Origin of the sequence: Capnocytophaga sp. H2931 (assembly GCF_002302535.1) — a bacterium.
In the GTDB taxonomy this organism is placed as follows: Bacteria; Bacteroidota; Bacteroidia; order Flavobacteriales; family Flavobacteriaceae; genus Capnocytophaga; species Capnocytophaga canis.
The window spans coordinates 346028-392500 of the sequence record NZ_CP022381.1 but is presented as its reverse complement, the minus strand read 5'-3'; the positions used below and the strand labels follow the sequence as shown (position 1 = coordinate 392500).

36 protein-coding genes and 1 pseudogene (2 of these 37 only partly in view) are annotated in these 46473 nt (G+C 35.3%); 20 read left to right on the top strand and 17 right to left on the bottom strand.

Annotated elements, in window-relative coordinates; all coding sequences use genetic code 11:
• Positions 1–1135, bottom strand: the 5' portion of a protein-coding gene (locus CGC52_RS01630; RefSeq protein ID WP_095893251.1) for a RagB/SusD family nutrient uptake outer membrane protein. 428 nt of this gene lie to the left of the window's left edge; 1135 of the gene's 1563 nt are visible here — the first part of the coding sequence; the start codon lies at positions 1133–1135; the stop codon falls past the left edge of the window.
• A 12-nt stretch (positions 1136–1147) separates the two neighbouring features.
• The gene (locus CGC52_RS01625) at positions 1148–4480 is read right to left on the bottom strand and encodes a SusC/RagA family TonB-linked outer membrane protein (RefSeq protein WP_232751829.1); all 3333 of its coding nucleotides are present in this window, start codon (positions 4478–4480) and stop codon (positions 1148–1150) included.
• A gap of 632 nt (positions 4481–5112) precedes the next feature.
• Between CGC52_RS01625 and CGC52_RS01620 the strand changes: the two genes are divergently transcribed.
• From CGC52_RS01620 to rplI, 5 genes are all read left to right on the top strand, one after another.
• A complete protein-coding gene (locus CGC52_RS01620; protein WP_095893249.1) occupies positions 5113–7578 on the top strand; it encodes an outer membrane beta-barrel protein in 2466 nt (821 codons plus the stop codon).
• Positions 7579–8153: 575 nt separating this feature from the next.
• The gene (locus tag CGC52_RS01615) at positions 8154–8825 is read left to right on the top strand and encodes a hypothetical protein (protein WP_095893248.1); all 672 of its coding nucleotides are present in this window, start codon (positions 8154–8156) and stop codon (positions 8823–8825) included.
• 209 nt (positions 8826–9034) lie between these two features.
• Positions 9035–9376, top strand: a complete 342-nt coding sequence (gene rpsF, locus CGC52_RS01610) for a 30S ribosomal protein S6 (protein ID WP_042005321.1) — start codon at positions 9035–9037, stop codon at positions 9374–9376.
• 3 nt (positions 9377–9379) lie between these two features.
• Positions 9380–9673: a 30S ribosomal protein S18 gene (rpsR, locus tag CGC52_RS01605; RefSeq protein ID WP_042005311.1), complete on the top strand. Its 294-nt coding sequence runs from the start codon at positions 9380–9382 to the stop codon at positions 9671–9673.
• A gap of 86 nt (positions 9674–9759) precedes the next feature.
• Positions 9760–10251 carry a 50S ribosomal protein L9 gene (rplI, locus tag CGC52_RS01600; protein WP_095893247.1) on the top strand — a complete coding sequence of 164 codons (492 nt, stop codon included), beginning with the start codon at positions 9760–9762 and terminating at the stop codon, positions 10249–10251.
• 406 nt (positions 10252–10657) lie between these two features.
• On the opposite strand, the gene CGC52_RS01595 is transcribed toward rplI, so the two are convergent.
• From CGC52_RS01595 to lpdA, 4 genes are all read right to left on the bottom strand, one after another.
• Complete coding sequence (locus CGC52_RS01595) at positions 10658–11632, bottom strand: transposase (protein ID WP_095893246.1); 975 nt, start codon at positions 11630–11632, stop codon at positions 10658–10660.
• 115 nt (positions 11633–11747) lie between these two features.
• A complete protein-coding gene (locus CGC52_RS01590; RefSeq protein WP_095893245.1) occupies positions 11748–14090 on the bottom strand; it encodes an ATP-dependent helicase in 2343 nt (780 codons plus the stop codon).
• 27 nt (positions 14091–14117) lie between these two features.
• A complete protein-coding gene (locus CGC52_RS01585) occupies positions 14118–15755 on the bottom strand; it encodes an ABC-F family ATP-binding cassette domain-containing protein (protein WP_095893244.1) in 1638 nt (545 codons plus the stop codon).
• Positions 15756–16038: 283 nt separating this feature from the next.
• A complete protein-coding gene (lpdA, locus tag CGC52_RS01580) occupies positions 16039–17430 on the bottom strand; it encodes a dihydrolipoyl dehydrogenase (protein WP_095893243.1) in 1392 nt (463 codons plus the stop codon).
• A 249-nt stretch (positions 17431–17679) separates the two neighbouring features.
• Between lpdA and CGC52_RS01575 the strand changes: the two genes are divergently transcribed.
• From CGC52_RS01575 to purE, 6 genes are all read left to right on the top strand, one after another.
• Positions 17680–19908 carry a patatin-like phospholipase family protein gene (locus CGC52_RS01575; protein WP_095893242.1) on the top strand — a complete coding sequence of 743 codons (2229 nt, stop codon included), beginning with the start codon at positions 17680–17682 and terminating at the stop codon, positions 19906–19908.
• Between the two features lie 105 nt (positions 19909–20013).
• Positions 20014–20856: an S-adenosyl-l-methionine hydroxide adenosyltransferase family protein gene (locus CGC52_RS01570; RefSeq protein ID WP_095894419.1), complete on the top strand. Its 843-nt coding sequence runs from the start codon at positions 20014–20016 to the stop codon at positions 20854–20856.
• Positions 20857–20891: 35 nt separating this feature from the next.
• Positions 20892–22280 (top strand): phosphoglucosamine mutase, encoded by a 1389-nt coding sequence (gene glmM, locus CGC52_RS01565; protein WP_042348246.1) that lies wholly within the window; start codon positions 20892–20894, stop codon positions 22278–22280.
• Positions 22281–22797: 517 nt separating this feature from the next.
• Entirely contained in the window at positions 22798–23616 is an 819-nt protein-coding gene (locus tag CGC52_RS01560; protein WP_095893241.1) for a ZIP family metal transporter, read from the top strand.
• Between the two features lie 2 nt (positions 23617–23618).
• Positions 23619–24893 carry a glycosyl transferase family 1 gene (locus CGC52_RS01555; RefSeq protein ID WP_095893240.1) on the top strand — a complete coding sequence of 425 codons (1275 nt, stop codon included), beginning with the start codon at positions 23619–23621 and terminating at the stop codon, positions 24891–24893.
• Between the two features lie 103 nt (positions 24894–24996).
• The gene (purE, locus tag CGC52_RS01550; RefSeq protein ID WP_095893239.1) at positions 24997–25473 is read left to right on the top strand and encodes a 5-(carboxyamino)imidazole ribonucleotide mutase; all 477 of its coding nucleotides are present in this window, start codon (positions 24997–24999) and stop codon (positions 25471–25473) included.
• 143 nt (positions 25474–25616) lie between these two features.
• Here purE and truB read toward each other — a convergent pair.
• Together truB and CGC52_RS01540 are read right to left on the bottom strand one after the other, a co-directional pair.
• Positions 25617–26312: pseudogene (truB, locus tag CGC52_RS01545) on the bottom strand (tRNA pseudouridine(55) synthase TruB); the annotation flags it as partial.
• A 4-nt stretch (positions 26313–26316) separates the two neighbouring features.
• The gene (locus tag CGC52_RS01540) at positions 26317–26976 is read right to left on the bottom strand and encodes an epoxyqueuosine reductase QueH (RefSeq protein WP_095893238.1); all 660 of its coding nucleotides are present in this window, start codon (positions 26974–26976) and stop codon (positions 26317–26319) included.
• 105 nt (positions 26977–27081) lie between these two features.
• On the opposite strand from CGC52_RS01540, the gene CGC52_RS01535 reads away from it, so the two are divergent.
• The 7 genes from CGC52_RS01535 (at position 27082) to CGC52_RS01505 (ending at position 34438) form a co-directional block, all read left to right on the top strand.
• Positions 27082–27288 (top strand): transposase, encoded by a 207-nt coding sequence (locus CGC52_RS01535; protein WP_157909091.1) that lies wholly within the window; start codon positions 27082–27084, stop codon positions 27286–27288.
• Between the two features lie 304 nt (positions 27289–27592).
• Positions 27593–28360 (top strand): murein L,D-transpeptidase catalytic domain family protein, encoded by a 768-nt coding sequence (locus tag CGC52_RS01530; protein ID WP_095893236.1) that lies wholly within the window; start codon positions 27593–27595, stop codon positions 28358–28360.
• 50 nt (positions 28361–28410) lie between these two features.
• The gene (locus tag CGC52_RS01525; RefSeq protein ID WP_095893235.1) at positions 28411–28701 is read left to right on the top strand and encodes a DUF721 domain-containing protein; all 291 of its coding nucleotides are present in this window, start codon (positions 28411–28413) and stop codon (positions 28699–28701) included.
• 127 nt (positions 28702–28828) lie between these two features.
• Entirely contained in the window at positions 28829–31348 is a 2520-nt protein-coding gene (topA, locus tag CGC52_RS01520; RefSeq protein ID WP_095893234.1) for a type I DNA topoisomerase, read from the top strand.
• A 57-nt stretch (positions 31349–31405) separates the two neighbouring features.
• Positions 31406–31705, top strand: a complete 300-nt coding sequence (locus CGC52_RS01515) for a co-chaperone YbbN (RefSeq protein ID WP_095893233.1) — start codon at positions 31406–31408, stop codon at positions 31703–31705.
• 375 nt (positions 31706–32080) lie between these two features.
• Entirely contained in the window at positions 32081–33283 is a 1203-nt protein-coding gene (gene lysA, locus CGC52_RS01510; protein ID WP_042344950.1) for a diaminopimelate decarboxylase, read from the top strand.
• 180 nt (positions 33284–33463) lie between these two features.
• Entirely contained in the window at positions 33464–34438 is a 975-nt protein-coding gene (locus tag CGC52_RS01505; protein WP_095893232.1) for a transposase, read from the top strand.
• A 307-nt stretch (positions 34439–34745) separates the two neighbouring features.
• On the opposite strand, the gene truA is transcribed toward CGC52_RS01505, so the two are convergent.
• From truA to CGC52_RS01460, 9 genes are all read right to left on the bottom strand, one after another.
• Positions 34746–35486: a tRNA pseudouridine(38-40) synthase TruA gene (truA, locus tag CGC52_RS01500; RefSeq protein WP_042344949.1), complete on the bottom strand. Its 741-nt coding sequence runs from the start codon at positions 35484–35486 to the stop codon at positions 34746–34748.
• A gap of 8 nt (positions 35487–35494) precedes the next feature.
• Positions 35495–36523 carry a dipeptide epimerase gene (locus tag CGC52_RS01495; protein WP_042348256.1) on the bottom strand — a complete coding sequence of 343 codons (1029 nt, stop codon included), beginning with the start codon at positions 36521–36523 and terminating at the stop codon, positions 35495–35497.
• A gap of 3 nt (positions 36524–36526) precedes the next feature.
• Positions 36527–37681: a galactokinase gene (locus CGC52_RS01490; protein WP_095893231.1), complete on the bottom strand. Its 1155-nt coding sequence runs from the start codon at positions 37679–37681 to the stop codon at positions 36527–36529.
• Between the two features lie 286 nt (positions 37682–37967).
• Positions 37968–39260: a tyrosine--tRNA ligase gene (gene tyrS, locus CGC52_RS01485; protein ID WP_095893230.1), complete on the bottom strand. Its 1293-nt coding sequence runs from the start codon at positions 39258–39260 to the stop codon at positions 37968–37970.
• Positions 39261–39451: 191 nt separating this feature from the next.
• On the bottom strand, positions 39452–41902 hold the full coding sequence (gene priA / locus CGC52_RS01480) for a primosomal protein N' (protein WP_095893229.1): 2451 nt from the start codon (positions 41900–41902) through the stop codon (positions 39452–39454).
• Complete coding sequence (locus CGC52_RS01475; RefSeq protein ID WP_042006254.1) at positions 41903–42820, bottom strand: YihY/virulence factor BrkB family protein; 918 nt, start codon at positions 42818–42820, stop codon at positions 41903–41905.
• Positions 42821–43128: 308 nt separating this feature from the next.
• Complete coding sequence (locus CGC52_RS01470) at positions 43129–43341, bottom strand: hypothetical protein (protein ID WP_111947367.1); 213 nt, start codon at positions 43339–43341, stop codon at positions 43129–43131.
• A gap of 60 nt (positions 43342–43401) precedes the next feature.
• Positions 43402–43770: a rhodanese-like domain-containing protein gene (locus CGC52_RS01465; protein ID WP_042006284.1), complete on the bottom strand. Its 369-nt coding sequence runs from the start codon at positions 43768–43770 to the stop codon at positions 43402–43404.
• Between the two features lie 115 nt (positions 43771–43885).
• On the bottom strand, positions 43886–44536 hold the full coding sequence (locus CGC52_RS01460) for a protein-L-isoaspartate(D-aspartate) O-methyltransferase (protein WP_095893228.1): 651 nt from the start codon (positions 44534–44536) through the stop codon (positions 43886–43888).
• 123 nt (positions 44537–44659) lie between these two features.
• Between CGC52_RS01460 and CGC52_RS01455 the strand changes: the two genes are divergently transcribed.
• A complete protein-coding gene (locus CGC52_RS01455; protein ID WP_042006252.1) occupies positions 44660–45469 on the top strand; it encodes a M48 family metallopeptidase in 810 nt (269 codons plus the stop codon).
• A gap of 391 nt (positions 45470–45860) precedes the next feature.
• Positions 45861–46473: the 5' portion of a TolC family protein gene (locus CGC52_RS01450; RefSeq protein WP_095893227.1), read on the top strand. 860 nt of this gene lie beyond the right edge of the window; the window shows 613 of its 1473 coding nt (coding positions 1–613); it begins with the start codon at positions 45861–45863; its stop codon lies off the right edge, out of view.

Genomic DNA, 46473 nt, shown 5'->3' with positions numbered 1-46473 from the left:
CACTCGTGTTGATAAAGCCCATGTATTTAGTTAGCACAATGCCTCGTCCTCCGCCTGTGGCGGTTCCGTAGAAATCATAGAAAGTAGCTGTTTTTCGAGAGTCAGCAATATCGAATTGTTCGAAAAGAGGGAAAATATATTCGTTACGGAATACACCCGCACCTGATGCAATGTTTAACGGATCATTGGTAGGGATTGGAGTTCCGTCAGCTTTGAATTTACTATTAAAATCGTTTGGATTATACATAAACTGACTAAAGTGGTTGGTCGCTTCATTTTCAAGGAAAGGCATTGAGAAAATAATCTCTGCGTTTTCTTTGTTGTTATGAGCAAATACATTGCTGAACGAAGGTAATAAACTGAAACGTCCTGAGTTTTTAACAAAATTTAATGCACTCTCAGCAGTGGCTAAATCTGTTTCTGCGGGAGTTTGATTACCTGTTGTTACTTTTGCTGACCATAAATAAACCTCAGCTTTCAGCATTTTTGTTGTATAGATACTCCATTGTGATTTTATCAAAGCAGTTGAATTTCCAAAATATGATTCTGATTTTGCAATATCCTCTTTGATGAGATCCAAAATTTCTTTTGGAGTGCTTCTTGGAGTGTACAAATCAATTCCATTTTCAGGTGTTTTGTCAAGTACTTTGGTTTCTTTGTTCATAGGAACACCTCCGTAAGTTCTGTACAACCAAAAATAATACCATGCTCTTAAACCATATGATTGAGCTAACATTAGTTGTTTGTCTGTGTCTTTCAGATAGTTAGCATTTTCAACCTGTTTAATAGCCCAGTTGATTCGCAAAATATTACCATAAAAACCAACCCAATTTGCTACACCTGTGTTAGCACTGGTTAAGTTTTGAGATTTAATTGCCGAGTAACTTACTGAGTTGGCCAGAGAGGTACTTGTGGTGATTTGAGTTCCTCCACGAGCTTCTCCTAATAACCAGTAATTTACGTAGTTACTTCGTAGTTCTCTGTGCAGCCCCAGCATATAACCTTTTGCTTGGGCTTCTGTTTTCCAAAAATTCTGACTTCCATAGTAGTCCTCTGGACCTAAATCCAAATCGTTACACGATACGGTTAATAGTAATGAGGAAGTCAATACTGTTAAATATTTAAATACTTTCATCTTGCTAAAATTTTAAAAAGTCAAGTTTAAACCAATGATTACTGTTCGCGGTAAAGGATAATTATTTGCAGTTCTTCCTAAAGCCTCAGGAGAATAGGCTTTTGATTGTGTCAAATATCCCAAGTTTTGTCCAGTTAAAGAAACTTCCAAGCCATTTAATGATAATGATTTGCATAAATCGCTATCGAAAGCATATGCTAATGAAATTTCTCGGAAAGCTAAATAACTTCCTTCGTACACGAACATGCTTGTATCACGGGTGTAATTTCTTTTTCCTAATTGGTCAGCCCATACATAACGGGGATATTTAGCATTTGGGTTTTCAGGTGTCCAAGAATCTTTGACTTCGGTTACTGTGTTGAATGAACCTTGTGCGTTTGCCATAAACCAAGGTAAACTTCCAATTTCACTTATCAATTGCTTAAATCCAAGGGCATAATCCATACGAGCTGAAAGGCGAATGTTTTCATAAGAGAATGTGGTATTGATACCTCCTGTGAATTTAGGGAATATATTTCCTACTTTGACTTTATCGAATTGGTCAATTTTTCCGTCTCCATTCACATCTTTCCAAATCACATCTCCTGGTTGAATAGGGAGGTGTTTAACCTTTGATGCTGATTTTTCGGCTTCACTGAGGGCTTCCCAAGCAGCAGGGCCATACAATTTTTTGTTATCGCTACCATACCCCCCGATAGATTCATCTATTAGGTTATTTGCTAACTGTCTAATTTCTTCTTCATTTTTGTAAATACCTAAGGCTTCATATACGTACAAGTCTCCTGGAGTTTGCCCTTCTTGATAACCGCCTACCCAAATTTTATTTCCTGTAGTTCCGTCATACACCTCAAAAGCTCCTTGTCGATTTCTCTCTAAGCCATTGTTAGGTAGTTTAATTACAGTGTTTTTGTTATGAGTTATATTTAGTCCAATGTCCCATTTCATTTTTTCTTTGTTAATGGCTTTGAAGTTGGCTTCAAACTCAATACCTCTATTTCTGAAAGCTCCGTTATTGGTTCTGATAGCTGTGATACCAGAAGAATGAGGAAGACCGATATTCGCATATTTATCCTCGGTCAAACGATCATAAAATGTAATGTTTGTTGACAAACGGTTCTCTAAGAACATTAAATCAGCCCCTACTTCAAAGGTTCTTGATTTTTCCCAACGCAACCCTGTGTTAGGTAAATCTCCTAAGTGAAAGCCTGTTTCTCCTTTGTATTTTCCTGTTCGGTAGCTACCTTGTAAATCGTAGGGTCCAATGCCTGAAGCGTTACCGTTCAAACCAAAGCTGGCTCTAAGTTTTGCAAACGAAAGTATATTTTTGAAACTGTCAGAAACAAAATCTTCTTTGGTAATTACCCATCCTCCTGAAACTCCAGGGAATGTACCCCAACGATTGTCAATCAAACTTGAATATCCATCACTGCGAAGTGTGAGAGATAAAATATATTTTCCGTCATAGTCATAATTTAAGCGACCGAAATAGGATTTGATACGATTATTACTATGGTTTGAATCAATGCGACGTTTTCCTTCTTCACTTAATGTAAGAGATAAATCCATAAAGTCGTCGGTAGGAGCTCCTTCACCTGTTGCAGAGAACCCCATGTGGTAGTTATCATAGTATTCATATCCCGCCATAGCATCTAAGTTATGAGAGCCTAATGACACTTTGTAGTTCAAAATACCGTTATAGGTCTGGCGAATCGTTCTTCCAAAAGAGGCTGAAGAGCTTCGCGTTTTGTTTATTGAGTTAGGTCTATCTAAATAGTCCTTGTCAAAAGATTCGTAAACTCCCTCGTCAAACATCACATAACCATTCAATGTGAAAGAAAGTCCTTTCAATAAATCCACTTTGAACGATTGTCCTAAGTTAAATTTATCGGTATTGTTTTTGCGAATGAATTTCCCATCGTAGATCCATGGGTTTCCGTCTTGAACATCTCTTCCCAGTACTAATTGTCCATCAACATATTCTTTCTGTGTAGGAGGAGCAGAAAGCATACGACCAAAATAACGGTCATCACCCATTCCGTTGATGTTATTATTCCAAGTAGCATGAGCAATAGAAAAACTACTGATTGATTTTAGCCAAGGTCTTAATTGATATTCAGCATTTAACGTACCATTTAAGCGTTTGTACCAGTTTTTTACAGGCAATCCTTCTTGATTAAAATATCCTAAACTTGCGTAGTATTTTCCCTTTTCGTTACCGCCAGTCATTGAGAATGTATAATCTCTTGTCAGAGCAAATGGGCGGAATGCTGTGCTTGAACGATCAAAATTAGAGAAGATAATTTCTTTTCCCGTTACGGGATCCATCATGGTTTGCCATCCTTCGCCAAGCAATGTTTGTTTTTGAGAATCTGACAATCGCTCTAATAACATCGGAGACCAAACCGCTTGTGAGTAAACATTAGGGTCAATCAATTCACCTGTTCTTGGATGGAAATGCAGGTTTCCTATTCCGTAAGGACCTACATTATTCAAAGAGTTAGCATTCGAATATCCTTTCCAAGTGCCATCCGCTAACTGATAGATACGAGAGGTGTTATAAACGGCGGTTCTTTGCCAATGTAGATAATCGCGTGCGTCCAAAAATTCATGCTGGCGATTCATATAGTCAAAGCTGTGCTTTATCCTCAAGTTCATCGAAGAAGAACCTACTTTACCGCGTTTTGTCGTTACAAGGATAACCCCGTTGTTGGCTCTTGCTCCGTAAATTGCTGTGGCTCCTGCATCTTTTAATAAATCCATTGATTCGATGTCGTTGGGGTTTAAGTCATTCAAACCTCCGCGAACTTGCCCGTCAACAATGACTAAAGGAGAACCAGAACCGTTTAGGTTTGTACCTCCACGTAGAATTAATGTTGGGATGGATCCAGGTTTACCCGAAGTTTGTGCTACTCGCAATCCTGCAACAGCCCCTGATAATGCTTGTGCAGGGTTTGAAAATGACCCCTTTTCCAATACTTCGGCCTTTACTGTGGCAATAGAGTTTGTTAATTTGGCTTTCTCACGAGTTCCTCCGTATCCCGTAACAACAACCTCTTCCAATTGGTTTGCTTCTTCTTTCATTAAAGCGTTGATAATCAATGATTTACCCCCCCCTGTAACTTTTTTCTCAACGGTTGTAAAACCTAATGAGATAAATTGAAGAATTTCTCCCTCGTTGGCTTTGATGGTATATTTTCCATCAAAATCGGTGGCAACACCACGGTTTGTGCCTTTTACAATAACCGACACGGCAGGAATTGGCATTCCATCATCTGATGAAGTTACCACCCCACTAACTTCTTTCTCCTGAGCAAAAACTCCTTGAAGAAAGAAACATAATGACATAATCAAAATGTGTTTTAGAAATTTTCCTTTCATTGCAACATTTAGTTTTTAAAGTTTTACTTAATTTTTTTAATATGTTATACATAATAACACAGAGGCAAAGATAATCTTTTTGGTCGAATAAGCAACAATTACGTTAATTTTTTTTATGATTTTCTTGATTTAAATCTTATAAATGATTCATTTTTTTGTGAAAAATATCCTCAAAATTGTTTTTTTTACAGTCTTAAATGTTAAAATTAGATGTATAGTTACATCAGATCTATTAAAAAAATGATTTATCAATAATTTTGTTTTTTTTCGTTTTTAAATCGATTTCTTGTGTAAAAATAGTTTAAACATCTCTATTTGGATTGAAACGAAAATAAACGAATTTTTTTCAAATTATCTAATTGTTTAGAAAAATAAAAGTATCATCCGAAAGGAATTGTTAGATTATGAAATAATAAAACCTTAAAATATCAATTTATAAAAATTCTAATTAGAGTATAAGTTATTTAAATACAGTTGTTTATTAGATAGCGAAAGAATACAAATAGTTGTCAGAACATAAAAAAGATATGAATCGGTTTAAACCTTGTTATTTTTTTATTGTCTAAGAGCTATATTTCGAATATTAAACCATAGGCAGTATGAAGAAAATTGTACTTTTATTATTTTTAGCAACCACTACGATTTGGGGGCAGGATTATTCTATTACAGGTAAGGTCGTTGAATATGACTCTAAAACTCCTTTAGAATACGCAACTATTGTTTTAGAACCTATTGAAAATCCAACAAAGTTGACGGGAGGCGTAACCGATGAAAAAGGAGAATTTCACATTAAAGCACCTAAAGGGATGTATACCTTGAAAGTCAAGTTTTTTTCGTTCAAAAATTATGAAGTGAAAAACTTCAACCTTAAAGAAAATACAAAGTTAGGTACCATAGCTCTACATTCAGATGTAGAGCAGTTAGAAGGAGTGGAAGTAGTTGCAGAGCGTACCACAGTTGAATTACATTTAGATAAAAAAATATACAATGTAGGTCAGGACATGACCGTTAAAGGAGGTTCAATTTCAGATGTTTTGGACAATGTGCCGTCCGTTTCGGTCGATACGGAAGGAAAGGTAAGTTTCCGTGGTAACGAAAGCGTTCAAATTCTCATTAACGGAAAACCTTCGGCCTTGTCTGGTGTGAATGATGAAGCTTTACGTCAATTACCTGCCGAATCTATAGAACGTATTGAGGTAATTTCGAATCCTTCATCACGTTACGATGCCCAAGGAACTGCAGGAATCATTAATATCATTCTTAAAAAAGGAAGTGCTATTGGACTTTTTGGGTCTGTAAGTGCATCTGTTGGAAATCCGGAGGCTTATGAATTGGGTACGAATTTGAGTTTACGAAAAGAAGATTGGACATTCTTTGGAAATCTATCCTACAGTAATCGAAAATCTCCAGGAAAAACACTTTTTAACCAAGAAAATTTGGATGCAACAGGAAAAACCGCTAACTTCCAAGATGAAAATCGACAAACATTCCGTAATCGTAAAGGGTTGAATTTCAATCTTGGAGCTGAATATCGTTTCAATGAACGTTCTTCCATTACAAATAGCGTAGTAGTGGTTTCCAATGACGGTAAAAACATTACTGACACAGACTTTTTTAACTATAACGCCAGTCGTGTTTTGACAGCGCAACGTTATAGAAATAACACTGAGAAAAGTGATGATTTACGTTTTCAATACGCAATGAATTTTGAGCATAAATTCAATGATGAAGGTCATAAATTGACCGCTGACTATCAATTCTCTAAATCAGATCAAGAAGGAAATGGACTCATTACGGAGCATAACTTAACATCGAATACCTATTTAGATGTGGAACAAACCATCAATAAAGAAAAAGTGAATAAGCATTTAGCTCAAATTGACTATGTTCTTCCGTTTGGAGCTAACAAAAAATCTCAATTTGAAGCCGGGTATCGAGGAACAATTGATGAAACTGACACGGATTATGCAGTGGGAATTTTGGACAACACAGGGAAGTTGATAGTAAACAACAATTTGAGTAATCGGTTTATTTATGACCAATACGTAAATGCGTTTTATTCACAATTCGGAATCAAAGCAGGTCAATGGAACTTTATGGGAGGTTTACGTTTTGAGCATACGAAAATACAATCACTGTTGGTCAATACTCAAGAAAACTATTCCAAAGAATATGCAGGATTATTCCCTTCGCTGTACGTAGGACGTGAGTTTGAAAACGACCAACAAATCAGTGTGAGTTATAGTCGGCGATTGCGTCGTCCGTGGTCGCGTTTTATCAACCCATTTGTGTCGCGTTCAAGTAATACCAATTTATTTGGAGGAAACCCAGACCTCGACCCAACTTATACGAATGCTTTTGAGATTTCTCACTTAAAAAAATGGGAAAAAATGACGCTAAGTTCATCCGTATATTACAACTATTCGACCCAAGTTTTTGATATGATTTCTTTGGAAACAGGCGATTTCGTTACAGTCAATGGATTGTTGGTGCCAGTGATGTTGCGTCGTCCAATAAATCTTTCGGATGAGTCTCGTACAGGAATGGAATTTACAGCAAACTATACCCCAAAAAGAAATTGGCGTTTTTCATTGAATTTCAACTTTTATCACTATAAATCAAAAGGGGAATACAGCTATACTAACTATTTGAATACCACAACCGTTCAACGATTCAATACCGAGGCTAATTCTTGGTCAAGCCGATTTACAGCACGTTTACCTATTGTGTATGGTATTGATTTTCAAACAAACGTAAATTATTCAGCCCCAAGAAAATCAGCTCAGTCAGATATAGAGGGTAGCATTTCAGCTAATTTGGCACTCAGTAAAGAACTTTTTGATAGAAAAGCAAGTGTGTCGTTGAATGTAAGCGATATTTTTAACTCACGTAAAATGATTGCCGACACCCGAACTGAACGAGTTATCTCACATTCTGAGATGCAGTGGAGACAGCGTCAAATCATGTTAAATTTCACCTATCGTTTCGGAAATATGAAACAACAACCTAAAGAACGGCGTCAACGCACTATGGACGATGCAGGTGGAGATATGGAAATGATGTAAAAACATAAAGAAAAATGACTAATGAAAGAGGTGATTCTTAACGAATTGCCTCTTTTACGTATTAATTCATAAGTTCTAAATTTGAGATAATTGTACTCTTTTTATAATTACATTTAAAATTTCGGTTGTGTTATAAAAAGTATGATGGTAGTTTTGATTGTCAGGCTGAGCGTAGTCGAAGCCCTGTAATTACGAGGCTTCGACTACGCTCAGCCTGACAGAAATATCCACTTTATTAAAGGTATCATACTTTTTACAACACTTTCAAAATTTCATCTGTGTTAAGTGTATCGAAATATAACAAAACTTTATTTTATTATTAAATATGTTATTTTCAGGTGTTTAAATATAAAAAGGCTATTTATATTCTTTTTGTTTATTACGAAAATATAGTTAATAATTACGATTTAACTTTTTATTAACAAATTTATATTTTTATATCCATACATTTGCCCTGAATTGCAATTGAATGGGTGTATAAAAAAATGTTGAACGCCTTTCGGAGATAATAATTATCTAAGAATGATGAAAAGTATACCTGTGAAAATAAACCTAATTTTGAATACGATTAAGATATGAGAGCGTATAAGTTATTTTTAATATTGCTATTTCCGTTTTTTGCAATTGCACAAAATGGACGCTCTTTGGAAGTCACATCCCTTTTTGGAATGCCTGTGTATACTTCCTTTGATAAGATAGACAATGCTTTGGTCGGTCGATCATATCCTGCTTTGGTTGCCAAATTAGATAAAGGAAATGGTTTAGCTGGAGGCGGTGAATTTATTTTCAGATTCAACCGCTGGGGAATTAAATTGGGGACATTATCAGCAAATTTAAGTAGCTCCTCAAACCAAGATGGGCATTATTATAGCGGTGAGAATGAATATACTACTTTTGGTGTAACCCACGATGTTATAGCTAATGAAATCTTTACGTTTACTCCCTATTTTGGTTTAGGTCATCAAGAAAGTGAAATTTATTTAGATTATGAATTTAAAAATTCAGTTACACCTACATCACTTCATATACAAGGCAAAGAAGCTGATTTTACTTTTGGAGGCAAATTTTATTTTAGAGTCTACCATTGGAATGACAAACGTTTTAAGATATACTTAAACGCTGATGTTTTCTATAAGATTTCTTATTCAAACAAGTGGCGATTTGATAATATGCTGATTAAATCTAAAGATTTTGATTTATCGACTTTAGGAGTTTTAGGAGGGGTTACTCTTCGATATGATTTTTAAGTCCAGTGCATTTAGTCTCTAAAATATGAGAGTATCATTTTCAGGACTTTTTAAATTTTTATCAGGATATACTCTTGTTCTTTCTTTTTTTGCGATTACGTTCGATATGTAATTTGGGTTTATAGAAAAAATATAAACGTAAAAATTTGGTAGATAGTAAAAAAAGTACTACTTTTGCACCTCAAATTTTTAACACAAAAAATAATTTTATGAATCATTACGAAACTGTTTTCATTTTGAATCCCGTTTTATCTGAAACACAGATAAAGGAAGCAGTAGAGAAATTCGAGAATTTCCTTACGGCAAAGGGTGCAGAGTTTGTATCAAAAGAAAATTGGGGCTTGAAAAAATTAGCTTATCCAATTCAAAACAAAAAAAGTGGTTTTTATCACTTGTTTGAGTTTAAAGCAGCTGGTGAAGTTATCAGTTCATTTGAATTAGAATTTAAACGTGACGAGCGTGTAATGCGTTTCTTGACCGTTAAATTAGACAAACACGCTGTTGCGTGGGCTGAGAAAAGAAGAGCAAAGTTGAACATTAAAAAAGCGTAAGAAATGTCTATCGAGCAACAAGCAAAAGGAAAAAAAGACGGAGAAATTAAATACTTAACTCCGCTAAATATCGACACTTCAAAACAAAAAAAATACTGTCGATTCAAAAAATCAGGAATCAAATACATTGATTATAAAGACGCAGATTTCTTATTGAAATTTGTTAATGAGCAAGGAAAATTGTTACCACGTCGCTTGACAGGGACATCTTTGAAATATCAACGTAAGGTAGCTACGGCAGTTAAAAGAGCACGTCATTTGGCCTTAATGCCTTATGTAGCTGACTTGTTGAAATAATCAAAAATAATAATAATAATCAAAAGTTGTTGGTTTTCTCACTTTGAGAAACCTAACTTCATAATTCATAAAAGGACAACAACATCATGGAAATTATCCTAAAACAAGACGTTCAAAACTTAGGTTTTAAAGACGATATCGTAACCGTTAGAAATGGATATGGTCGTAACTATCTAATCCCACAAGGATTGGCAATTTTAGCAACTCCTTCTGCAAAGAAAGTGTTAGCAGAGAACTTGAAACAACGTGCTTACAAAGAGCAACACATTATTGATGAAGCTAAAAAAACAGCTCAGGCATTGGCTGGATTGGCTGTTAAAATAGTTGCAAAAGTGGGTGCGGGAGGCAAATTATTTGGTTCTGTTAATAATGCTGATTTGGCTCAAGAATTAGCAAAGGCTGGTCATGAAGTAGATAAAAAATATGTAACTATTCCAGGAAACAGTTTAAAAAGAGCAGGAAAATACAATGCTTCTGTGCGTTTACACAGAGAAGTGATTGTGGATTTGCCTTTCGAAATCGTTGCTGAGATTGAGAAAGTTGCTGAAAAACCAGTTGAAAAAACTGAGAATGAATAGTTTAGAGACTCGTACAAATCGAGTACTTAATTAAAGATAGAAGAGGCTGTCAGGAAAATCCGACAGCCTCTTCTGTATTCTCTGTGATTTGTGCCATGTGTGATTTTAATAAAAGGTCTGAACCATTTATAAGGTTTAAAACCACATGGAAACATAGCTCCTATCTCGTTTAATAAAATTCGTTTATCTTTCAAATTACAAAAGAGGGCAATGTGGTAAAAAATGGTGCTTTTTTAATTGATAAAAAATGCTTATATTTCGCACATTGATTGGAAGAGGAAACAAGCTCTGCTGAGGAGCAACTTGTCAGCAATACAATCAATGTTCAAAACGATAGTTTTAGGGGTGAGTTTTTCTCACCCTTTTTTATTAAAACTATCGGATGAACCCTATGGCTAAAAAAACCTTATCCCCCTTGATTTTTAAAATATAAATACCATTTTATAAAGTTCTTTTTAGCCTCAAAACGAAGTCCTCTATGCAAGGTTAATTTCTCTTTCAAATGCGTAAAATAGGCTTCTAAACGATTGGTAGTATAAGGGATTTCACTATCTTGCAGATATGCAAACATATTGGGTAAGGCATTGATAATATGATAAGTAGCTAAGTGTAGATTTTTATGTTTAAACCACTGAAATCCAGTTTCTTCATTCATTGATTTTTCTTCTATAAAATATTGATTTTCAACATACCACTGGTAAAATCTATTTACCCAATCGTTAGCCTGTTCATTGGTTTTTAGATGCGTAATTTCTTTGGATAAACACAAAAGCTGTTGGCTAATAAAATGTTTTGGGCTACCACTTAAATAGTTCTTAATCTGTCGTTTAATATGCACTAAACATCTTTGGATAATCACCTCTGGAAATACCTTTTTTACCGCTCCTAAAATAGATTTATGCCCATCGCAGGTTACACTGTAAACTGCCACATTCAGCTTCTTTAAGTTTTCCAAATCTTCCTTTATATCACGAAGTTTTTCCTTGTTGGTTTGGCGGTAAAGTTGCACATATCGAATGTCATAATCGTAGTAGAGTATCAGGCATAATCCATTGGAAAAGTAGGTGCCATCAATCAAGAGATGAACCTTTGTCTTGCTTTTGATGCTGAGGGTAGGAACTTGTGAAAGGTAATGTTTAAAGAGGTTTTGAAGGGTAGATTGGCTCATTGAGCTATCCCTCGAAAGGGTTTTATAGACTTGCCTTTCCATTATCCATTTTCTGAACCAAATGAATTGATTTTTTCTTTTTACACCAATGTTTTTAATGGTAAAATTTGCCTGACAATCTCCACATTGAAAGCGTTGTTTTCCATTTCTTTTTCCTTTTTTGATGATGTGATTAGAATCACAAACTGGACATTTTTTATTCGTTTTGGACATAAAATAAGAGTTATAATGAAACCACTTTCATTATAACTCTTATAAGTCTATAAAAAACAATGCTTTACAAGGTTTTTAAGCACCATTTTTTGTTATATTGTCCAAAAGAGATTTCCTATTTTTCAATGACTTGCAATTTTGCAAATTTGAGGAGTATTTTCCGAATGCCTCCTGACTCAAAATCAATACTTGCTTTTCGGTCGCTTCCAATACCTTCCAAAGAGATGATTTTTCCTCTGCCAAAACGCTCGTGAAAAACAAGCATTCCTTCGGTTAAGGCGACTCCTTGGTTGGGGTTAGTACCATTACTAACAGAAGCACTGTTGATGGGTTTTAGCTTGCGTAAACGTTGTAGTTCATCTCCTGTTGGAGCATGAGAAGGGGGAGGGGTGGAGTTTGTAGGTTTTTGTAAGCGCAGTCGACTTTTATCTACTTCTCCGAAAATATCTCTGTTAATTAGCGGTTTGTATCGGTAGTTTGGATTGTTTATAGGAGCTGTTAGGTACTGTACGTATTGGTTGTTAATTTCATCAATGAATCGGCTAGGTTCTGCATCCGATAGCTTACCCCAACGGTAGCGATTTTCCGCATAGGTTAAATAAGCCTGTTTTTCCGCACGAGTAAGAGCTACATAAAACAGACGACGCTCTTCTTCTAATTCGGCACGTGAGTTTACGCTCATCGCTGAAGGGAACAAATCCTCTTCCATACCTACAATATATACGTATGGAAATTCCAGTCCTTTGGCTAAGTGAATGGTCATCAGTGCCACGCGGTCATCATCACCAGTGTCTTTATCCATGTCGGTGACCAAAGCAACATCCTCCAAATATTCGGCTAAAGAAGCTGTGCTATCGGCAACATCCTCCTGTCCCTCCACAAAATCTTTAATACCATTGAGCATTTCTTCGATATTTTCCATTTTGGCGATTCCCTCAGGTGTACCGTCTTTTTTGAGTTCTTGTAATAATCCTGTTTTTCGAGCCACCTGTTCGGCAATCTCAAAAGCATTGGATGTTTTACTAAGTGATTGAAAATTAAGTATCATAATCACAAAGTCAGTCAATCTTTGCTTTGTGGAAGCATTCATATTCAATCCGTCGATTTGGTTAATTTTGTACATAATTTCAAAAATCGACTTTTTGTAATGATTTGCGGCAAAGGTAAGTTTCTCAAGTGTTGTTCCTCCAATTCCTCGAGCAGGGAAATTGATAATTCGTACTAAAGCCTCTTCATCATTTGGATTGATAATCAAGCGTAAATATGCTAACATGTCTTTCACTTCCTTACGTTGATAGAAAGACAATCCACCGTAAATTCTGTATGGAATGTCGCGTTTTCGCAAGGCATCTTCAATAGCACGTGATTGCGAGTTGGTTCGATAAAGTACGGCAAAAGCACTATTTGGTAATTGTAGGTTCATCTTATTTTCAAAGATGGATCCCGCTACAAAACGTCCTTCATCGGAGTCGGTGGGGCTACGGTGTATTTTTATTGGTTCGCCTAGTTCGTTGGCTGTCCATACCACTTTCTCAAGTTTAGTTTTGTTGTGGTCAATTACCGAATTGGCAGCTTCAACGATGTTTTTCGTTGAACGATAGTTTTGTTCCAGTCGATAGACCCGAGCGTTTTGATAGTCTTGTTGAAAGTTTAAGATGTTATTGATGTTCGCTCCACGAAAAGCATAAATACTTTGAGCATCGTCTCCTACCACACAGATATTCTGAAATCGGTCTGCTAATGCCTTGACAATCAAATACTGGGAGTGATTAGTATCCTGATACTCATCCACCAAAATATATTGAAAACGATGTTGATATTTGGCCAGTACATCTGGATATAAATTTAATAACTCATTGGTTTTCAGTAGTAAATCATCAAAATCCATAGCTCCTGCTTTGAAGCAACGCTCCACATAAGCCTGATAGATTTCCCCCATACGCGGACGTTTTGACATGGCATCGGCTTCCATCAGCTCAGGATTGTTAAAGTAGGCTCTAACGGTGATTAAACTATTTTTAAATGACGAAATACGTGATTGAATTTGCTTGTATTTATAGACATCCTTGTCCAATTCCATTTCCTTGATGATCGAGTTTATCAATCGTTGTGAATCTTGGGTGTCATAAATTGTAAAATTTTGAGGATATCCTAATTTATCAGCTTCAATACGTAAAATTTTAGCAAAAACAGAGTGAAACGTCCCCATCCACAGATTTTTAGCCTCATTGCCTACGATTTCGGTAATACGTTTTTTCATTTCATTGGCTGCTTTATTGGTAAAAGTCAATGCCAATATATTGAAGGCGTCTACCCCCAGATGTATCAAATTTGCAATGCGATAGGTCAAAACTCTTGTCTTTCCAGATCCAGCTCCTGCAATAACCATCAGAGGCCCTTCCTTTTGTAATACAGGGGCTCGTTGAGCATCATTGAGTTGTGCTAAATATTTTTCCATAGTGCTGATTTTTATTTAAAGAGCTCCTTATTTTTTAGTTTCAATTTGCTTGAGATTTTCCATTTTTTTCTTTTGTAAGAAACCATAAATGTCTTCAAGATGTTCTATGATGCGACCGCCTCCAAATTCGTAAACCTTACTAACCAGTCCGTCTAAGAAATCACGATCGTGTGAAACTACTATTAGTGTGCCATCAAATTCTTTCAAAGCTTGTTTTAGGATGTCTTTAGTTCGCATATCCAAATGGTTTGTAGGTTCATCCAGAATCAGTAAATTTACAGGTTCGAGTAATAATTTAATCATCGCCAAGCGGGTACGTTCTCCGCCTGAAAGTACTTTTACCTTTTTTTCACTGGCTTCCTTGTCAAACATAAAAGCTCCGAGTATATCGCGAATTTTGGTACGAATATCACCCTTAGCAATGTCGTCAATGGTCTGGAATACAGATAATTCTTCATCAAGTAAAGATGCTTGGTTTTGAGCAAAATAACCTATTTGTACGTTGTGCCCAAGTGTGAGTGTTCCTTCATGCTCAATTTCTTGCATTAAACATTTAACAAAAGTCGATTTTCCTTCGCCATTACGCCCTACTAAGGCTACTTTTTCACCTCTTTTAATAGTGAAATTGGCATGGGAGAATACTTTCTTATCTCCATATGACTTGCCTATGTATTCGGCAATTACAGGATAATTTCCTGAGCGTGGTGATGGTGGAAATTTTAGCCTAAGAGCTGATGTATCTTCTTCATCAACTTCAATGATTTCTAGTTTTTCCAGCATTTTTACGCGTGATTGCACTTGTAGGGTTTTGGAATACGTACCTTTGAAACGTTCGATAAACTCCTTGGTTTCAGCAATCATTTTTTGTTGATCTTCAAATTGTTTCTGCTGTTGAGCTCTGCGTTCTTTGCGGAGTTCTAAATAGTGAGAATATTTAGCTTTGTAGTCATAAATACGTCCCATCGTAACTTCTATAGTCCGATTAGTAATGTTATCCACAAAAGCTCGGTCGTGTGAAATTAACACTACCGCTTTGGCACTGTTTATTAAGAAATCCTCGAACCATTCGATAGAATCAATATCTAGGTGGTTGGTAGGTTCATCTAAAAGTAATACATCGGGATTTTGCAAAAGTAATTTAGCCAATTCAATACGCATGCGCCATCCACCACTAAACTCTTCTGTTTTACGTTGAAAATCTTCACGTGTAAAACCCAGTCCAAGCAGTGTTTTTTCGATGTCAGCTTCGAAATTTGTATCCTCAATGCTATAAAACTTTTCGCTCAAAGCCGATACTTCTTCAATAAGTTTCATATACTCGTCGGACTCATAATCTGTGCGAATCGTAAGCTCGTTATTGAGTTCTTCAATACGTTTTTCCATTTCGTGCAGATGAGCAAATGCTTGAGCAGTTTCTTCAAATACGGTACGACCATCATTGGTCATCAAGTGTTGTGGCAGGTAGGCAATGGTGAAATCTTTGGGATACGATACTCCTCCTCTTGAAGGTTCACGCACACCAGCCAGTATTTTGAGTAGTGTCGATTTTCCTGCCCCATTTTTTCCCATAAGGGCTATTCTGTCCTTTGGATTGATAACAAAAGATACATCCGAAAAAAGTGTAGTGCCGCCAAATTCTACGGCTAATCCGTTTACTGAAAGCATGATTATTGAGTTGAAAACGGCAAAGATACACCATTAAATCTGATTTGCAAAAGAAGTTTTTTGAAATGCTTTCGGAGTAAAATCTTTATTTCAGAGTAGATGTTTTGATAGGTTTAGGATTCAAAATTAGGTTATAGATGTAGTGTATAACAGTTGTATTAAGCTGAAGTATAGACGGTTGATGGTGTAATTTTATTATACTACAAAAAACTTCGATTTTCCTATTTGGATATTTTCCAAAAATTAGATAATCGAAGTTTTATATAGTAAAATTATTTGATTATTAGATGTGTATCACCTCGTCGTAAGCAGCTGCTACGGCCTCCATAACAGCTTCACTCATCGTCGGGTGTGGGTGAATTGCTTTTAGCACTTCGTGTCCGGTGGTTTCCAATTTACGAGCCACGACTGCTTCTGCAATCATATCAGTAACACCTGCTCCAATCATATGACAACCCAACCATTCCCCATATTTCGCATCGAAAATTACTTTTACAAAACCATCTGAATTTCCTCCAGCTTTTGCTTTTCCTGATGCTGAGAATGGGAATTTTCCTACTTTTATGTCATAACCTTTCTCACGAGCTTGTTTTTCAGTAAGTCCTACTGAAGCAATTTCTGGGGTACAGTATGTACATCCCGGAACGTTGCCATAGTCAATTGGCTCTACGTGAAGACCTTTAATTTTCTCAACGCATAAAATTCCTTCCGCCGAAGCCACGTGAGCCAAGGCTTGTCCTGGAACTACATCTCCAATGGCATAGTATCCTGGAACATTGGTTTGGTAGTATTTGTCAACCAAAATTTTATCGCGGTCCGTAGCGATTCCTACATCCTCCAAACCGATATTTTCGATGTTGGTTTTGATTCCAACGGCTGAAAGTACTACATCAGCCTCAAGTACTTCTTCTCCCTTACTTGTTTTTACATGAGCTTTCACTCCTTCACCTGAGGTATCTACTTTGGTAACTTCAGCAGATGTCAATATTTTAATTCCTAATTTTTTGAAGCTACGTTCTAATTGTTTTGACACCTCTTCATCTTCCACAGGAACGATGTTTGGCATGAATTCCACAATAGTAACTTCAGTCCCCATTGAGTTATAGAAATATGCAAATTCAATTCCTATAGCACCACTTCCTACAACAATCATTTTTTTAGGTTGAGCAGGTAAAGTCAAAGCTTGGCGATATCCAATCACTTTTTTACCATCTTGTGGAAGAGCTGGTAATTCACGCGAACGAGCTCCGGTAGCAATGATAATATGGTCAGCACTGTATTCAGTTATTTTACCATCCTTGTCCTTTACTTCCACTTTTTTACCTGGCTTCACTTTTCCATATCCTTCGATGACGTCAATCTTGTTCTTTTTCATCAAGAATTGAACCCCTTTGCTCATTCCATCAGCTACATTACGACTTCGTTGTACCACTGCTGAGAAATCTTTATCGAACTCCTTAACCGAAAGTCCGTAGTCAGAAGCATGTTTCAGATATTCAAATACCTGAGCTGATTTTAATAAGGCTTTTGTTGGGATACATCCCCAGTTCAAACATACACCTCCCAAATTTTCTTTCTCAATAACAGCGGTTTTGAAACCTAACTGAGAAGCACGGATTGCGGTTACGTAACCACCAGGCCCACTTCCCAATACAATAATATCGTATTTACTCATCTTTAAAAATATTTATTTGTCAAAAATATCTATTATCAATCAAGTTACGAAGTTACGTATTTTTATTGTATTAATGATGTTTTTTTTGTTTTTTTTTATTTATTGATAGGTTAATATGCTTATTAACAATAGATTGTGCTTTTATGAAAATTAATTATATATTTTAGTTTAGTATTGATTTTTATCGTAAATTTGCCGTTGAGTGCCTTCCTAAATTCGGAAGTGCAATAAAAATTGAATAGAAGTAAAATGAGATATAAAATATACGTATTACTTATATGTTGTATAGTCAACGTACTTTTTTCACAAGAAAAAAAAACGGATAAAGACCTTAAAGTAGGTTTAGTGTTGAGTGGGGGAGGAGCGAAAGGATTGGCTCATATTGGTGTTTTGAAAGCTATTGAAGAAGCTGGAGTTCGCATTGATTACATCGGAGGAACAAGTATGGGAGCAATAGTGGGGGCTATGTATGCTACAGGATATTCAGCAAATGAATTGGATTCTATCTTTCATCGTTTAGATTTCGATAAATTGATTTATGATAAAACATCACGCCGAGCCAAATCGTTGCATGAACGTTTTATTTATGACAGGTATGCTTTGGCACTACCTTTTAATAATTTAAAAATTGGGATTCCACGTTCAGTATCAAAAGGTCAAAATATTTATAATGAGTTTGTTAAACTCTTATATCCAATTGGAGATACGTTTGATTTTTCAAAACTATCAATTCCTTTTTTGTGCATTGCTACCGATATTGAAAAAGGAAAACAAGTTGTTTTGGAAAGCGGTTTTTTACCCAAAGCCATTATGGCGAGTGGTGCGTTTCCGTCATTGTTTGATTTAGTTGAGATTGATGGAGATTTATTGACAGATGGCGGAGCATTAAACAATTATCCTATAGATGAAGTAAAAGCAAAGGGAATGGATATCATCATTGGAGTTGATGTGCAAAGTCCGTTTCAAACACGAGAGGAAATTAATTCCGCTTTTGGTGTATTATCACAGGTCAATGCTTTTGCAATGTATGGGAATATGCCCGAAAAAATAGCAAAGACAGATGTTTACATAAAACCAAATATTGTTGGATTTAATGTCATATCCTTTGACAGAGGTAGTGCAATCATCAAAAGAGGAGAGAAAGCTGGGTTTGACCAAATAGAAAAACTTAGAGAAATAGCTTCCCAACAAAAGGAGAAACGAACTCCTGAAAAAATAAAAAAAATAGATTCTATATATGTTAAAGCAGTTCATTTTCACGGTAATGAGCATTATTCTCGCAGCTATTTGCGAGGAAAACTTTATCTGAAAGAATTAGAGCGAAAAATCTCGTTTCAAGATTTGAATGAAGGAATAGATAACTTAATGGCTACCAATAAGTTTCATACGGTACATCACCAAATTCGTTATACCGATGAAGGAGAACATATTGATTTCTTATTGCGAGAAAATCCTGAACGCACTTTCGTCAAGTTTGGATTACATTATGATAATTTATTCAAAACAGGTTTCATAATGAATTACACCAAACACTATTTATTTCAAATCGACGATTTTTTCTCCGTAGATGTGGTTTTAGGGGATAATTTCAGGTATCAATTTGATTATTTTGTAGATAAAGGATATTACACTAGTTACGGATTTCGTTCTAAATTCAATCAATTTTATAGAAAAATACACCCCGACAGAATCTCAAAATACAGTATTGAAGGGTCTAAGCTTAACCGTTTACATTTGGATGCTTATGATTGGGTAAATCAGTTTTATTTTCAAACGTTATTAGGAAATGGGTTTGTAGCGGGTATTGGTATTGAAAACAGAGATATAAGTTTTAAAACAGAACAAGTGTTCTTCACAGAAGATTTCACACCCCTCTACAAAGAAAAATCAAACTTTGGAAGTGCTTATAGCTACATAAAGTACGATTCTTTTGACAATAGTTTTTTTCCACGTAGAGGTGTCTATTTTGACGCTATGTTTCATCTTTATTTATTAGGAAAAACTCCAGAGAAATTCAATCAATTTTCAATGACTAAAGCAAGTTTATCATTTGCAATACCTTTATTTCCTAGGCTTTCAGCAAAATTGGCTTTCGATGGAGGATTCACTTTGGGGAACGCCGAAGGAATTCACACGTTAGATTATTTCTTTGGAGGCTACAATAAAAATGCATCAAATAATTATATTCCTTTCTATGGATATGACTTTTTGAGCTTTGGAGGGAAAAATTTTCTAAAAACAGATATTACCTTAGACATTAACCATTACAGAAAACATCACATTCTGTTACACGGAAATGTCGCTAAAGTAGATAATGAGCTATTCCAAAGTTTAAATTGGCAAACTTCTCCTGATTTTTCAGGCTATGGGATTGGTTATAGCTTGCAGAGTGTGTTGGGACCCATCGAATTGAAGTTTACCTATTCGCCTGAACTTAAAAAACCAATTTGGCTACTTAACATAGGATATTGGTTTTAGTTGATAAATTTAATAAAAAAAATCGTGCGATTTCCGTTTTTTTAGTAGATTTGTGGGTTGTTTACCAATATTGCTTTTACTAAAGAAAAATTAATCATAAACACATTGATAATCATTACATTAACAACAGACTTTGGAGAACGAGACTACGCAGTTGCAGCCGTTAAAGGAAAGATTTATACCGAAATTCCGAATGTGGCTGTGGTTGATATTTCCCATCTTATAGCTCCGTTCGATGTGATGCAAACTCATTACATACTCAAAAATGCCTACCATCATTTTCCAAAAGGAAGTGTTCATATTATTGGAGTAGATGCTGAAGCTACACCAGAGCGTAAGCATTTGATAATGAAGTTAAGAGGTCATTATTTCATTGGTGCTGACAATGGAATTTTTCATTTGCTTTCAGAAAATGAGTCGGATGTGGAAGTGTATGAATTATTTAATACAACTACCAAAAATCAATTTCCTGTATTGCATTTCTTTCCGAAAGTAGCTAAAGATTTGTTGGAAGGAATTCCGTTACAAGTCCTGGGAAATCGAATTGAAAAATGTTTTGAAATGACTTATTTTAAGCCAGAAGTGTCCGATAACAAAACATTTATTACAGGAACCGTGATTTATATTGACCACTACGGTAATGCAGTGAGTAATATTCCAAAGTCTTTATTCCACGAGGTGGGACAAGGACGTCCTTTTGAGGTCATTTTCAACATGTATTCTTTTACTAAGATACATGAAAATTACAGCGATATTATTGATTTTTCGATACCTAAGCAACGCAGAGCCATACCCGATGGAGAGCGATTAATTTTATTTAACAGCCTTGATTATCTGCAAGTTAGTGTATACAAAAGTAATTTACATACTGTTGGAGGGGCTTCCTCATTGCTTGGGATAGATTATCTTGACCAAGTTAGTATTCGTTTTTTGGATAAGAAAAAGTAAACAAATAATCAGATATAGAATAAAAGATATTTATTATGACTTTAATTAAATCAATTTCAGGGATTCGAGGTACCATTGGAGGTAAGCCCGAAGACAATTTAACTCCAATTGATGCAGTGAAATTTGCTGCTGCCTACGGAACATGGCTAAAAACGACTCTTAATAAAGAAAATATCCGTGTAGTATTAGGGCGCGATGCACGTATTTCAGGAGAAATGATTCAGAATTTAGTAGCGTACACCTTAGTAGGTTTAGGTATTGAGGTAATCGACACAGGATTGAGTACTACTCCTACTGTAGAGGTTGCTGTACCGATGGAAAACGCTGACGGAGGGATTATACTTACGGCAAGTCACAACCCTAAGCAATGGAATGCCCTGAAACTCCTCAATAGCAAAGGTGAATTTTTAAATGGCAAAGACGGTGAAGAAATCTTGAAAATTGCCGAAAAAAGTGATTTTACATTCTCTCAAGTTGATGATTTGGGTAAAATAACCAAAAATGACACTTACATAGATAAACATATAGAATCAGTTTTAAACCTAAAACTTGTAGATGTTTCCGCCATTAAAAGTAAGAAATTTAAAGTAGTAGTCGATGCGGTAAATTCAACAGGAGGTATAGCTATTCCTCGGCTTTTAGAGAAATTGGGAGTGGAAGTAGTAAAGCTTTACTGCGAACCAAACGGTCATTTTCCTCACAATCCTGAGCCTTTGAAAGAGCATTTGGGAGATATTTCTGCCAAAGTGATAGCTGAAAAAGCTCATTTCGGTATTGTTGTTGATCCTGATGTAGACAGATTGGCACTCATCTGTGAGGATGGAGAAATGTTCGGCGAGGAATACACCTTGGTGGCATGTGCGGATTATGTACTAAGCAAAACACCAGGAAACACGGCTTCGAATCTTTCATCATCAAGAGCCTTGCGTGACATTACAGAAAAATACGGAGCTAACTATTTTGCTTCGGCAGTCGGTGAGGTAAATGTAGTAGAAATGATGAAGAAAAACAACGTTATCATAGGTGGAGAAGGTAATGGAGGAATTATCTACCCTGAGCTACATTACGGGCGAGATGCTTTGGTTGGGGTAGCTTTATTTCTCTCTTTATTAGCTACTAGAAATATAACATCCGTAAAAGAATTACGAGAAAGCTATCCAGCGTATTTCATGAGTAAAAACAAAATCGAACTTACGCCTGAGGTAAATGTTGATATGATTTTGACAAAAATGGCTCAAAAATATGCTCACGAAAACGTGAATACGATTGATGGAGTGAAGATTGATTTTGCTGAAAGTTGGGCTCACTTACGAAAATCAAATACAGAGCCAATTATTCGTATTTATACCGAAGCTAAAAGTTTTGAAGAAGCTGATGCTCTAGCAAATCGTATAATTGCTGATATTCAGAATATTATAAAATAAAAATATTTTACACTAATGCTTTGTTAAGTTATAAGAAATCTAATATATCCAAGCAATAGAAACAGAATTGTTATAAATCTCAAGGTTCTGCAGAATTTCTTTTCATCGTTGATGGAGGATTGGGTTTACTTTTCTATCTTAAGTTCGATTAGTAAGTGCAATTTTTGACATGCCTTTTCTCTCTTTTTAGAAAGAGTGTATCCAAAGTCTGCGAAAGAAAAATCCATGAGAAAAAAAGTTGTCTGAAAAGTATAATTTTGGCAATTCAAAAAATAAGACTTTCATAATCAATGTTTTTATGAATCTAATTTTGTTAAAATAGACCTTTTCAGACAGCTTCTTCAAGGAAATGTTTTTTCTCTGTTAAATAATCATATGAGACAATATATAAATTTCTAACATAAAAAAATTGAGCTTTGATTTGAGGAGAATCTGTGTTTTGTAAAAACATAAATATTTTTTAGTTTAATCTAAAAAATGTTATACCTTTGCACTCGGTAAAACAATTTTTTTTAAAATGTACAGTACCTTAGTAACTTATTTAGAAAATATAGATCCTATTTTAGCCGCTTTTTATGCTACACTTTTTACGTGGTTGGTGACGGCATTAGGTGCATCGGTAGTATTTTTTTTCAACAAGGCAAATAAAATCGTTCTTGATGGAATGTTAGGTTTCACGGGAGGAGTTATGCTTGCTGCCAGTGTATGGAGTTTACTCATTCCTGCTATTGAAATGTCTGAAGGAGAAGGTTTTATAAAAATAATTCCGGCTACGGTTGGTTTTTTGTTAGGTGCATTCTTTTTGTTTTTATTAGATAGACTTTTACCGCATTTTCACGCCAATTTCAAACAAACAGAAGGTGTTAAATCGCCTTGGCAGAAAACAACTTTGCTGATTTTAGCAATCACTTTACACAACATTCCTGAAGGATTGGCAGTAGGAGTGCTTTTTGGTGGTGTAGCAGCAAATATTCCTGAGGCATCCATTGCGGGGGCTATTACTTTGGCGATAGGAATTGGTCTACAAAATTTTCCTGAGGGGATTGCAGTTTCAATGCCTTTACGTCGTATGGGGTTAAGTCGTAGGAAAAGTTTTTTTTATGGGCAGTTATCAGCTGTGGTTGAGCCAATTGCGGGAGTTTTAGGGGCTGTGGCTGTAATGTTTTTTACTCCTATTTTGCCCTATGCCTTGGCTTTTGCTGCTGGTGCCATGATTTATGTAGTTGTTGAAGAAGTTATTCCTGAATCACAGCAGAATAAAAATACAGATGTACCAACCGTCGGTTTTTTAGGAGGGTTTATTGTCATGATGGTGTTGGACGTAGTGTTAGGTTAAAAATGAAAAAAGTACTAATCATCACATACTATTGGAAACCTGCGGGAGGCCCCGGCGTACAGCGTTGGCTTACGTTTGTGAAATATCTCCGAAATTTTGGAGTTGAACCGATTGTTTATACACCTGAAAATCCAAGCTATCCAATTGTGGATGAGAAAATTGGTGAAGATGTTCCTTCTGATATTCAAATTATTAAGCATCCTATTTGGGAACCTTATGGTTTGGCTTCATTCTTTTCAAAAAATAAAACTAAGAAAATGAGTGCTGGTATCATTCCTCGAAAAAAAATATCTTTTGTAGAGAAAATGATGCTTTGGCTTCGAGGTAATTTTTTTATTCCTGATGCGCGTAAATTTTGGGTAAAGCCTTCTGTTGCTTTTTTATCAGATTTTATTGAAAAAAATGATATTCAGACTATTATAACAACATCTCCTCCTCATAGTATTCACCTTATAGGATATAAATTGAAAAAAAAATATCCAGATTTGAAATGGATTAGTGATTTCAGGGATCCATGGACAACTATAGGTTACTATAAAGATTTGCGATTAACAAAATGGGCAGATTCAAAGCAAAAATATTGGGAAAAAACGATCTTGAATACTGCTGATACGATTCTCGTTACGAGTTTCAAAACTCAGAAAGAATTTTCAGAACTTACAAAGCGACCTATTCATGTAATTACTAATGGATATGATGACATGAACATTCAAAAAATATCTCTTTCAGAGAAATTTTTAGTATCGCATATAGGGTCGTTACTTTCCGACCGAAATCCAAAAATGTTATGGCAAGTATTTTCAGAACTAGCAACTGAAAATGAGGAATTTGCTAATGACTTTCAACTGTGCTTTGCAGGAAAATTTAGTGAAGACGTTGAACAAGAAATTCGTGCTTTTGGTTTGGGAAGATATGTAATAAACAGAGGTTATATTACTCATAATGAAGCTATTGAATTACAACGTTCTTCCCAAATTTTATTGCTTATCGAAATCAATAGCAAAGAAACAGAAAGTATCATTCCTGGGAAATTGTTTGAGTATATGGTATCGGGTCGACCCATTTTAGCCATAGGCCCAAAAGGTTGGGATGCTGTTCAAATCATTCGGGAAACTAATACAGGAAAGTCTTTTTCATATGACGAACATCAGCAATTAAAAGCAACTATTTGGGAATGGTATCAATTATTCAAAATTAGGAGTTTGAAAACTACTCCGATAGGTTTAGCCCCATATCATCGAAAAAAATTGACCCAGAAATTAGCAGACTTGATTTAGTCAAATTCAGGGTTTAGATACGTGGTTTTGTTAAACGTACGATGTTATGTATAAAAACTTACAAAATAAAAATAAATGAAACTAAATATACAAGAATCAAAATATGAAAGTAGCAATTGTTATGGGAAGTAAAAGCGACTTACCTGTGATGCAGGAAGCAGTCGATATTTTAAAAGAATTTGGTATTGAAACTGTAGTTGATATTGTTTCGGCGCACAGAACTCCTGAGAAATTAATGGATTTTAGTATGAACGCCCATAAACGAGGTATAAATGTAATCATTGCAGGGGCAGGAGGAGCAGCACATCTTCCGGGAATGGTAGCTTCCATGTCTCCTTTGCCCGTGATTGGAGTGCCTGTAAAAAGCAGTAATTCCATTGATGGTTGGGATTCAGTTCTCTCTATTTTGCAAATGCCAGGAGGAGTTCCTGTAGCTACTGTTGCATTGAATGGAGGGAAAAATGCAGGTATTTTGGCTGCTCAGATTATTGCTGCTCAACACCCACAAACTTTAGAAAAAATTTTACAATATAAAGAAGGATTAAAACAAGCTGTTTTAAAATCCGCTGAGACATTGTAGAAATTTAATACTATACCCAATAAAACAATAGAATATTGATTGTCAATGCTTTTGACTAATTAAGCATCTCAGCTGAAGTTTTATTGGGTGCTGTATTTCATGATGGTTAGGAAAGGTTTAATAATTTATCCCTATTTTGTTGATTTTAATATATGATTTATTACAAATTCATCGGGAGAAATGGCTTCATCAACGGAAAATTCTCCAATTTTTGTACGTCGTAAGGCAGTTAAGTATCCGCCACACTGTAAGGCTTTCCCAAAATCATTAGCCAAGGAACGGATGTACGTTCCTTTACCGCATATTACTTCAAAATGAATATTTGGAAATTCACTTGTATCTAAGTTGAATTGCTCAATAGAAACCGTTCGTGAAGGGATTTCAATAGTTTCATCTCCTTCACGTGCAAATTCATAAAGTCGTTTTCCTTTTTTTTTAAGGGCTGAAAACATAGGCGGATACTGAACAATTTCTCCTACAAATTGTTGACGAGTTTTTTCAATTAGCTCGGGAGTAATGTGTTCTATGGAAAAAGTTTGATCGATTTCCGTTTCCATATCAAAAGAAGGTGTGGTCGCTCCAAGCCGAATAGTACCCGTATATGTTTTTGTAGCTTCTTGAAACTCAGTAATTTTTTTGGTGAATTTTCCTGTACACACAATCAATAAACCCGAAGCAAGTGGGTCGAGCGTCCCTGCGTGTCCAATTTTAATCTTTTTGAGTTTGTAATTTTTGATTATAGACCACTTTATCTTATTAATAGCTTGGAACGATGACCAATGTAAAGGTTTGTCTATCAGTAATATTTTTCCGTTGGAGAATTCTTCTGGGGTAATAATCATTTTAGCTATTTTGTTCTTCGTTTCCGTAATATTTGACTCCAATTTTGATACGTTCCCTTCCGTTTTCAATACGCCATTTATTGGTATCACGTAGTGAATAGGCACATCCACAGTACTCCTGCATATAGAATTTTTCACGTTTGCTGATTTCTAACATACGAGCCGAACCACCTTTTTTCCGCCAATTGTATGTCCAATACGTAATACCGTCGTATTTGGCAGCTGCACGTTTACCACAATCATTGATTTGATCAAAGTTTTTCCATCGTGAAATCCCTAATGAACTGCTAATCACATCAAATCCGTTTTCGTAAGCATAGAGTGCGGTGCGTTCAAAACGCATATCAAAGCACATCGTACAACGGATACCTCGTTCTGGTTCCATTTCCATACCCTTGGCTCGTTCATACCAATTGTCCACGTCATAATCAGCGTCAATGATTGGAATATTGCATTGTTCAGCAAATCGAATATTTTCTTCCTTACGAAGTTCATATTCTTTCAATGGATGTATGTTTGGATTGTAGAAAAAAATTGTGAAATCAATGCCCGAAGCCTGAATGGCTTCCATCACCTCGCCTGAACAAGGAGCACAACAAGAGTGTAGCAACAATTTTTTTCCATCATTTGGCAGTACTAATTTTTCTCGAATTAATGTCATAAGTGTGTTTTCTAATTAGTTTTTTGCAAATAACGCAATTTTTTTTCAAATATAAAAACCGAAACATTGAATTAGTTCAAAGACACCGAATTTATCAAGTTTCAATTGAGTAAATGGGAGAAAGCGTTTAACAAACTGATTTCTAAGACGCTTTGGGTAGTAGAGCGTACTTTTGGGAGTCAAAAGCGATGGTTTGGTGTGGGCGTCACATGGCTCAAAGGCTTAGCAAAAGTACACACGCAACATATTTTGGAAGCCATTGCCTACAATCTGAAGCGAAGTCCGAAGATGGAGATACTTCCTGTCTTTTAATGAAAAAAAGGCTCAAAAAAGGGAGAAAAAACGATGAAAATCACCTATTTTCTGTTTTTAAATATGTGATTTTCTAAAAAATCGGTTTAAAGATTATTTAAAACCAGTTAGAAAAAGGAAATGGAGGGTATTGCAAAGGACTCTATATTTAGCTATGAACACCTTTAAAAACACGATGATAAATGTTAATTAACATTATTTAAAGAACTAAAAGTTGCTTTTTCGAATAGATAAAAATAACTTTGCAGTATCTTATAGCAATACATATTATTATCTAATAACTAATTTTTATCTAACATTCGATATGAAAAGAATTCGTCATGTTTTTTATGCTTTCGTTTTGTTTTTTTCGTTACAATCTGTCAATGCAGAAAACAATCACACGGTATCCGTTACAGATTCTATTCGCTCCAAAGAATATGTTTCCTTGGCTCTTAAAAAAATGGAAAACAATATCAAGGAGTTGTACGATGAATTGGAGGGGGAGTATTATGACCTGAATTATGAGGCTTTTCGTTATGCCTACATTGGCTATCAATCACTTAAAAATCAACAACGCTTGAACGAAAAGGAAATTCTTTCTATTATTGATTTTTCAAAAGATAGTAACACTAAGCGTTTTTATACCATTGATTTGGAAGAAAAACAAATCATTTTTCATACATATGTCTCGCACGGAAAAAAAAGCGGAGATAAACTATCTACCTCATTTTCAAATACTAAGGAGTCTAATAAAAGTAGTATAGGTTTTTTTATAACCGGTAGTACCTACATGGGAAGTAAAGGGTTCAGTCTTCGTTTGCACGGTGATGAAAAGGGATATAATAGCAATGTGGCGACACGCGGAGTGGTTATCCATACAGCCGATTATGTTAGTGAAGATTATATCAGACGTAACGGTCGTTTGGGACGTAGTTTAGGATGCCCTGTTCTGCCTCAGCATATCTATAAAGATGTTATTGAAACTATAAAAGATAAAACCGTTGTTTTTGCATATTATAACGATAAAAAATATTTAAAATCTTCAAAATATCTCAACTTATTGAAATTGATTGACTATACGGTTTTTTAACCTATTTGTGATTCAACAAATTAAGTTTCTTCGAGAATATTAAATTTATTATGGAAGGAAATACAAAGGTACTATCTTCTGTTATCAAACAGATTATACAACAAAATAAATTGGAATATGGACTCCATAAAGTAGAAGTGCAGGAGATATGGGCTCGGATAATGGGGATTAGTATTGCCAAATACACCAAATCCGTAGAGCTAAAGGGAGATGTGTTGTACGTTGAATTATCTTCTCCTGCTCTTAGTGAGGAACTTACGTACGGAAAAGAAACTATTATCAGAAGTATTAATGAAGAGATAGGCAAAGAAGTTGTTAAAAAAATAGTCTTCAGAAGTTGATTTTTCCTGCCTACTCTATTTACGGTATGTTCTAATGTAACTGTACGTCTTTAAATAAAAAATATTTTCCTTCTTACACCATATATTATAATTTAATTTTATATTTTTGCGACCAAAAGTTAGTAGTATGGCTAAAAATATAGTGATTGTTGAGTCGCCTGCAAAGGCAAAAACTATTGAAAAGTTCTTAGGCAAGGATTTTAAAGTGGTATCAAGCTACGGGCATATTGTTGATTTGCCATCTAAAGAAATTGGGGTGGATATTGAAAACGGATTTAAACCTAAATATCTTGTTTCCAACGATAAAAAGGAGGTGGTAAAAGAATTAAAAGCACTCACACAAAAAGCTGAAACGGTTTGGTTAGCAAGTGATGAAGATCGCGAAGGAGAAGCTATTTCATGGCATTTAGCAGAAACTTTGAAATTAAATCCTGAAAAGACAAAACGTATCGTTTTTAACTCAATCACAAAAACAGCTATTGAAAAAGCAATACAAAATCCACGAAGTATTGATTATAATTTGGTTAATGCACAACAAGCTCGTCGTGTGTTGGATCGGCTTGTAGGCTATGAACTTTCTCCGGTGCTTTGGAAAAAGGTAAAAAGTGGGCTTTCTGCAGGGCGTGTACAATCCGTTTCGGTGCGGCTTATCGTGGAAAGAGAGCGTGAAATCCAAGAGTTTAAAACGCATTCATCCTATAAAATCACTGCTGAATTCGCTAATTCTGAAGGGAAAACTTTCAAAGCTACTTTATCCAAATCGTTCGACACACTCGAAGAAGCAAAGGCTTTTTTAGAAAAAAATATAGAAGCTACATTCAAAATAGCTTCATTAGAAACTAAACCTGCTAAAAAATCACCAGCTCCGCCATTTACGACTTCAACATTACAACAAGAAGCCTCGCGAAAACTTTACTTTTCGGTGAGTAAAACGATGACCGTAGCTCAACGGTTGTATGAATCTGGATTTATCACTTACATGCGTACGGATAGTACTAATCTTTCCCAAGAAGCTCTATCGACAGCTCAGAATGCCATACATCAACTTTATGGTACTAAGTATAGTCAAGTGCGAAACTTTGCGACCAAAGCCAAGGGAGCTCAAGAAGCACACGAAGCGATTCGTCCAACGGACATGATGCGTACAAATATTCCCGCTGAAAGCGACCAAGCTCGACTCTATGAATTGATTTGGAAACGTACTATCGCTTCTCAAATGGCTGATGCCCAATTAGAAAGAACAAATGTAAAGATCGAAGCTGATAAACATAAGGATTTGTTTGCTGCTCATGGAGAAATGATCAAATTTGACGGTTTTCTGAAAGTTTACTTAGAAAGTACCGATGAAGAGGAGGAGGAACAAGAAGGTATATTGCCTATACTAAAAACGGGAGAAAGCGTCAAAAATAATGATATCATTGCTACACAACGTTTTACACGTCCACAAGCACGGTATACAGAAGCTTCATTAGTCAAAAAATTGGAAGAGTTAGGTATCGGCCGTCCTTCCACTTACGCTCCAACCATCTCAACTATTCAAAATCGCGGTTATGTAGAACGTAGCAATTTTGAAGGAGAAGAGCGTAACTATCAGCAACTTAGATTAAGCAATGGAATCGTAAAACAAAAAACACTTTCCGAAAAAGTTGGTGCGGACAAAGGAAAATTAGTTCCTACAGACATTGGCATGGTAGTAAATGATTTCTTAGTATCCAACTTCGAAACGATTATGGATTACAATTTCACTGCTACAGTTGAGGGAAGTTTTGACCATATTGCAGAGGGAACCGAAAATTGGACAGAAATGCTACAAAATTTCTATTCCCATTTTCATCCCGTAGTGGAAGATGTAGAAAAAAACGCAGGTAGAGAGACAGGTGAACGTGTATTAGGAATTGATCCAAAATCGGGTCGTCCGCTCAGTGTGCGTCTGGGACGTTTCGGAGCAATGGCACAAATTGGAACAAGTGAAGATGAAGAAAAACCATTGTTTGCGAGTCTTCATTCGGGAATGTCAATTGAAACAATTACTTTTGAAGAAGCCTTACAATTATTTGAATTGCCTCGTAAATTAGGGATTGTTGATGGAAAAGAGGTAGATGTGAATATCGGACGTTTTGGCCCGTATGTGCGTCATGGAGATACGTTCATTTCATTAGACCGAGGCGAAGACGTATTCAGCGTCACCCTTGATAGAGCCAAGGAAGTCATTGAGAAAAAAAACAAAGCAGATGCTCCTTTTGCGATGTATGAAGGTAAGGGAGTGAGCAAAGGCGTAGGTCGATTTGGTCCTTACATTAAATGGAATGATATGTTTATTAATGTAAGTAAGAAATATGATTTCAACAATCTTTCACAGAATGATGCCGAAGAGCTGATAGAAGCCAAATTACAGAAAGAATCCGAGAAAGTTGTAAAAGAATGGGATGACGTTCGTTTGGAAAAAGCTCGTTGGGGACGCTACAATCTCATCAAAGGTAAAACCAAAATTGAACTACCGAAAGAAACGGATGTGGCAAATTTTACATTAGAACAGGCAAACGCTTTGTTAGATGCTAAAACAAAAAAGACTCCAGCAAAAGCAAAGACTGAGAAGAAAACCACAACTAAAAAAGTCACAACAACGAAGGCAACTAAAAATAAATAACTTTAATTCAAAAATTTAGCCTTTTATAATACAAACATATAATTAATAAACATATTAATGGATAAATTCGGAAATATAGTAGATGTTAACGTACCTGTTTTGTTCTGTTTTTATGCTGATTGGCATGAAACTTCTGTGCAGATGAATGGCGTACTGAAAGAAATAGTTACCCAACTTGGAAATAAAGTCAAAGTTGTTAAAATTGATGTTGATAAAAACAAAGAATTGACAAAGGCTTTAAAAATCAATGGATTACCAACGATTGTCATATTCAATCAACGTGAATTAGTTTGGCGTGGTGAAGGTTTCCACGGCAGTAATCTGCTTATTACTGAATTGGTAAAATACTTACAATAGAATTTTTTAATTTTGATTTATCTTACCCTTTGTGATAAAGTACATTTTTCCATTATTAAATTTTAGGAATGAAAATGTAGTTTAAGATAGATTTTAAAAACCTTATATATAAGCTTGTGAGAGTCATGATGAAAATAGTTTTATTATGACTCTTATTTTATACAAAATAGAATGGAAAAGGTCTGTTTAGTGTATATAACCACATTATTAAAAATGAAATAATAAATGATTAATGGCAAAATTTGATTTATATTTCATTAATCACATCTTTGAAAGTTTTATTTGTAACTTTTTGTGTGTATTTTGACTTTTTGTTTCATAAAAATTTTGTAGTTAAAAAGAAATAGTATTTTTGCATTTCAAAATAGAACTATTATGAATACAACAGACTTACTTTCCATAGCCAATGAATTTGGTAATCCAGTGTACGTGTATGACGCTACGAAAATAACTTCTCAATATCAAAGACTTACGTCAGCTTTCAATACTATTCCAAACCTCAGAGTGAACTATGCAGTTAAAGCTCTTTCTAATATTTCTGTTTTGAGACTGCTTCGTAATTTAGGAAGTGGATTGGATACAGTCTCCATTCAGGAAGTACAATTAGGTCTATTAGCAGGTTTTTCACCTGAACAAATAATTTTCACTCCCAATGGAGTTTCATTGGAGGAAATTGAAGAAGCCACTGCTTTGGGTGTGCAAATCAATATTGATAATTTATCTATTTTAGAGCAATTTGGAAGTAAATATCCACAAATTCCTATCTGCATTCGTATCAATCCGCATGTAATGGCAGGTGGAAATTCTAATATTTCAGTCGGACATATTGATAGTAAATTTGGCATCAGTATTCATCAAATACCTCATATTCTGCGTATTGTTGAAAATACCAAAATGCAAATTAATGGAATTCACATGCATACTGGAAGTGATATTTTGGATATTGATGTATTTCTGTATGCTGCTGAAATTCTCTTTGAAACAGCAAAACATTTTGAAGGATTGGAATTTCTTGATTTTGGCAGTGGATTTAAAGTCCCTTATAAAGAGGGGGATATTCAAACTAATATTGAAGAATTAGGCGAACGACTTTCAAGCAGATTTTTAGCATTTTGCAAAGAATATGGCAAAGATTTAGCTTTAGCTTTTGAGCCAGGAAAGTTTTTAGTCAGTGAGGCAGGATTTTTTCTTGCAAAAGTAAATGTTGTGAAGCAGACTACTTCAACGGTATTTGCTGGAGTGGATACAGGATTCAATCATCTGATTCGACCGATGCTCTATGGAGCAACTCATCAAATTGAAAATATTTCCAACCCTAATGGAAAAAAACGTTTTTATTCGGTGGTAGGTTATATCTGTGAAACAGATACTTTTGCCTCTAACCGACAAATAGCTGAAATTTCCGAAGGAGATATTCTTTGTTTCAGAAATGCAGGAGCATACTGTTTTTCGATGTCAAGCAACTATAATTCGCGTTTGAAACCCGCTGAAGTTCTATGGCACGACGGAAAGGCAAAACTCATCAGACAGGCTGAAACCTTTGATGATATTTTGAGAAACCAAATTCAGATATTTTAGAATTGGTAATAATTAAACAATTTAATATTCAGTAATATCTATAACACAGATTCATGACTTTGTCAAATCTTTAAGATTGACAATATAACAAAAAATGGTGCTTAAAAACCTTGTAAAGCATTGTCTTTTATAGACTTATAAGAGTTATAATGAAAGTGGTTTCATTATAACTCTTATTTTATGTCCAAAACGAATAAAAAATGTCCAGTTTGTGGTTCTAATCACATCATCAAAAAAGGAAAAAGAAATGGAAAACAACGCTTTCAATGTGGAGATTGTCAGGCAAATTTTACGATTAAAAACATTGGTGTAAAAAGAAAAAATCAATTCATTTGGTTCAGAAAATGGATAATGGAAAGGCAAGTCTATAAAACCCTTTCGAGGGATAGCACAATGAGCCAATCTACCCTTCAAAACCTCTTTAAACATTACCTTTCACAAGTTCCTACCCTCAGCATCAAAAGCAAGACAAAGGTTCATCTCTTGATTGATGGCACCTACTTTTCCAATGGATTATGCCTGATACTCTACTACGATTATGACATTCGATATGTGCAACTTTACCGCCAAACCAACAAGGAAAAACTTCGTGATATAAAGCAAGATTTGGAAAACTTAAAGAAGCTGAATGTGGCAGTTTACAGTGTAACCTGCGATGGGCATAAATCTATTTTAGGAGCGGTAAAAAAGGTGTTTCCAGAGGTGATTATCCAAAGATGTTTAGTGCATATTAAACGACAGATTAAGAACTATTTAAGTGGTAGCCCAAAACATTTTATTAGCCAACAGCTTTTGTGTTTATCCAAAGAAATTACGCATCTAAAAACCAATGAACAGGCTAACGACTGGGTAAATAGATTTTACCAGTGGTATGTTGAAAATCAATATTTTATAGAAGAAAAATCAATGAATGAAGAAACTGGATTTCAGTGGTTTAAACATAAAAATCTACACTTAGCTACTTATCATATTATCAATGCCTTACCCAATATGTTTGCATATCTGCAAGATAGTGAAATCCCTTATACTACCAATCGTTTAGAAGCCTATTTTACGCATTTGAAAGAGAAATTAACCTTGCATAGAGGACTTCGTTTTGAGGCTAAAAAGAACTTTATAAAATGGTATTTATATTTTAAAAATCAAGGGGGATAAGGTTTTTTTAGCCATAGGGTTCATCCGATAGTTTTAATAAAAAAGGGTGAGAAAAACTCACCCCTAAAACTATCGTTTTGAACATTGATTGTATTGCTGACAATGAACTATGTTCGTAACCTTCGTAAAAGCTATTCGCTTTTTCTCGCTTATTCCTCAGCAGAGCTTGTTTCCTCTTCCAATCAATGTGCGAAATATAAGCATTTTTTATCAATTAAAAAAGCACCATTTTTTACCACATTGCCTAATAATATCTATAACACAGATTCATGACTTTGTCAAATCTTTAAGATTTGACAAAGTTTTTTCATATAAAACAGCTTTGAGGATATTCCACTTGTACTAAAAATAATCCACAAGCAGGAACAGATTTTCCTGCTTTACTTCGATTCTTACTTTTTATAATATTTTCGAAATCGACAATGGAAATTTTTCCCAAGCCAACATCCAGCAATGTGCCCACAATAGCTCGAACCATATTTCGCAAGAAGCGATCTGCGGAAATCGTAAAAATTAAATGATGCTCTTGCTGTTGCCAAAAAGCATCGTAGATTTTACAATCATAAGTTCTTACATCTGTATTGGATTTTGAAAAGCACTGAAAATCAGTATAATCAAATAATTTTTTTGTAGCTATTTCCATTTTAGGAAGATCCAAAGGAAGATTCAAATACATGCTTGACTCGTAGGCAAACACATCTTTTTTCATAGAAATATGATATTGATAGGTGCGTTTTAGAGCGTCAAAACGAGCATGTGCTTGATCTGTAACACGGTGAAGTTTATGAATGGCTATATCTTTTGGAAGAAAAGCATTAAGCCTGTAAATCAATTGATTATCAAGCTCTTTTTCGATGTCAAAATGGGCAAACATTTGGTGAGCGTGTACACCACTATCTGTGCGTCCTGCCCCCACTACTTCAATAGGAGTTCTCAGTAATGTGCTTAGACTATTTTCTAATATTTCTTGCACACTAACTGAATGAGGCTGACGTTGCCAACCAAAGTAATTTTTTCCATTGTATGAAAATTCAATGAAATACCTCATTTTTGTATTTAAAAATTTGATAATAAACTTTTTACACCAATTCCTGAATCATCCAATGGGATAATTTTTCCATTAATAAGTTTGGCTCCATCGAAACAATCGTTGGCTATAAGCAAGGCTCCATCAAGGTCTGCAAAATCCATATCTGCACAAAGTTGTGCCGCAGCCGAAATAGCACAAGAAGTCTCGGTCATACATCCCATCATTGTTTTCATTCCAAGTGACTTTGCCAAATCACGCATTTTCCATGCTTCTCGCATTCCTGTACATTTCATCAATTTGATGTTTATACCTGAAAAAACGCCTTTCAATCGTGAAATATCTTCTAAACGCTGAACCGACTCATCGGCGAAAATGGGCAAGGGACTGCTCTCTGTTAAGAGAGCTATATTATCTAAGTCATCTTTTTGCATGGGCTGTTCTACCATAACGACACCTTGTTCTTGTAACCAGAAAATCGTATCCATAGCTTGGTGAACATCTGTCCATCCTTGGTTGGCATCCACCGCAAGAGGGAGATCCGTTACAGAACGTACAGCCCGTAACATTTGTTTATCATCCCTCCCTCCAAGTTTTATTTTCAATATATTGAAACGTCCCACAGCTTCCCTGGTTTTCTCACGAACCACTGTATCAGTATCAATGCCTATGGTGAATGTAGTATCAGGTATATTGTTTTTGTCTAAATGATAATACTCGTGCCAAGATTGATTGTTGATTTTTCCAACTAAATCGTGCAACGCAATATCAATAGATGCTTTTGCAGCTGTATTCTTCATAGCGAGGCTATCGACATAGTCCAGAATCTCATCTATATCCATAGGAGAAGAAAAGCTTGTGAAGTCGATTTTTTTCAAGAAATCAATCACAGAAATTTTTGTCTCACCTAAATAAGGAGGCAAAGAGGCTTCGCCATACCCACACAGCCCATCGTATTCTATTTTAGTAAGAACGACAGGTGTGGTACTACGCGAATGTCCAGAAACAGAAAACCTATGCCGAAGGCGTAAGTCATAGGGAAACCAAGACAATTTCATTATCTATATTTCTCTCGTACCGTCTCCAATACTTACATCATAAATCGAAGGAGCATAACCTATTTTTTCGGTGTATACTTTTTCAATATGCTTTTTGTAAGCATCAACACGGTCATTTTTTACCAACGCAATAGCACAGCCTCCAAAACCTGCTCCCGTCATACGAACTCCTGTAACCCCTTCAAAATTAACACTTTCTAAATAGATAGTATCCAATTCCTTCCCTGTAACTTCATAGTCTTCCATCAGTGATTTATGTGAAGCTGACATTAACTCACCAAATTTTTCTATATCACCCAATTTTAATGCTTTTTCAGATGCTTTAACACGTAAATTTTCATAAATTACGTGCTTCACTCGTTGTTGCATTTCAGGAGTAAGCAAATGCTTATTAGCTTCAAAATATTCCGCAGGGATGGAACACAAATCTTTGAAATTTTCGGTTTTGTTGAATATTTCTAAAGCTGCTTCACAGGTAGCTCTACGCTCGTTATATTTGGAATCGGCTAATTTACGTTCCTTATTGGTGTTGATAATCAGTAATGTATCGTCTTTTAAAACAAAAGGTGTGTAGGTATATTCTAACGTTTGACAATCCAAAATAATAGCATGGTCTTCTTTTCCCATACCAATAGCAAACTGATCCATAATACCGCAGTTTACACCTACAAACTTATTTTCTACTTGTTGAGATATTTTAACTAATTCTACTTGATTTTTTCCCAAGTCAAACAGGGTGTTTAAAGCAAAAGTTGTTACCAATTCAATCGATGCAGATGACGACAATCCTCCTCCGTTGGGAATATTGCCATAAAACAAAAGTTCCAACCCTGATAGAGTAGCCCCCTCACGAGTGAAATAGTCAATACAACCCAATGGATAGTTTATCCAAAGAGAATCTTGTTTTGTATATCCTTTAGTGTTTACAGGAACCTGATGAACAGAATCAGGGAAGTTCAAACTCTTGAAAGTAAACATATTATCCTCTGTCTTACGTACTGCTAAATAAGTTCCATTTCCTAAAGCACAGGGCATTACCAGTCCTCCGTTGTAGTCTATGTGTTCTCCTATCAGATTTACTCTTGCAGGAGCAAAAAATATCTTGTCAGCAGGTTTCCCGTATGCTTGTTCAAAGGATTCTTGAATATATGCTTTCATATTTTGTATGTGTTATTTAGTTGTTTTTGTCATTTTACGAACATCAAAGTTACAAAAATATATTGGAAAAATAAAATACATATTCTTAGATTTTTCAATCCATAATATTCATAAAATTATTTGGTAGTTTTGATACTAATCATCAGGCATTAAACCTCCTTTTTCGTTTCAAAAGTCATACATTCTGTACTCATTAATTTCTTATGTTAGAATAAAAAATTAGTATGACTATATTAACGGTGATTTTAAAACTACAAAATAGTCGTTCCAAATGAATAATTTTCTTTTACTTTACCACGACTACAAAATAATTTTTTTTGCCTTTTTGTAACAAGATAAATTTTCCGTCTATCAAATCGTTTTCAGAGGCTACAAACCCTTCTGTTACTTTTTCTTTATTAACCGAAATAGCGTTGGCTGTAAGGTCGCGACGGGCTTCTCCACGTGATTTCAAAAAGCCTGATTGGTCAGCAAGTAACTCCACAATATTTGCACCGATAACTTCCTCTTTGGTAAGTTCTTTTTGTGGTACACCATCAAAAATTTCTAAAAACATTTTACTATTGAGTCCTTTCAAACTCTCGGAAGTGGAATTTCCAAACAGAATTTCCGAAGCCTTTACAGCGTTGTCATAATCCTCTCGAGAATGTACCATTACGGTGATTTCTTCGGCCAATTTTTTCTGTAAAATACGCAAATGCGGCGCTTCTTGATGTTGTTTTGTAAGTTCGGCAACCTCTTCTTGCGTAAGCATCGTAAAGATTTTGATGTACTTTTCGGCATCGGTATCGGAAGTGTTGAGCCAATATTGGTAAAACTTATATGGTGAAGTTTTTTCAGGGTCGAGCCAAATATTTCCTCCTTCGGATTTCCCGAATTTTGTTCCATCGGCTTTGGTAATCAGCGGACAAGTCATTGCGTAGGCTTTTCCACCTGCAATTCTTCTAATCAGTTCCGTTCCAGTGGTGATATTTCCCCATTGGTCAGAGCCTCCCATTTGTAAAGTCAAACCATTTTCTCTGTACAAGTGCAAAAAGTCGTAGCCCTGCAACAATTGATATGAAAACTCGGTAAAAGACATTCCTTCTGTGTTTTCTTTTGGGTCAAAGCGTTTTTTTACCGAATCTTTTGCCATCATATAATTCACGGTAATGTGCTTCCCAATATCGCGAATGAAATTTAAGAATGAAAAATCTTTCATCCAATCGTAATTGTTGACCAAAATAGCTCTGTTTTCGGCAGTGCTTTCAAAATCAAGAAATTTTGCCAGTTGTTTTTTGATTCCTGCAATATTATGCTCTAAAACCTCGTTGGTCAAAAGGTTTCTCTCGGCAGATTTTCCCGATGGGTCACCCACCATTCCCGTAGCACCCCCCACAAGAGCATAAGGTCTATGACCGCAATTCTGAAAATGCTTGAGCATCATCACCCCCACCAAATGCCCGATGTGGAGCGAATCCGCCGTTGGGTCAATCCCCACATACGCCGAGCGTACGCCCTCTAAAAGATGTTCTTCCGTTTCAGGCATCATATCCTGAATCATTCCACGCCATTGTAATTCCTGTATGAAGTTTTTCATTGTTTTTATTATTCTTATATAATTATCAATTATTTTAACACACTGTTATTTAGTTATTTAAATGCATAAATCAAAAATACTTAGTGAAATTAGAAATCCGCAATTTTGTATGATATACACCAGTAAATTTTTCATTTTGCAAAGATACGTTTTTTGTCCTTGCTATGGATATTGTAATAAGATATTTTTCCTTAACTAACGTTGTAAATCACTCGAATTGAACGAAAATTCGGGATAGCCTGAAAACTAATTTGAGTACGTAGAATGTATTTTTTTACGTTTTCAGCGGAATGGGTAAAAGGAATTTTCAGTAGAATGTCCTTGATATATTCATTTCGTATACGAGAAACTAAAGGGCTTTCAGGGCCTAAAATATGTATATCAGTATGTTTTTCAAATCCTTGACGTAATGATTTTCCAAACCAATCGGCTCCTTCTGTAACTTTATTAAAATCGGCATGTTTGAATGAAATTTTTATCAATCGAACCATTGGTGGATACAAAAATTCCCTGCGTTCAGCTATTTGATTGTTGAACATATCTCTAAAATTGTGTTCCAATACCTGTTTCAGTACCGGATGGTTCGGATTGTAAGTCTGAATCAATACTTTACCTTTTCTAGTACTCCGTCCTGCTCGTCCAGAAACCTGAATTAGTAATTGGAAACTACGCTCATAAGCCTTATAGTCAGGAAAATGAATGAACGAATCGGCGTTCATCACTCCTACCAAACCTACATTTTCAAAATCTAATCCTTTACTAATCATTTGTGTGCCCACCAAAATTTGAGTTTGTTGTTGCTCAAATTTCGACAGTATTTTTTGATAGCCATATTTTCCGCTTGTGGTATCTTGATCCATTCGGTCAATGGTCACTTCAGGAAAAAGTTGAGCCAATTCCTTTGTGATTTGCTCTGTTCCAAATCCTTTGGTTATCAATTCATTACTTCCACAAGCAATACAATTATCAAGTATTGGAATAGCATACCCGCAATAGTGACAACGCAATTGTTTCCTACCCTGATGATACGTTAAACTAACGTCACAAGCGGGACATTGAGCTACTGTTCCGCAACTTTTACATTGTATTTCAGGAGCATAACCTCGTTGATTTTGGAATAGAATTATTTGCTGTCCTTCCGACAAGGTAGTTTGTATCTCTTGGATAAGTTTATCAGAAAAATGCCCTGTCATCTGTTTCCGAAAATGTTTATCTCTAATATCAATCAACTCAATATCAGGGTATTGAAACTCACCAAATCGTTTTAGTAAATACGCAAATCCATATTTTTTACGCTTAGCATTGTATAGGCTTTCAATTGAGGGGGTAGCCGAACCTAGTAACACCCTAGCATTCTGTATTTTAGCTAACATAATGGCAGTGTCACGAGCTTGAAAACGAGGTGCAGGATCAAATTGTTGGTAAGAAGCATCGTGTTCCTCGTCGATTATGACTAATCCTAAATTGGAAAAAGGTAGAAATACGGACGAACGAACTCCTACAATTAGCTGATTTTTAATATTTTCATTGAGTACATTATTCCAAACTTCGACCCGTTCATTAGTTGTATATTTGGAATGATATACCCCTAATTTATCTCCGAAATGCTTTTTCAAACGATTGATCAAATGTTCCGTAAGTCCAATCTCAGGTAATAAATACAATACTTGTTTGCCTTCATCTAAACATTTTTGAATCAGATGTATGTAGATTTCAGTTTTTCCAGAAGCGGTAACTCCTTGAAATAAAACAACTTGGTTAGTATTAAACTGTTCATTAATTTGCTTTAAAGCTGTTAGCTGAGCCTCGCTGAGCGATTTACTTCCAATCAATTCACCTTTGAAATTGATTCGGTCTTTTTGGATGTAATATTCCTCAAAAATTCCTTTTCCAACCACTGATTTCAAAACAGTAGCCGAAACGTTAGAATCGGAGAGCAATTTTTCTACCTTTAGAGGAAGTTTATTACGCATCATCCAATTAAAATAGGCTACTAATAATTGCTTTTGCTTTACTGACTTACCGACATCCTCAAAAACAGCTTTCATCCCTTCATCCGATTGGTATTTTTCTGCCAAACGAATGTATTTTTCTAATTTAGGTACGTATTTTTCAAATATTTTTTCAGAAATACGAATGGCTCCTTTTTCTAATAAACTTTTAACCACTTTCAAAGCTTTTCGTTTTCCTACAATTTGATTTATTTCCTTAGCAGTGAGTGCTGTTTTATAGGATAATGCCTCATAAACCATCCATTCATCATCCGAAAAAAGAGTCATTTCCAAATCAGTTTCGTCCCTCTCCACGATAGTTTCACTCTCTAACAAAAAAGCTGATGGCATGGCTGCTTTAAATACATCTCCCAACCAACACATATAGTAGTCCGAAATCCATTTCCAAAGTCGTAATTGAGAATGATTTACAATAGGGGTTTCATCCAAAATATACTCAATATCTTTGGTTTCGTATGAAGGTTCTGTAGTGTGTACACTCTCTACCAAAGCCGCATATACTTTTGATTTCCCGAAAGGTACAGCAACACGCATCCCTGGTTTTAGGAAATGAGCTTCTTCCTTAGTTACGTTGTATGTGAATAGTTTTCGCAACGGAATGGGAAGTATAACGTCAATGAAATAAGCCATTTATCGTATTTTTTTAAGTCGTAAAAGCGAAGCGTTGAGTTCAAATCCCAACAAAAGAATATTAGAATTTAACCAAATGTACAACAAAAAAATCAACAATGCTCCAATGGAACCATATAATTGATTGTATTGTGAAAAATTTTCGATGTAAATACCAAACAAATAGGTGGTTAATGCAAATAATAACACTGTCAGAATTGAACCTATGGAAAAAAACTTACTTTTTTTACCCTCCTTAGTACCAAAGAAAAACAGAATAGAAGTTGCTAAATAGATAATGACAGTTACAAAACCAATTTTTGACCATTGAATGATAGTTTCTGTACTGTAAAGTAGTCCTGTTCTCTCCAAGTATGGAACTATGTAAATGCCATAGTAAATAAACATTGCTATCACAATCAGAATCAGCAAAGCAATAATGATTGCTACCATTAAAGCAACCATATACTGACGGATGTAAGTACGTGTTATTCGTACATGGTAGGATGATTCAAAGCCTCCAAAAATAGCTACTATTCCATTTGTCATCAGTAATATAGATAATAAAAAAACTGATGAAAGTAATCCTCCTCGGCGGTTATCGGCTATGTCAAAAAAAATACTCGAAAACAGTTCATTAGTGCCAGGAGGCAATAGCCCGTCAATAAAACTCCAAACGTCAATTTGAAAAGTGTCAATCGGTACGTACGGAATCAAATTCAGTATAAACAACAAAAACGGAAAAATAGCTAAGAAAAAACTAAATGAAATAGCGCTAGCACGATAGGTCAATGCCCCCTTGACAATCCCAACAATGTAAAGCTCTAAGAAATCGTATAGAGAAAAACTATTTTGCGAAATGGTTACTCTTTTCAGTAATGCAACAAGGTTTTTCACTACAGGAATTTTAGCTAATTTTTGTTCTATTTTTTCCGACATATGTTTTTTGTTGAAGTAGGGTGATTTATCTAATTGAAGATGAGTTTTTTTAAGCGTTAATTTCGAAAGTAATTAGCTTTTCTTTTAGTCAGTAAATTTTAGGCTAAGAACTACACTTGATGACAAAAGTATAAAAAATATTTCACAATCGAAAGATTTTTGGCAGCTCGAGTAATAAGCTAATGGCAACTTGTAAATAGGTTTTAAAATTAAATTATATGAACAAAAAAAGATTTTTACGAAGTTTTTACTTCGCAAAAATCTTCAATTATCTTGTACTGCTTGAGCTTTTAACTCTCAAAAAGTGGCTATGCTGATTTTTTAGCTTTTCTTGCTTCTCTTTTCTCTTTGATAGCTTCCATAATAGCTCCTCCTACCCAGTAAGGAACTACGAAAGTCAATAGGAAAATCATCAACCAAAAACCGATAGTTGCGATGCCTAAAAACACTAAAAATCCTAAATATTGGTCAAATTCAAACATAATCTTAAAATTTCGCCAAATGTACAAATTTTTGTACATATTGAAAAATAAATTTTTTACATTTTTCTGTTTTTGAATCTAATTTAAAATACTTTTAAATTATTTTTCTACAGGTTTTCCTGCACCGCTCCACTGCATAAAACCCCCATCTAAGTGCATCAAGTTTTTAAACCCAGCCTTTTCGAGTATTGCATAGGCTTTTGAACTGCGTCCACCACTTTTGCAATATATGTAGACAGTATCCTCTTTATCGTATTGTTTTTCAAAATTTTCTAAGAAATCATCTTCAAAGAAATCTATATTAACGGCTCCTTTCAGATGTCCATCAGCAAACTCTTCTGCAGTGCGTATATCCACTAATTTGTCAGTAGCTTTTGGCTCATAGTCTTTGATTTTGATGTTTTTTTCTGAAGGAATGTTACTACAAGAAAAAAGTCCCATAGCTAAAATTAAAATTGATTTTTTCATAGGTATTCGTTTTTTATTCAATTTACATTCATTATAATTAAATTTCACCATGAATAGTATGGTCATATAGTAATTAGGTATTATTCTTACTCTTGTACAAACAGAAGAATGTTACTTATGTTTTATCTTTAAGCATTGGAACAAATTGAAAATCACCGTATTCCGTTTTGTGAAATTCCGTATCTGATATACGTTCAAAAAGGGTCATTACTTGGGTTTCTATTCCAATAGGTACTACTAATCGCCCCCCTATAGCTAACTGAGATAACAACGTCATAGGCACTTCGGGAGCTCCTGCTGTCACTAAAATACGATCGAATGGAGCTTCGTTTGGTAAACCTTTATAACCATCGCCAAAATACATTTTTGGCAGACGAGACATTAATTTAGGTAATAACAACTGCGTTTGTTTGAACAATTTGTGTTGACGTTCAATCGTATAAACTCTTGCTCCTAAAAAAACTAATACACAGGACTGATAGCCACTGCCAGTACCTATCTCCAGCACCTTTTGTCCTGTCGAAACTTCTAATAATTCAGTTTGAAAAGCCACTGTGTAGGGTTGTGAAATTGTCTGTCCTTCTCCTATAGGAAAAGGCTTGTCTTGATAGGCGTGCATTTCAAAACCGCTGTCCATGAACAAATGACGTGGAATTATGCGAATAGCCTCTAAAACATCTTGGTTTTTTATTCCTTTGGCTCTGAGCAAATCAACTAACTGATTTCGCATTCCTTTATGTTTCAAGGTGTCATTTAGTTGTAACATAACAATCGTTTATCCTCAGTGAGCAAAGGTATTATTTTTTTTTCATTTTTGTAAAATTATTTAGTTCAAAAGTCATACTTTTTTTATTAACTTTGCCCTGAAAACATATCAATATAATATTTTATGAAGAGAATTAGTATCATTGTGATTCTGTTGGTCGTTTTTTCATGCAAAACGAATCCATTTACAGGTAAAAGTACGTTTAACTTTATGCCGAATAGTAATTTATTTCCATTGTCTTTTTCTCAATATTCTTCTTTTTTGAGTGAAAATAAGGTCATTACTGGAACTAAAGAAACCGAAATGGTAAAAAAAGTGGGGCAACGTATTGCGAAAGCAGCTCAAATGTGGTTGGAACATAACGGATATAAAGATTATCTAAAGGACTATCAATGGGAATATAATCTGGTACAAAGCGATCAGGTAAATGCTTGGTGTATGCCAGGAGGAAAAATTGTAGTTTACACAGGAATTTTACCTATCACACAAACCGAAACAGGCTTAGCGGTGGTTATGGGACACGAAATAGCACATGCTTTGGCTGACCATGGAGCTCGACGCATGAGTGTAGGTACAACACAACAACTTGTCGGAATGTTAGGAAACGTAGCTTTACAGAACAGTAAGTATTTAGATGAGTTTAATATGGCGTATAACGTTGGTTCTCAGGTAGGTGTAACCCTTCCTTTTAGTAGAGCTCATGAAACGGAAGCGGATGAAATAGGAATTCAAATCATGGCAATAGCAGGATATGATCCAGAAGAAGCACCAAGACTATGGGAACGCATGGATGCTAATAGTTCAGGTGGCACCATTGAGTTACTCAGTACCCACCCTTCAAATGCCTCAAGGATAGCTAATCTCAAAAGTATGGTTCCTAAAGCAAGAGCCGAAGCTGCAAAATTTGGTATTAGAACGTTCCAATATAACTAAGTTACTTTCGTATTCTGAGAGTAGATTTTCAATCAATAGGCAAATTCCCTTATTTAATTAAGTTAAGTTAGGGGATTTGTGTGTTTATGACCTCAAATAAAAATAAAAATTTTACTAATGCCAAAAAATATACGGACTTGGTATTGATGGTACTGTATACGAATATGAGTTGAGTAATATTTTGTAAAATTTGATGGGTAATTACGGAAATCAGTAATGCAAAAAACGGTTGAGGTAGCTTTATTGTTTCCAAGTTGAGCGTATTAAAGGGCTGTTCAAGATGATAAAAGTTATGTATTTTAACATTTTGGACGGTTTCTTTTTGTTTATAAGATAGAATGTTTATATTTTTGCGTTATTCTTTATCTGGAATGAAACTCATGTCATTATTATGAAAGCAGTATTATCTTTACTATTTATCCTATTTTTCTTCTTTTCTTTTTCCCAAGAGAAAACAATGACTTTAACTTTGGAACAGTTAGTGACGATGGCAAACGGTCAGTCTATAGCTTCGTTTAAGGCAAAAAATATGTACCTATCGAATTATTGGAGTTTTAAATCGTTCAAAGCAAACCGATTACCATCTCTTTCACTGAGTATGACGCCTTTGCGTTACAATCGGGATTTTGTAAGGCGGTACGATTCCCAACAAAATATTGATGTGTACCGCCCACAACAAACCTTGTTTTCACACGGAAACCTTTCTCTAATTCAGAATTTTGATTGGTTAGGGGGAACCTTTTTTGTAGACTCAGAGTTAGGGTATCATCGTAATTTTAGCGACAATAAGTTTACCCAATATTCAAGCGTACCCATTCGTATAGGATACAGACAGCAACTTTTGGGGTATAATCCGTTTAAGTGGGAAAAAAGAATCGAACCCATCAAATACGAAGCTGCCCAAAAAGAGCTTCTTTACAACTTGGAACAAACAGCAGAAGAGGCTACTAATTACTTTTTTAACTTAGCGATGGCACAAGCGGAGTACAAATTAGCAAAGGAAA

Excerpts from the sequence above, each read along its gene's own strand:
- CGC52_RS01625 (WP_232751829.1), bottom strand. The coding sequence starts at position 4,480 with ATGTCATTATGTTTCTTTCTTCAAGGAGTTTTTGCTCAGGAGAAAGAA.
- CGC52_RS01620 (WP_095893249.1), top strand. The coding sequence starts at position 5,113 with ATGAAGAAAATTGTACTTTTATTATTTTTAGCAACCACTACGATTTGG.
- CGC52_RS01615 (WP_095893248.1), top strand. The coding sequence starts at position 8,154 with ATGAGAGCGTATAAGTTATTTTTAATATTGCTATTTCCGTTTTTTGCA.
- rpsF (WP_042005321.1), top strand. The coding sequence starts at position 9,035 with ATGAATCATTACGAAACTGTTTTCATTTTGAATCCCGTTTTATCTGAA.
- rpsR (WP_042005311.1), top strand. The coding sequence starts at position 9,380 with ATGTCTATCGAGCAACAAGCAAAAGGAAAAAAAGACGGAGAAATTAAA.
- rplI (WP_095893247.1), top strand. The coding sequence starts at position 9,760 with ATGGAAATTATCCTAAAACAAGACGTTCAAAACTTAGGTTTTAAAGAC.
- CGC52_RS01595 (WP_095893246.1), bottom strand. The coding sequence starts at position 11,632 with ATGTCCAAAACGAATAAAAAATGTCCAGTTTGTGATTCTAATCACATC.
- CGC52_RS01590 (WP_095893245.1), bottom strand. The coding sequence starts at position 14,090 with ATGGAAAAATATTTAGCACAACTCAATGATGCTCAACGAGCCCCTGTA.
- CGC52_RS01585 (WP_095893244.1), bottom strand. The coding sequence starts at position 15,755 with ATGCTTTCAGTAAACGGATTAGCCGTAGAATTTGGCGGCACTACACTT.
- lpdA (WP_095893243.1), bottom strand. The coding sequence starts at position 17,430 with ATGAGTAAATACGATATTATTGTATTGGGAAGTGGGCCTGGTGGTTAC.
- CGC52_RS01575 (WP_095893242.1), top strand. The coding sequence starts at position 17,680 with ATGAGATATAAAATATACGTATTACTTATATGTTGTATAGTCAACGTA.
- glmM (WP_042348246.1), top strand. The coding sequence starts at position 20,892 with ATGACTTTAATTAAATCAATTTCAGGGATTCGAGGTACCATTGGAGGT.
- CGC52_RS01560 (WP_095893241.1), top strand. The coding sequence starts at position 22,798 with ATGTACAGTACCTTAGTAACTTATTTAGAAAATATAGATCCTATTTTA.
- CGC52_RS01555 (WP_095893240.1), top strand. The coding sequence starts at position 23,619 with ATGAAAAAAGTACTAATCATCACATACTATTGGAAACCTGCGGGAGGC.
- purE (WP_095893239.1), top strand. The coding sequence starts at position 24,997 with ATGAAAGTAGCAATTGTTATGGGAAGTAAAAGCGACTTACCTGTGATG.
- CGC52_RS01540 (WP_095893238.1), bottom strand. The coding sequence starts at position 26,976 with ATGACATTAATTCGAGAAAAATTAGTACTGCCAAATGATGGAAAAAAA.
- CGC52_RS01530 (WP_095893236.1), top strand. The coding sequence starts at position 27,593 with ATGAAAAGAATTCGTCATGTTTTTTATGCTTTCGTTTTGTTTTTTTCG.
- CGC52_RS01525 (WP_095893235.1), top strand. The coding sequence starts at position 28,411 with ATGGAAGGAAATACAAAGGTACTATCTTCTGTTATCAAACAGATTATA.
- topA (WP_095893234.1), top strand. The coding sequence starts at position 28,829 with ATGGCTAAAAATATAGTGATTGTTGAGTCGCCTGCAAAGGCAAAAACT.
- CGC52_RS01515 (WP_095893233.1), top strand. The coding sequence starts at position 31,406 with ATGGATAAATTCGGAAATATAGTAGATGTTAACGTACCTGTTTTGTTC.
- lysA (WP_042344950.1), top strand. The coding sequence starts at position 32,081 with ATGAATACAACAGACTTACTTTCCATAGCCAATGAATTTGGTAATCCA.
- CGC52_RS01505 (WP_095893232.1), top strand. The coding sequence starts at position 33,464 with ATGTCCAAAACGAATAAAAAATGTCCAGTTTGTGGTTCTAATCACATC.
- truA (WP_042344949.1), bottom strand. The coding sequence starts at position 35,486 with ATGAGGTATTTCATTGAATTTTCATACAATGGAAAAAATTACTTTGGT.
- CGC52_RS01495 (WP_042348256.1), bottom strand. The coding sequence starts at position 36,523 with ATGAAATTGTCTTGGTTTCCCTATGACTTACGCCTTCGGCATAGGTTT.
- CGC52_RS01490 (WP_095893231.1), bottom strand. The coding sequence starts at position 37,681 with ATGAAAGCATATATTCAAGAATCCTTTGAACAAGCATACGGGAAACCT.
- tyrS (WP_095893230.1), bottom strand. The coding sequence starts at position 39,260 with ATGAAAAACTTCATACAGGAATTACAATGGCGTGGAATGATTCAGGAT.
- priA (WP_095893229.1), bottom strand. The coding sequence starts at position 41,902 with ATGGCTTATTTCATTGACGTTATACTTCCCATTCCGTTGCGAAAACTA.
- CGC52_RS01475 (WP_042006254.1), bottom strand. The coding sequence starts at position 42,820 with ATGTCGGAAAAAATAGAACAAAAATTAGCTAAAATTCCTGTAGTGAAA.
- CGC52_RS01470 (WP_111947367.1), bottom strand. The coding sequence starts at position 43,341 with ATGTACAAAAATTTGTACATTTGGCGAAATTTTAAGATTATGTTTGAA.
- CGC52_RS01465 (WP_042006284.1), bottom strand. The coding sequence starts at position 43,770 with ATGAAAAAATCAATTTTAATTTTAGCTATGGGACTTTTTTCTTGTAGT.
- CGC52_RS01460 (WP_095893228.1), bottom strand. The coding sequence starts at position 44,536 with ATGTTACAACTAAATGACACCTTGAAACATAAAGGAATGCGAAATCAG.
- CGC52_RS01455 (WP_042006252.1), top strand. The coding sequence starts at position 44,660 with ATGAAGAGAATTAGTATCATTGTGATTCTGTTGGTCGTTTTTTCATGC.